The sequence below is a fragment of the Paraburkholderia sp. genome (assembly GCF_049581445.1).
Taxonomy (GTDB): Bacteria; Pseudomonadota; Gammaproteobacteria; order Burkholderiales; family Burkholderiaceae; genus Paraburkholderia.
In genome coordinates, this window is record NZ_JBAURZ010000391.1 from 1 (window position 1) to 42,881 (window position 42,881).

37 protein-coding genes, 1 pseudogene and 1 riboswitch are annotated in these 42,881 nt (G+C 59.5%); of the genes and pseudogenes, 24 read left to right on the forward strand and 14 right to left on the reverse strand.

Going from position 1 to position 42,881, the window contains the following annotated elements; genetic code table 11:
- Positions 1-299 (reverse strand): 3-keto-5-aminohexanoate cleavage protein (locus WCA85_RS33640; protein WP_424069816.1); only part of this gene is annotated, 299 nt, incomplete at its 3' end.
- 245 nt (positions 300-544) lie between these two features.
- On the opposite strand from WCA85_RS33640, the gene WCA85_RS33645 reads away from it, so the two are divergent.
- Positions 545-1,546 carry an AraC family transcriptional regulator gene (locus WCA85_RS33645; RefSeq protein ID WP_424069823.1) on the forward strand — a complete coding sequence of 334 codons (1,002 nt, stop codon included), beginning with the start codon at positions 545-547 and terminating at the stop codon, positions 1,544-1,546.
- A 52-nt stretch (positions 1,547-1,598) separates the two neighbouring features.
- Here WCA85_RS33645 and WCA85_RS33650 read toward each other — a convergent pair whose 3' ends face one another.
- A complete protein-coding gene (locus WCA85_RS33650) occupies positions 1,599-2,876 on the reverse strand; it encodes a D-amino acid dehydrogenase (protein ID WP_424069825.1) in 1,278 nt (425 codons plus the stop codon).
- Positions 2,877-3,022: 146 nt separating this feature from the next.
- Positions 3,023-3,113: riboswitch (glycine riboswitch) on the reverse strand.
- 294 nt (positions 3,114-3,407) lie between these two features.
- On the opposite strand from WCA85_RS33650, the gene speB reads away from it, so the two are divergent.
- Complete coding sequence (gene speB, locus WCA85_RS33655; RefSeq protein ID WP_424069827.1) at positions 3,408-4,385, forward strand: agmatinase; 978 nt, start codon at positions 3,408-3,410, stop codon at positions 4,383-4,385.
- A gap of 11 nt (positions 4,386-4,396) precedes the next feature.
- Here speB and WCA85_RS33660 read toward each other — a convergent pair whose 3' ends face one another.
- Complete coding sequence (locus WCA85_RS33660; RefSeq protein WP_424069829.1) at positions 4,397-5,320, reverse strand: LysR family transcriptional regulator; 924 nt, start codon at positions 5,318-5,320, stop codon at positions 4,397-4,399.
- Positions 5,321-5,549: 229 nt separating this feature from the next.
- Here WCA85_RS33660 and WCA85_RS33665 point away from each other — a divergent pair, with 229 nt between their 5' ends.
- Complete coding sequence (locus tag WCA85_RS33665; RefSeq protein WP_424069831.1) at positions 5,550-6,692, forward strand: branched-chain amino acid ABC transporter substrate-binding protein; 1,143 nt, start codon at positions 5,550-5,552, stop codon at positions 6,690-6,692.
- 24 nt (positions 6,693-6,716) lie between these two features.
- Here WCA85_RS33665 and WCA85_RS33670 read toward each other — a convergent pair whose 3' ends face one another.
- A complete protein-coding gene (locus WCA85_RS33670) occupies positions 6,717-7,643 on the reverse strand; it encodes a LysR family transcriptional regulator (RefSeq protein WP_424069833.1) in 927 nt (308 codons plus the stop codon).
- 265 nt (positions 7,644-7,908) lie between these two features.
- On the opposite strand from WCA85_RS33670, the gene WCA85_RS33675 reads away from it, so the two are divergent.
- From WCA85_RS33675 to betA, 3 genes are all read left to right on the forward strand, one after another.
- Positions 7,909-9,417: an aldehyde dehydrogenase family protein gene (locus WCA85_RS33675; RefSeq protein ID WP_424069835.1), complete on the forward strand. Its 1,509-nt coding sequence runs from the start codon at positions 7,909-7,911 to the stop codon at positions 9,415-9,417.
- 129 nt (positions 9,418-9,546) lie between these two features.
- Complete coding sequence (locus WCA85_RS33680; protein WP_424069837.1) at positions 9,547-11,073, forward strand: purine-cytosine permease family protein; 1,527 nt, start codon at positions 9,547-9,549, stop codon at positions 11,071-11,073.
- A gap of 43 nt (positions 11,074-11,116) precedes the next feature.
- Positions 11,117-12,808 (forward strand): choline dehydrogenase, encoded by a 1,692-nt coding sequence (gene betA, locus WCA85_RS33685; RefSeq protein ID WP_424069839.1) that lies wholly within the window; start codon positions 11,117-11,119, stop codon positions 12,806-12,808.
- 216 nt (positions 12,809-13,024) lie between these two features.
- On the opposite strand, the gene WCA85_RS33690 is transcribed toward betA, so the two are convergent.
- The 6 genes from WCA85_RS33690 to WCA85_RS33715 form a co-directional block, all read right to left on the reverse strand.
- Positions 13,025-13,792 (reverse strand): class I SAM-dependent methyltransferase, encoded by a 768-nt coding sequence (locus WCA85_RS33690; protein ID WP_424069841.1) that lies wholly within the window; start codon positions 13,790-13,792, stop codon positions 13,025-13,027.
- A gap of 160 nt (positions 13,793-13,952) precedes the next feature.
- Positions 13,953-14,372, reverse strand: a complete 420-nt coding sequence (locus WCA85_RS33695) for a c-type cytochrome (RefSeq protein ID WP_424069843.1) — start codon at positions 14,370-14,372, stop codon at positions 13,953-13,955.
- Positions 14,365-15,933, reverse strand: coding sequence for a flavin monoamine oxidase family protein (locus tag WCA85_RS33700; RefSeq protein WP_424069845.1), 1,569 nt, complete (start codon positions 15,931-15,933; stop codon positions 14,365-14,367). The genes WCA85_RS33695 and WCA85_RS33700 overlap by 8 nt, the downstream gene beginning before the upstream one ends.
- Before the next feature lie 244 nt (positions 15,934-16,177).
- Positions 16,178-16,492 (reverse strand): BON domain-containing protein, encoded by a 315-nt coding sequence (locus WCA85_RS33705; RefSeq protein ID WP_424069847.1) that lies wholly within the window; start codon positions 16,490-16,492, stop codon positions 16,178-16,180.
- Between the two features lie 405 nt (positions 16,493-16,897).
- Positions 16,898-18,178, reverse strand: a complete 1,281-nt coding sequence (locus WCA85_RS33710; protein WP_424069849.1) for a hypothetical protein — start codon at positions 18,176-18,178, stop codon at positions 16,898-16,900.
- A gap of 393 nt (positions 18,179-18,571) precedes the next feature.
- Positions 18,572-19,279, reverse strand: a complete 708-nt coding sequence (locus tag WCA85_RS33715; protein ID WP_424069851.1) for a glutathione S-transferase family protein — start codon at positions 19,277-19,279, stop codon at positions 18,572-18,574.
- Positions 19,280-19,406: 127 nt separating this feature from the next.
- On the opposite strand from WCA85_RS33715, the pseudogene WCA85_RS33720 reads away from it, so the two are divergent.
- The 6 genes and pseudogenes from WCA85_RS33720 to WCA85_RS33745 all read left to right on the forward strand — a co-directional run.
- A pseudogene (locus WCA85_RS33720) lies at positions 19,407-19,649 on the forward strand (LysR family transcriptional regulator); the annotation flags it as partial.
- Positions 19,650-19,779: 130 nt separating this feature from the next.
- The gene (locus WCA85_RS33725; protein WP_424069854.1) at positions 19,780-20,679 is read left to right on the forward strand and encodes a LysR family transcriptional regulator; all 900 of its coding nucleotides are present in this window, start codon (positions 19,780-19,782) and stop codon (positions 20,677-20,679) included.
- Between the two features lie 134 nt (positions 20,680-20,813).
- Positions 20,814-21,488, forward strand: coding sequence for a histidine phosphatase family protein (locus tag WCA85_RS33730; protein ID WP_424069856.1), 675 nt, complete (start codon positions 20,814-20,816; stop codon positions 21,486-21,488).
- Between the two features lie 22 nt (positions 21,489-21,510).
- Positions 21,511-22,527, forward strand: a complete 1,017-nt coding sequence (locus WCA85_RS33735) for a phosphotransferase (protein ID WP_424069858.1) — start codon at positions 21,511-21,513, stop codon at positions 22,525-22,527.
- Positions 22,528-22,568: 41 nt separating this feature from the next.
- A complete protein-coding gene (locus tag WCA85_RS33740) occupies positions 22,569-23,333 on the forward strand; it encodes an SDR family oxidoreductase (protein ID WP_424069860.1) in 765 nt (254 codons plus the stop codon).
- 69 nt (positions 23,334-23,402) lie between these two features.
- Entirely contained in the window at positions 23,403-24,647 is a 1,245-nt protein-coding gene (locus WCA85_RS33745; protein WP_424069862.1) for an acyl-CoA dehydrogenase family protein, read from the forward strand.
- 171 nt (positions 24,648-24,818) lie between these two features.
- On the opposite strand, the gene WCA85_RS33750 is transcribed toward WCA85_RS33745, so the two are convergent.
- The gene (locus WCA85_RS33750) at positions 24,819-25,154 is read right to left on the reverse strand and encodes a hypothetical protein (RefSeq protein WP_424069864.1); all 336 of its coding nucleotides are present in this window, start codon (positions 25,152-25,154) and stop codon (positions 24,819-24,821) included.
- A gap of 8 nt (positions 25,155-25,162) precedes the next feature.
- Here WCA85_RS33750 and WCA85_RS33755 point away from each other — a divergent pair, with 8 nt between their 5' ends.
- Both WCA85_RS33755 and WCA85_RS33760 read left to right on the forward strand, forming a co-directional pair.
- Complete coding sequence (locus tag WCA85_RS33755) at positions 25,163-25,675, forward strand: AMP-binding protein (RefSeq protein WP_424069866.1); 513 nt, start codon at positions 25,163-25,165, stop codon at positions 25,673-25,675.
- A gap of 155 nt (positions 25,676-25,830) precedes the next feature.
- Positions 25,831-26,982, forward strand: a complete 1,152-nt coding sequence (locus tag WCA85_RS33760) for a porin (RefSeq protein WP_424069868.1) — start codon at positions 25,831-25,833, stop codon at positions 26,980-26,982.
- Between the two features lie 60 nt (positions 26,983-27,042).
- Here WCA85_RS33760 and WCA85_RS33765 read toward each other — a convergent pair whose 3' ends face one another.
- Complete coding sequence (locus tag WCA85_RS33765; RefSeq protein WP_424069870.1) at positions 27,043-27,735, reverse strand: Crp/Fnr family transcriptional regulator; 693 nt, start codon at positions 27,733-27,735, stop codon at positions 27,043-27,045.
- Positions 27,736-28,072: 337 nt separating this feature from the next.
- On the opposite strand from WCA85_RS33765, the gene WCA85_RS33770 reads away from it, so the two are divergent.
- The 6 genes from WCA85_RS33770 to WCA85_RS33795 all read left to right on the forward strand — a co-directional run bounded on the left by WCA85_RS33770 (position 28,073) and on the right by WCA85_RS33795 (position 34,645).
- Complete coding sequence (locus WCA85_RS33770) at positions 28,073-29,716, forward strand: fatty acid--CoA ligase (protein WP_424069872.1); 1,644 nt, start codon at positions 28,073-28,075, stop codon at positions 29,714-29,716.
- Between the two features lie 30 nt (positions 29,717-29,746).
- Positions 29,747-30,211: a MaoC family dehydratase gene (locus WCA85_RS33775; protein ID WP_424069874.1), complete on the forward strand. Its 465-nt coding sequence runs from the start codon at positions 29,747-29,749 to the stop codon at positions 30,209-30,211.
- Between the two features lie 47 nt (positions 30,212-30,258).
- Entirely contained in the window at positions 30,259-31,977 is a 1,719-nt protein-coding gene (locus tag WCA85_RS33780; RefSeq protein WP_424069875.1) for an alpha/beta fold hydrolase, read from the forward strand.
- A 59-nt stretch (positions 31,978-32,036) separates the two neighbouring features.
- Positions 32,037-32,459: a phasin family protein gene (locus WCA85_RS33785; protein ID WP_424069876.1), complete on the forward strand. Its 423-nt coding sequence runs from the start codon at positions 32,037-32,039 to the stop codon at positions 32,457-32,459.
- A gap of 57 nt (positions 32,460-32,516) precedes the next feature.
- Complete coding sequence (gene phaZ, locus WCA85_RS33790) at positions 32,517-33,359, forward strand: poly(3-hydroxyalkanoate) depolymerase (RefSeq protein ID WP_424069878.1); 843 nt, start codon at positions 32,517-32,519, stop codon at positions 33,357-33,359.
- Positions 33,360-33,451: 92 nt separating this feature from the next.
- Complete coding sequence (locus tag WCA85_RS33795; protein ID WP_424069880.1) at positions 33,452-34,645, forward strand: DUF445 domain-containing protein; 1,194 nt, start codon at positions 33,452-33,454, stop codon at positions 34,643-34,645.
- A 30-nt stretch (positions 34,646-34,675) separates the two neighbouring features.
- Here WCA85_RS33795 and WCA85_RS33800 read toward each other — a convergent pair whose 3' ends face one another.
- Positions 34,676-37,441: a LuxR C-terminal-related transcriptional regulator gene (locus tag WCA85_RS33800; RefSeq protein ID WP_424069882.1), complete on the reverse strand. Its 2,766-nt coding sequence runs from the start codon at positions 37,439-37,441 to the stop codon at positions 34,676-34,678.
- 391 nt (positions 37,442-37,832) lie between these two features.
- Between WCA85_RS33800 and WCA85_RS33805 the strand changes: the two genes are divergently transcribed.
- The 4 genes from WCA85_RS33805 to WCA85_RS33820 all read left to right on the forward strand — a co-directional run bounded on the left by WCA85_RS33805 (position 37,833) and on the right by WCA85_RS33820 (position 40,766).
- Positions 37,833-38,582 (forward strand): electron transfer flavoprotein subunit beta/FixA family protein, encoded by a 750-nt coding sequence (locus WCA85_RS33805; protein ID WP_424069884.1) that lies wholly within the window; start codon positions 37,833-37,835, stop codon positions 38,580-38,582.
- A gap of 15 nt (positions 38,583-38,597) precedes the next feature.
- The gene (locus WCA85_RS33810; protein WP_424069886.1) at positions 38,598-39,542 is read left to right on the forward strand and encodes an electron transfer flavoprotein subunit alpha/FixB family protein; all 945 of its coding nucleotides are present in this window, start codon (positions 38,598-38,600) and stop codon (positions 39,540-39,542) included.
- A gap of 117 nt (positions 39,543-39,659) precedes the next feature.
- Positions 39,660-40,046 (forward strand): ester cyclase, encoded by a 387-nt coding sequence (locus WCA85_RS33815; RefSeq protein ID WP_424069888.1) that lies wholly within the window; start codon positions 39,660-39,662, stop codon positions 40,044-40,046.
- 132 nt (positions 40,047-40,178) lie between these two features.
- The gene (locus tag WCA85_RS33820) at positions 40,179-40,766 is read left to right on the forward strand and encodes a GNAT family N-acetyltransferase (RefSeq protein WP_424069890.1); all 588 of its coding nucleotides are present in this window, start codon (positions 40,179-40,181) and stop codon (positions 40,764-40,766) included.
- A 180-nt stretch (positions 40,767-40,946) separates the two neighbouring features.
- Here the strand turns inward: WCA85_RS33820 and WCA85_RS33825 are convergent, their stop codons facing one another.
- The gene (locus WCA85_RS33825; protein ID WP_424069892.1) at positions 40,947-42,347 is read right to left on the reverse strand and encodes an alkaline phosphatase family protein; all 1,401 of its coding nucleotides are present in this window, start codon (positions 42,345-42,347) and stop codon (positions 40,947-40,949) included.
- Positions 42,348-42,881 lie beyond the last annotated feature (534 nt).

Consider the following 42,881-nt stretch of genomic DNA (forward strand, 5'->3'; position numbering starts at 1 on the left):
AACGAGATCGAGCCGCCAACCTGGATGATCATGTCGGGCACCGCAGCGCGCACGCCCGCGATCAGCTCGTTGAACTTCGACAGCCGCTTCGAGCCCTTGCCGTCCAGTTCCCGAACGTGCAGGTGCAACACCGTAGCGCCCGCTTCATAACAGTCGACCGCCTTCTGGATCTGCTCTTCCATCGTCACCGGAATGTCTTGCGGAAAGTCCTCGGGCATCCATTCCGGGCCGTATGGGGCAGTGGTGATGACTACCTTATCCTGATTCTCAGGGTGCAGCGAATCGTCGAGGAATTGCATCGTGTTCTCCAAGTGGGGGACGGTATTCCGACGTTTGCGGCACATCTGGCCGCATCAAAACTGGTCGGAATATGATGAACCGTTGAGATGCACAATACGGCAATCCTCCGTTACACTTTTGTGATTGGGCGCCATCGTTTTCGCATTTCATGCCACTGCGCGTTAACACGAGTATTCGCGCACGGAGGGCATTTTTGTTAAGGGAGGGTGTGGGCAGTCCATAAGATGCTTGCGGAGGCGTAACGATGGAATCGATGCTGCGGTCGGTAGCCATGAGCGGCTATTTCGATGTGGCGCGGCGGGTCGGACTGAACCCGGTGGAGCTTGTGCAACAGGCCGGCATCGACGCCGCGGCACTTGCGAATCCAGACGATCGCATTCCGGTAGCCGCTGCCTGCCGACTGCTGGAACGCACGGCCGAAATGGCGTCGTGCCCGACGTTCGCTCTGCAGATGGCCGAGACCCGGCAGAAGTTCGGTACGGGCGTGGTGAATGTTCTGCTCGCCCACAAGCGCACATTGCGCGAGGTGTTGCTCGCGACAGCCGAATACCGGCATCTGTTGAACGAAGCCCTGGCTGTGTACGTCGAGGACGTGGGCGAAACGGTGACCATCCGTGAAGAACTGGTCGTCGAACCGTGTACTCCAACGAATCAGGCGATCGAACTTGCAGTCGCTGTCCTCGGGCGCCACTCCAGTGCCTTGCTCGGTGATCACTGGAAACCACGCTCCGTCCATTTCGTTCATCAGGGACCGAAAGACCTGACGTTTCATCGACGATTCTTCGGTTGTCCGCTGGTGTTCGGCAGCGATTTCAATGGCTTTGTGTGTGCGGCTGCCGAACTCGACTATCCGAATCCTGCCGCTGACCCGGAACTGGTGAAATATGCCGAGAGCCTCGCGGATTCGCTCAACGTGACGGGTGTGGATTCGACCGCGCTGGAAGTGCGCAAGGCAATCTATTTGCTGCTGCCCCTCGAGCAGGCCACCGTCGAGCTGGTTGCCCGCCATTTACGGCTGAGTGTTCGCACCATGCAGCGCCAACTCGAACTGGCGCAAACCAGCTTCTCGCGTCTGGTTGAAGAAGTCAGGCGCGAACTTGCCGTGCGCTATATGAGCAATCCACGCTATCCCATCGGGCGGGTTTCAGCACTGCTAGGCTATTCACAGCAGGGTTCTTTCACGAACTGGTTTAATTCACGCTTTGGCGTGACGCCGCGTGACTGGCGCAGCAGCCATTTGAAATAATCGCGCTGCGCCTTGGGCCTTCAAACGTTTCTACGGTTGTAGCAAGCGCTTGTCAGACGTTGACCGGCAGACCTTTTTGCTTTGTCGCGGGCTTCACGCTCGTGAAGGTGGGCATACTACCAGCCACGAGTTCGGCAACAGCTTCCGCAGTCGCTGCCGAGAGCGTCCACCCTAAATGGCCGTGTCCGGTATTGTAGAAAATGTTGCGTCGACGACCGGAGCCCACCTTGGGCAACATGCCCGGCAGCATGGGGCGCAGGCCAGCCCACGGAATGACGCGCGCCGTCGACATGTCGGGGAAATGCGTACGCGTCCAATTGACGAGGGGCTGGATTCGGTCCGAGCGGATGTCACGGTTTATGCCGTTCAGCTCAGCCGTTCCAGCAACCCGGAAGCGATCAACGCCGAGACGGCTGGTGACAATCTTGGCGTTGTCGTCAAGCAGGCTGACCCAAGGCGCGGCCTGCTGGCTTTGTGCATCGTCGAGGCACACCGTGATCGAATAGCCCTTCACCGGATAGACGTTCACGTGGTCTCCCACATACGCGGCTAGCGCACGACTTCCGACACCCGCACAAATCACTACCCGGTCGAAGCTATCCGTATCAGTGTGACTTTCGCGCGTGGAAGCAATCCTCAATTCACCCTCCGGGTCCTCGAAGATGGACTGCACGCTCGTGTCGTAGCGGAACTCGACACCCAATCGCACGCAGGCTTCGGCAAGACCACGCGTGAACTTATGAATGTCGCCGGTCGAATCGGATGCGGTGAAGAAGCCGCCATGAAACTGCCCATGGAGCGCCGGCTCGAGGGCGCGGATTTCGTCGGGCGTCACCGGGCGCCGGTCAAGGCCGCCTTCACGTAGCAATGCATTGACCTTCGTCGCTGCTTCGAACTCCTTACGGGTGGCATAGAAATGCAGGATGCCACGTCGCTCAAGGTCGAAATCGATGCGCTCCCGCTCCGCGATCGAGAACATATGCTCACGGGCAGCAATGGCGAGCCGCACTGTTTCGATCGTGTTGCTGCGATAGTTTGGAATCTGGCGCAGGAACTCGCCGATCCAGCTGTACTTGTGCCAGCTTGGCCGCGGATTCATGAGCAACGGAGCGTCGCGGCTAAACATCCAACGTAGGCCTTTCAGCACTGTAGAGCGGCTGTTCCAGACCTCGGCGTTGCTGGCCGATAGTTGTCCGCCGTTGGCAAATGACGTTTCCATTGCCGCATAGCGATGACGTTCGAGGACGGTGACGCGGTAACCGCGCCGGGCGAGGGCGTAAGCGGTGGTGACGCCCGTAATTCCGGCGCCAATGATGGCAATATGGGACATGACATGGTCCAGTGTTCGTTGAGCATCGCCGGCCGATGTGTACCGGCGCCAATGCCCCATCTGTCCATGTACCTGAGAGTTTCGCGATTACCGGTTACGGAAGTCGCTCCCCTTCGGTGGGCGCGTATGCGCCGCTCTCCAGATGTTCTCGCTGCACGGTCCTTTTGCCTGAGAGTTTCCGGGGCGGTTGCTCCGTCGGCGTCGTCGCGAATGGACGATCTCTCCCGTGCTGCGTTGTAGAACAGTGCAAGGCTACTCGCTCAAAGAAACGACAGCAAGTCTTTTCAAATCGACAGTCAACTTCCCGCTCCGGTGCGCGAGCGGCCCAATCGCGGTTTGGCGACTCTGAAAATCGCTTCGTATTTTACCGAAGTGTGTTTCTGATATTTGGCATTTTCCCGGTGAATTTGTTTGCATAGACTCCGTTCCAGATGCACCGCTAGCTCGTCATAACGGACGACGCATTGGCGGTCAAGAAGGCGCCCGGTGCGCCGTACCTATCTGAACCGACAACAGGACGAACGCAATATCATGTCTGACAACAGCTACGAAACCGGTCGCCTCAATTTGCCCTTCGTTGGAATCTGCACGTTCGCGAAGTCGCCGCTGTGTCTCGACTGGGACAAAATCGATGCGGACGTCGCGGTGATGGGCGCTCCTTTCGACTGCGGTACGCAGTGGCGGGCGGGTGCAAGGTTCGGTCCGCGCTCGATCCGGGATGCGTCGACGCTATTCTCATTCGGACACGGCGGCGCATACGACTTCGAAGACGACGTCGTCTACCTGCCCAGCAACGAGGTTCGCATTGTCGATATCGGTGATGCGGACATGGTGCACACCAACACGGAGAAGAGTCACGCCAACATCGAGTACGGCGTGCGCAAGATCCTGGCGGCGGGCGCATTGCCGGTGGTGATGGGAGGCGATCACTCGATCAACATTCCGTGCATCAACGCGTTCGAAGGTCAGGAGCCGTTTCACATCGTCCATATCGACGCCCACCTCGATTTCGTCGACGAGCGCCATGGCGTGCGCTATGGCCACGGCAATCCGCTGCGGCGTGCGGCGGAAAAAAGCGTGGTATCGGGCATGACGCAAATCGGTATCCGCAACGTGTCGTCTACTGCTCGCGAAGGCTATGCACAGGCACGCGAGATGGGTTCGGACATTATCTCGGTGCGCGATCTGCGGCGTCTCGGCATCCAGGGCGTCCTGGACCGTATCCCGAAGGGCGTGCGCTATTACCTGACCATCGATATCGATGGCTTCGATCCGTCGATTGCGCCCGGCACGGGTACCCCTAGCCACGGCGGCCTGCTGTATTACGAAGGACTCGAACTGTTCGCTGGCCTTGCCGAACAGGGCGACGTGATCGGCATCGACCTCGTGGAAGTCGCGCCCGACTACGATCACTCGGGTTCGACGTCGATCCTGGCGGCGCAACTTCTGCTGAACACGATTGGCCGTGTGATGCATCAACGCAAAGTCAAACGAAGCCGTTCCCGTTAAGTTGCCGTTAGCTATTTGCCGCTGCGCGCGGCGCGGCTCACTCCCTTGGCCGCCGCTCGTAGCTGAGTGCAAAAGGCCTGCACGACCCGTGCCGATCTGGAGCCTTTACGCGTGATGATCTGAAAGTCCAGATGTGTCACATAGTGTTCGGAATCGATGCGGGCCAACAGACCGCCGTCTACCCACGGCTGCGCATAGTGAGGCGGCAGAAAGCCGATGTAGTTGCCGGACAGGATGAGCATTGCGCGGCCTTCGACGTTGTCGACCGAGGCCGCGGCCTGCGCCATGTGCAGCAACTTGAGTTCCTGGCTGCCGAGGTAGGCGCGAGCAGCGAGGCGCTGTTTGCTGAGTACCGATACCGGGACACGGCCGCTTGCCCGCTCGTATAACGAGTGTGTCGACGCGCAGTAGAGACCCTGCTCCTCCCGATAGAGTGGCAGGTACTCGAGACCGGGAATCTGCGCGGGAAATGGCCCCACGGCCAGATGCAGGCGCCCGTCCAGCACGTGCTGCTCCATGCTGCCAGGCGTATCGATCTGCACATGCAGGCGGACGTCGGGCGCCATCTGGCCGAACTCCCGGATCGCTGCCGGCAGCGGCGAGTATTTGTCGGTCAAGGTCGCTTCGATCATGCCGAAGCGCAACACACCAGAAAGCTGATTGCGCAATGTACCTGCTTCCATCTGAAACGTATCCACCGCACCGAGCAGACGTTGCGCGGCGGCGTGCAGCTCCGCCCCTTCGTCTGTCAATCGGAAACCCGCGCGTCCGCGCTCACACAGTCGTAGCCCGAGGCGTGTCTCCAGTTGCGACATGTATTCGCTGATGCTCGATGCGCCAATGTTGAGAATCGGTTGCGCCGCGGCGAAGCCGCCGCAACGGACGATGGTTTCGAAGATCCGCAACAGCTTTAGATCCGTGTCCTGAACTTGCATCGTGCCGTCCCCCGGTTACTTCGGAAATTACCGAAATGTGTTTCATCAATGGTGCATTTTATTGGGGAATTTGGCTACCCAGAATTGCTGTCAACTCCACCGCCGTGGGTTCCATAAAGGCAAAACGGACGGCGGGGTCCCAATGGGATGTTTTCCAAGCCAAAGCGCAACGCGTTCGCCGCATCCGGCGGCAGGGCGATTTGATACATCACGATGTGAGGAGAGCACGATGAAGAAAATGATCGCTAGAGCAAGCTGGTTGACGGTAGTCGCTTTGAGCATGGTGCCGGTGCACGCCGCGACCGGCGAGCAGGTGGTAAAAATCGGTTTGACCGGACCCTTGACTGGCCCGCAGGCCGCCATCGGCAAGGACGACGAAAACGGCGTCAGGATGGCGATCGAGCGTCTGAATGCCGAGGGGCTGGTGATCGGCGGTCAGAAGACCCGCTTCGAACTGGTCTCGCAAGATGATGCTGCCGATCCGCGTACCGGTATGACGGTTGCGCAAAGCCTGGTCGACGACAATGTGAAGGTCATTTTTGGGCCTTTCAATTCAGGCGTCGCGATTCCGATTTCAAACCTGGTGAATGTCGCGGGAATCGTGATGGCGACCGTGGCGTCGAACCCGTCGATCACGCAGCACGGCTATCCGTTCGTGTTTCGCATCTCTGCCAGCGACACACAGCTTGGCAGCCGCATGGGCGAATTTGCGGCAAAGGAGTTAAAGATCAGGCGTATTGCAGTGATCGATGATCGGACAGCGTACGGCCAGGGGCTGGCCGACGAATTTATCAATGCAGCCAAGGCCAACGGCATTGAGATTGTGGATCGAGAATATACGACCGACAAAGCGACCGACTTCGTCGCAATCCTCACACACGTCAAGGGCGCCAACGCGGAGGGGATTTTCTACGGCGGCTACTACGCGCAAGCCGGGGCGCTGCGCAAACAGATGAAACGTCTCGGGATGAACGGCTACCTGCTTGGCGGCGATGCCATGTGCAACGCCGAACTGGCGAAACTCGGCGGCGATGCGATCGATACGCGCGTGTACTGTCCGCAAGGCGGCCCCGTGCTCGATCAAACTCAGGCAGGACGGCAGTTCAAGGCGGAGTACAAGCAACGCTTCAACACAGATCCATTGACTTACAGCGCAGCGTTGTACGATGGCATGAACATCGTCGCGCAGGCCATGCAGAAAGCCAATTCGATTGAACCGGCACAGTATCGTGCTGCGCTCGCCGGCATCGATTCTCAAGGGGTTTCAGGGCACTATCGATTTAACCAGAACCGCGATCTGAAGGACTCGCCAATCACTATCTATACCTATCGAAACGGTGAGCCAACGCCGCTGGCATCTTCCCAGCCGTAGATTGAAGCGGACGCGTCGTAATCCCTACGCCGCGTTCGCTGCCTGCTGGACCAGACGGTAGCTTTCCATCAGGTCCATCATGAATACCTGCAGGATGGTAGGGGGCAAAGCGGCCCGCTTCGTGATTGCGCAGAATGGCCACTGCGTGCCGAACTGGTCGGGGCAGATCTGACGCATTTCGTCGCGCGCAACCCATCGGGCAGCGTAATGGATCGGCAGAAATCCGATGTACGCGCCCGACAGAATCAGGATGGCTTGCGCCTCGATGTTGTCCACGGTCGCGGCGGCTTTACTGACGCTGAGCATTCGCAGGTCATGCTGTTGCAGATAGCCGCGTGCGACCACCCGGCTGGACGCGACGGCCTGTTTGAGTGAGGCCTCGTCGGGCCAGAGGCCTGCGAGCACATGATGCTTGCCGCAGTACAGGCCGTCCGGTTCGTCATAGAGGTCGGTGTAGGTGAGCCCTGGTACGTGCAGCGGAAAATGCCCGACTGCGATGTGCAACCGGCCATCGAGTACGCGCTCCTCCAGCTCGGCAGGCATGCCGACGTAGACATCCAGATGCACGTCGTGTCCCCTCGATACGAACGCCTGCAGTGCCTGCGGCAGCGGTGAAGCCGAGTCGGTCACCGTGTTGTCGATGATGCCGAGGTACAGCCTCCCCGAGACGCACTTCTTTAGCGCGTCGGTATCGACACAGAAGTTTTCCACGGCCAGTTGCAACCGCTGCGCCGCCTCGTACGTCGCCACGCCGTGTTCGGTAAGACGAAAGCCGCTGCGCCCCCTCTCGCAAAGCTTGAGACCCAGGCGCGTTTCGAGTGTCGTCATCTGTTCGCTGATGGTCGACTGGCTGACGTTCAGGCTTGCCTGGGCGGCGGAAAAGCCGCCGCACCGCACCACCGTCATGAAAACCCTGAGTAGCTTGAGGTCCACGTCCTGCAACTGGATCACCGTCGTCGCTCCTTTTGTACCGCTTGCTTCGATATTTCCGATATGAAGATCTGATCCACGTGATTTTTTCCCGCGGCCGTGTCGCTCATAGTCTCTCAAAAGGCGGCGCTGCCACAAGCCACGTTTATATCGACGTTCGCCGATGATCCTCCCGACGATCTCGTCAGGAGCCCGCCAAAGCGTCGCAGCATCAGGCGCATTCACGCGCACGAAACTGGCCCACCAGAGGCCGTGTAGCAGTTAATCCGTAACACAGGAGACAATGATGGATAAAGTCGTACAAAATTATCTGGAGACGTTCGGGATTCGCGAAGAGACGCAACGGTTTCTCACCCGGCCGCAGAAGATGTTCATTGGGGGTGCCTGGGTTCCTCAAGGCGACCGCGAGTCCTGCGCGGTGCTCGAACCGTCCACCGGGGGCATGATCACGCACATTCCCTTGGCGACGAGCGCCGATCTGGATTGCGCGGTCGAAGCTGCTCGCAAACAGTTCGACGGGGGACCGTGGCGCAAGCTCAAGCCCCTCGAGCGTGAACGACTGCTCCATCGCCTCGCCGATCTGATCGAAGCGAACGCAACGGAGTTGGCCGAGATCGAATCGATCGATGTAGGCAAGTCTGTCGCCAATGCGCGTGACGTCGACGTTCAGGGCACGATCGACACCTTCCGCTATTTCGCCGGGTGGGCGTCAAAGCTCCACGGCCGCACGGTCGAACCCTCCCTGCCTGGCGATTACGTTGCCTACACGCGCAAGGAACCGATTGGTGTCATCGGCGTCATCGTCCCTTGGAACTTCCCGCTGCAAACGATGGCGTGGAAGGTGGCGGCCGCGCTCGCCGCGGGTTGCACCACCGTCATCAAGCCGGCCGAGCTCACGTCGCTGTCTACGCTTCGCTTCGCCGAGTTAGTGCATGAGGCCGGGATCCCAGACGGCGTCGTCAACGTCATAACGGGGCGAGGGCGCGATATTGGCGCGGCTATGGCCGCCCATCCGGGTATCGACAAGATCACGTTCACGGGTTCCACCGAAGTGGGCCGCACGGTCGGGCACACCGCCGTGGGTGGCATCAAACGCATCACGCTCGAACTGGGTGGCAAATCGCCGGTGCTGGTGCTGGATGACGCCGACATCGAGGCGGCCGCGCAAGCCGTAGCAAACGGCATCTTCTTCAATTCCGGACAGGTGTGCGATGCGGGTGCGCGGGTTTACATCCAGCGCGGCATTCACGATAAGTTCGTTGATGCGTTGATCGAACACACGCGTCAGATGAAGATCGCACCGGGCCTTGATCGGGATTGCTTCATCAGCCCGCTCGTTTCCGCGCTTCAGAAGGATCGAGTCGAAACGTATATTGAAGCCGGTCGGCGCGAAGGTGCGGAAGTGGCGTATGGTGGCCACATACTGGATCGGCCAGGCTACTTCGTTGAGCCGACTATCTTTGCGCATTGCCGCAGCGAAATGAAGATTGTTCGCGAAGAAATCTTCGGTCCGGTGCTAGTGACCGCGCCTTTTGACGATATCAGCGACGCGTTGTCGCTGGCGAATGACTCGCCATACGGTCTCGCCGCCGCGATTTACTCCAATGACCTGAACCGCGTGCATAGACTGATTCCAGAATTGCGCGCCGGCACGGTCTATGTCAATGCGCACAGCACCATCGACCCGTCGATGCCATTCGGTGGATTCAAGGAATCCGGCTTTGGCAAAGACCTCGGCCCCGAACAACTCGATCATCTGATGGAGAGCAAGGCAGTCTGGATCACGCTGCACTGAGCCGCCAATCCGCCGACGGCATCCCAATCGAACGTAGCCCAGCGGGCGCGTGGCGAGCGGGTGTTGCGGCATGGCATGCACGACCGGTCTATTCTCATTCCATCAACCTCTCATTCAAGTCAGGGGTACATGATGCAAGCAGCAGACGAAACAGTGAAAGGCACCGTAGCCGGGGTTGAGCACGGCGCCATCGAAGGCCATTCGATAGACTTTATTCCGGATAACGAACGAACCGACAGGCTATCCAGGCAGGGGCCTTTCTGGTTTTTGGGCAATTTCACTTTCTTTACCATGACCATCGGCTTTGTCGGTCCCAGCATTGGACTGAGCGCGCTGTGGACCACGATAGCCGGCACGCTGGGCATCATGTTCGGCACCTTGTTCATGGCCTTTCATGGATCGCAAGGTCCTCATCTTGGCCTACCGCAGATGATTCAGTCGAGAGCGCAGTTCGGCTATCGCGGGGTCATCGTCGTGCTGTTGGCAACGCTATTCGTGTTCGCCGGATTCAACATCGTCAACCTCGTGCTGATGATGCAGGGCCTCAAAGCACTGTTCAACTGGGACCCCGTCAAGGTAGCGCTCGCTGTGACCTTGCCGGCTTCGATTCTGGCGATTCTCGGCCACGACTGGATGCACCGGAGTTTCAAATGGGCGTTGTATCTGTCGCTGCCCCTTTACGGACTCGTCACGGTGGCCGTGCTGATGCATTGGGTGCATGACGTGCCGCCCGCAGCTGTCGCGCCGGGCGCCGCACCGACGCCACCGCTGGGCTTCGGCTGGATCGCTTTCATCGCGCAGTTCGCAGCGGCCGCCAGCTACAACATCGCCTACGCACCCTATGTATCCGACTATTCGCGCTACCTGCCGAAAAACACACCGAGCGGCAAACTGATTGCGGCCGTGTTCCTGGGCGCATCGCTGTCGGGGGCGTGGATGATCGCGATTGGAGGCTGGCTGGCAGATCATCTGCAGGCGACCGATGTGCTGGTCGCGTTGAACCAGGTGGGTAACGACCTCGCACCGGGGATGGGCAGCGTGGTGGTTGGCGTCACGATCCTGGCATTTCTGCCGGTTATCGCGATGAACATATATAGCGCAAAACTGACGGCTATCACCGCAGTTGATTCATTCCGGAAGGTCCAGCCGACTCCCAGAACTCGCATTCTCGCGATTATCTTCGTGGTGATCCTTCAGCTTGGCGTGGCCCTCAGCATCTATACCTCGGGTAAGGGTCTCTCCGTCCTGAATATTTACCTGGTCGTCATGCTGTATTTTCTGGTGCCCTGGACCGCTGTCAATCTGACGGACTACTTTTTCGTTCGCAAGGGTCGGTATGCCATTCCACACTTCTTCCTGCCTCACAACAACCTGTACGGAACATGGGGCTCGCGCGGTCTGATTGCTTACGCGATTGGTTTCGTTTCGATGATTCCTTTCTTCTGCGTGCTCGACGGCGCTAACGAGGTGTATGTCGGGCCGATTGCCCGTGCGATGGGTAGCGTCGATCTGGCCTGGCTGGTTGGCCTGTTCGTCTCAGGTCTTGCGTATTACGCGTTGTCACGCTCGCTCGATCTGAAGCACGAAGAGTCTGTCATCGCCTCGATCGAGAAGACATCACCGCAATACACCACCGGCGACAAAGGTCGCTACTGAACCACAGACGACCCCGTCAAGATCCACGAGGCAGGCAAATATCATGGCTACCGAACAATTCGATTACATCATAGTTGGCGCTGGATCGGCCGGATGTGTATTGGCCAACCGGCTCACCGAGGACCCGGCGGTCCGTGTTCTGGTGCTGGAATACGGCGGAAGCGATCGCAGTGTCATCATTCAGATGCCGAGCGCGTTTTCCATGCCGATGAATACTTCCAAGTACAACTGGCGCTATCAGACCGCCCCCGAAGCCCATTTGAATGGCCGCCAGTTGCATTGCCCGCGCGGCAAGGTGCTGGGTGGATCGTCGTCGATCAACGGCCTCGTTTATATGCGCGGCCATGCATGCGACTTCGACGAATGGGAGGAATTGGGTGCGCGAGGCTGGGGCTATCGCAACTGTTTGCCGTATTTCCGGCGCGCTGAGACCTACAAGTTCGGTGGCGATGAGTACCGGGGGGCAGCCGGACCGCTGTGCACGAACAACGGCAACAACATGGCGAATCCGCTATACGGCGCCTGGATCGAGGCAGGCGCAGAGGCCGGATACATCAAGACAGAAGACTGTAATGGCCATATGCAGGAAGGTTTTGGCGCAATGCATATGACCGTCAAGGATGGTGTGCGCTGGTCCACCGCTAATGCTTACCTTCGCCCGGCAATGAAGCGGCCCAATCTGACTGTGGTGACGAATGCGATGACCCGCCACGTGATTCTCGAGGGCAAGCGCGCGGTTGGAGTCGAGTACGATCAGGGCGGAAGCACGCACGTTGTGCGATGTCGTGCTGAAGTATTGATCGCCTCAGGCCCGATCGGTTCGCCTCACCTGTTGCAACGCTCCGGAATTGGCCCCGCCGACGTGCTGCGCAAAGCGGGGATCGAGGTCAGGCATCACTTGCCCGGCGTGGGCGAGAACCTGCAGGATCATGCGGAAATCTATATTCAGTATGCTTGCAAGGAGCCCGTCACCCTCAACGCGAAAATGGACCCGTTCAGCAAATTCATGATCGGGCTAAGGTGGCTCCTGTTCAAGGATGGTCTGGGTGCCAGCAACCATTTTGAGGCCGGCGGATTCATCCGCTCGGAAGCGGGTTTGCGCTGGCCTGACATCCAGTTTCATTTCTTGCCGGCCGCCATGCGCTATGACGGCGACAAGCCGTTCAAGGGACACGGGTTCATGGTATTGACCGGACCGAACAAGCCTAAGAGCCGAGGCTACGTCAGGACGATGTCGGCAGATCCCTATACGCATCCGGAACTCCGCTTCAACTATCTGGATCGCGAAGAGGACCGCGAGGGCTTTCGGCGCTGCGTCCGGTTGACCAGAGAAATCATCGGGCAGCCGGCGATGGACCGCTTTCGCGATGCTGAACTGGCTCCCGGCTCGCACGTGCAAACGGATGAGCAAATCGACGCCTTTGTCAGGGCGAACCTGGAAAGCACGATGCATCCGTGTGGTTCGTGCCGCATGGGGGAGGATGACATGGCGGTGGTCGATTCCGAGTTGCGGGTTCGTGGCATCGAGGGATTGCGAGTCATCGATTCATCGGTATTTCCGACCGAGCCCAATGGCAACCTGAACGCACCGACGATCATGCTCGCCGAACGCGCGTCCGATCTGCTTCGCGCGGTCTCAATGCTCCCCGCGTCCGACGCGGATGTGGGCCTGGCCGAGGGATGGGAGACACGGCAACGTACGCACGCGCCGACGCGAAATCTGTTTGTCGAGTAGGTTGATCGCCGGGGCGTAGAAGGGGGGGGACGCCTTACGGCACGCGCGCAAACGCCCGCCGGGACCGTGGTTGCACGGCCGGTGCGCAAGCTCGTCGTGGCGGGGGGGGGGAAGCATCGTCGCGCGAGATGGGATGTTGCTATGAAAGAAGTCGGCCACAGTCATTCGCCTCGGCCGCGAAAAATACGCGGCCGAGGACAGAGTACATCTTAGGCGTTAAGCGCGTGAAAGCAAATAGTAACCAAAACCAAGAGTCGCGCGCCCCCATTGCAAGTAGGCGCTATGCCAATCCTGCATGCGTTTTGAGAACGCCGCCGCATCGGGATCGTCAGGATTCGCAGCCAGATATTGCATCATCGCGTTGCAATAACGGCCTTCGTATTCGTCCCACTCGTCATCGCTACTGGTTGCGGTCCACAGCAGGTTATAGCCAAACTTGCTCGCACGCTGAGCGTTCTCTGCATGAGAAACAAATTCGTCGGCTGTACCGCCAAGAACATCCAGATAGCTTTGCGAGGGTGGCTGCTTCCAATACCCTTCTGCGACGAGCAAACGGCCATTAGGCTTCAGCCAGTCGAAGGCAACACGCAGGCACGCATCGAACGAACCGAATGCATGTGTAGACCCAACGCAAAGAACGGCGGTGTATCCACTGTCTGGCCGAGTGTGCTCCAGCAAGGGGGCGTTGATCAGGCTTAGCCGTGAATCGTTTGGAAACTCCTGCGCAAACGCTGTTCGCGCCTCGATCAAAAAGCGCTGATTGATATCGACCCCGACACCGCGTGCCGGCGACACGCTGAGCACATCTCGCAGTAAGGTTGCCTTACCGCATCCGGCATCGAGCACAATATCATCTGCGGAGAAATCGGTACTGAGGCTTCGAATCAGCCCGCGAGCTTTGTACTGCGACAGCGGGCTCAGGTAACTGTGGTTGCTATGGGCGATTGTGGAGAAGCGGAAAGGCTCGTAGTTCGTGATGGTCATGATTCGCTTGCGAAAAGGTATTGGTGGTTTCTTTCAACATCGTTTCGCAGAGCGCTTTCATACACGAACCTCCTGAATGGTTGTCGTTGTGAACTGGCTGCAAGGATACACAGGTTGTCAAAATGAGCAAAAGTTCTTTACGGGCGAAGGTCCGTTTTATTCAGCGCAAAGCTCTAACCTGGCTCGGCGTGACACTTTCGGCAAATCGATTGCCAAAATGGGTTCTCGTGTAGTTGACGACAGCGGCGACCTGATCGTCATTCATCGCGTCGCCAAACGATGGCATCCCCTTTCGGCCGTGCAGTACATTGACGATGACGTAGGGTGCTGCTTCAACTGCCGGGTCGTCAGCTAGCGCCGGGTAGTGACCCGCGCCCTGTGCGCCTTTTCCATCCGGCATATGGCATCCCGCGCAGGTAGCGTTGTAAAGCGCTTCGCCGCTTTTTTCAGTGAAACGGTAGCCCGGCGAGATCGTGAAGGTGCGTGGTGCGTCCTGTGCCAGGGCCTGAACTGACGCCGTCGCGGCTCCCATCAGCAAGGCCATCAGCATGACGCTGACGATCAGCACCGGCCTATCCATTGACGATTCTCCGATGCAACCGGGTGATCGCATCCAGTGACGACAGCACGGCGCCTTCCTGCCATGCCGGGATATGGGAAGCGTGCTCTCCGGCAAGGACGATCCGTCCGTCGATCTGACAAAGATTCGCGTAATGGGCTTTTCTCAACGCATCTGTCCATGCGGCGAAGCAGCCGTTCGTGAACGGAGATCGGCTCCAGCTCATCGCGAAGCCATTCTGGTACTCGCTCGCGTACTGCGGATGAATCTGGCTGCCCTGGCTCAACGCCACCGCGATCCGTTCCGCAGGGGGCAGCGCGCCCATCTCATAGCTGGCGGGCCCCCACATGTAGGCGCCGAGCAGCACTGCAGGACCGGTCGATCCGTAACCCGATGCCGGATAGCCGATTGTCGAGATCGGCAGGTCAGTTTGCGTGATGCCGCCGTAGATCTGCTCGTCTTCTTCCCAGAATCGCCGGCCGAATTGCAACCCGACTTTAACCGACGTCTGGTAGGACACCGCGTCGATCGCGGCGCGCATGGCCGGCCCGACCGCCATGTCGATCTGACTCAGAATCGAGAGCGGGATGGTGCACACCAGCCAATCGGCGTGCGCGTTCCGTTCCGTCCCGCTGGTCGTATCGGTATAGCGCACGGTGACGCCTTGCTCGTCCTGCGAGATGGCCGTGACTCTGGCGTTGAATACGACGTCGCTCGCGACCTGCGAATAAAGCGCATGGGCGATCCTGTCCATCCCGCCGACGGGCTGGAAAATGGTGCTCTGGAAGTCCTGCTCATTTCCAGACGAGAGCCATTGCCACAAACGCGAGGCAAGCAAGGGGTCACGCGGGAGCAGATCCGACGGCACGGCCGCGGGCATCAGCCCACCGCCGTGCGCGGTCGCGAATCCACGGCGCGCACTGCTTCGTCCGTCCGCCTGATAGCGACCATCCCGACCAAGCGCACCCCATTGGCGCAGGGATTCGAGTAGCAGATGCGCATCGTCGACTGACAACTCGTCATCGAGTGCGTCCTTGCGGATTGCTTTGGAAAGCAGCTCGGCGATATAGCCTTGATAGTCGGTCTGCACCTCGCGGAATCGTTGCGGCTTGCCACCGAAAGCTTCCGTCGAATGCAGGTATGCGTTGTAATTGACCTGGATGAACGGCTCGAGCGGCACCTTCAGGCGTTTTGCATAGTCGAGTACGCCCTGGTGGTGATACGGAATGCGCCACGGTCCTGGGTTCAGATAAAGCCCGTCAGCGAAATCGCAATACTGGGTGGCACCGCCGAGTTCTGTATAACGATCACCGCCCCTGACCGTCCAGGCCCGACCACCCGCGCGATTGTTGTACTCGAGCACCTGGACGTGGTAGCCCGCATTCCTCAGCTCAAGGGCTGCGACGAGGCCAGCCATGCCCGCGCCGAGCACGAGAATTCGCGTTCCTTTGGGCGCACCCTCGAGTCTGATCGGCCCGGCGTAGGTCGAGGTAGCGGCGAACCCCAACGTGCCCATGCCTTGCATCATGGCGGCCGCGCCGAGGTTCCTGCCGATCAGCGTCAGCAGGTGCCGACGGCTCATCGCATTTGTGGTCATTCTCGGCATAAGGACGTGGTGCCGATTGTCGAAGGCGAACGCTCGTTCATCGGCCGTAAGCGTGTCGTTAGCCTTGCAATTGCCCCAAGGCCCCAACGCTAACGACAACGCCCTGTCGGACACGGCAGATCACCGCAACTGACAGTCGGCCGTGAAACAACATCGAACGCCATCGCGCGCCGGAACGACCGTTTTCTCAACGATCGGCGGCTCGCCCAGACAAACCCTCTTAATGGGCCCCTTCCTCATAGACTGTGAGATAGTTCTTCACGGAATTCACACCGGGCACCTTGCCAGCAACTGTGGCGGCCGTTTCGATGTCGCTTGCGTTGGTCACTTCTCCGTCGAGGCCTACGTCACCGTGCTTCGCGACAACGCGAATATCGGCGACATCAATCTTCGCGTTCTCGAGAGCTTTCTCAACGTTGTGCTCCAACTGATGATTGGCCTTGCGAGCCGCCACGCGGCCCGCGTGAGCGCTTGGCGCGGATGATTGTGCGAAAACGTTCATCGCTTGAGTGCCGAGCACAAGTGCAGCGGACATGGCAGCTACGGAGATCAATTTTGCTGGGATCGATTTCATGGTCAGACTCTATGGTGGCGGAATTTATGAATGTCCAGCAGAAGGCCTGGACTCTTCTGGGATACTTCGGCCCGCAAGGGCGAGCCAGTCACGCGACTCAAGATAGATCATGCATGCACGACAAGCGATCGGCGTTCGGCATAAACGGATGTTTTCGCATTCGCACGACACTGATGTACAACCTCGTCCGATCAACTGGATGTAGTTGATCATTTATTTCAAAGCATGTAAAGAACGGCGCTTGATAAAACTGAAGTCGGTTTCCTGCGGAAAATTGAATCCGATCTCCTCGCGCGCCACTTCTCTTGTAGCGGCCCATTGCACGCGTGAGTGAGCCTACCCGGCGGCGCATGCGATTGAATGCGCCTACTCCCATCCCTGATACCCGGCTGGCTGCGCCGAATTGCCGTAGCCGGCGGGGTACTGCCGCCGCAGTTCAGGCGGCGTGTACATCTCGTTATATGCGGGATAGGAGGGCGGCCGGGCCACTATGACGACCTGCTGGGCCGCGGCCTGAGCGGGCGGCCGAGGTACGTAGGTGGACTGCGCGTAAGCCGGTTGGTACTGAGCGGGCGCGTACTCGTTATTAGCCTGAACGGTTCGAGGCGGCGGGGGCGGCGGCGCGTATTCCCGCCCGGAGTACCCACCTGACTCCTGAGGCTCTGTTGGCGTCTGGCTATAGGCCGGTGCCCCCACGTATTGCTGGGGCTGCTGATTCTGATATTGCCGGGATTGCCGATTCCGCGCCGCTTGAGTTCCTTGCTCCGCGGCGTTTTGTGAGTCCTCACTGGCCTGCCGGTACTGCGGCACCGCCCGCTGAGCGTTCTGCGAATCGCGACTCCGCGTCACCTGCGTGTCGTCGTCATTGTCCGATTTTGCTTCCGGCAATGCTGTCACGGCCTGCGTTGGAATCAGTATCGGCGGCTCGGACTCGACGGCGAACAGCTTCGGCGGCGTAGTCCGCGTAGAAACCTGCTTCAGAGCCGCAGCTTGCACTTCAGCCCGCTTAGGCGGCGCGATCTGCACCGAAGCCTGCTTCAACGACGCGAGCGGCGTAGAGACCCGCCTGGGCGCCACAGACTCGACTTGCGCGTAAACATGCTTCTGCGGCGCTGGCGCGACTTGCGCGGGAACGTGCTTCAGCGGCCCAGGTTCGGCCTGTACGACGATCTGCCTGGACGCCGTGGCGCGCGCTGCAGCAACCCGCTTCGGCGATGTGGCCGGCGCGGATACTTGCTTCGCCGGCGTGACCGGCGCGGATACTTGCCTTAGCGGCGCGGCTTGCGCTACGACTCGCCTTGGCGGCGCAACCCGTTCGGCAACCGGCTTCGGCGATGCGGGCATGGCTTGCGCGGCAAGCTGCTTCTGCGGATGCTTCACCTCGTCAGCCAAGGTCGTATAGGATTTCGAGTCTTCCCTGGCGCGCGCGTTATAGCCGATGAAATACGCGTAGCGCAGGTCTTTCAGGTGCGCCTGATTGTCGGCGTTGGCGGAGATGCGTTCCTCGCCGGGATCGAGAGATGCGTCGACGGTCGAGTCTTCGTAGGCCGAGGCTGCAGCGTCATCGGCATGGGCGGATTCGGGATGCAGCGCGCCCACAGAAGACATCAGCGCGGCGGCTACCGCGACGAGCATTTTTTTTTCCATACTTTCACCTCGGAATTCCGTGCGACCGACCGCGTGGGATTCTCCAATCTCCGGACCGGACTTTCAGTCGCGCTTCCGGGATATCGACTCTTTTTAGCACGTCCTGAAGGGTCGTGGATAATGTTTCCGGGTATAACCCAGGCGAAAGACCCTATGCCAAACTGCCATGGCAGTACCGACGTTTCCGATCCGGAAATTTTTGCCTGCCCCGGCGACCATGACACGCATCCGACGACTCTGGATCATTAGCCGCAAGCCGATTGACGCATGGAGAGTTGGAAGATATCTCCTTGTAGCGCCGATGCTGTGCACACGGTTGTCCGCAAGATTCCTGGTCGGCTTCGTTTCCGTATGCCGGCCCTACGTCCACGCCGTCCGCTATGACGGCGTATTTCAGCTGAGTATCTCTGGATAATTCGAGGGGAACAGCGCGCGCCTGGTCTCCTCGTCGTTCACTTTCTTGAATGCGTGGTCCTGACCGACTGCACGCGCTCGTGCAACAGCCGGCCGCGAATCGATACGCTCGAACCAGTTTTTTAGATTGGGAAAAGCAGCGAGCGGAACTTCCTTTCCTTTGAGGACCCTCGCGGCTCGGTCGAGCCAACCCCACGCCGAAATGTCCGCGATCGTGTAATCAGCCCCAACCAGATAGGTGCGCCCCGACAAATGACGATCCAGTACCCGGTAATGCCGTTCGACCTCGCGTAGGTAGCGATTCACCGCGTAATCAAGCCCCTCCGGAGCCGCGTACTGAAAGTGCACGGCTTGCCCGGAGAAGGGGCCTACGCCGCTGGCAATGAACATGAGCCATGACAGCAATTCGGGCCGATCTTCGGGTTCACCGACGAACCGACCGTTTTTGTCCGCCAGATACAGCAGGATGGCGGTCGAGTCGAATACTCGTGCTTCGGTGCCGCCGGGTCCATCCGTATCGACGATCGCTGGCACCTTGCCGTTTGGATTGATGGCGCGAAATTCCGGGGTATGTTGCTCGCCCTTGCTTGTATCGACCGGCACGACCTCGTACGGCAAGCCCGCTTCTTCCAGGAACAGCGCGACCTTGGCGGGGTTGGGCGTCGGATGGAAATAAAATCTGATCATGATGTCTTTGTCTCGCTGACGGGATGATTTCTGGGAAGGCTCGCAAGCCGCAGTACAGGTCGAACGAAAGCGGGTTGATTCGTTAATGTGTGTTCTGGCCGGCCTGCGGCTTCGCTCGTAGCAAAGCATACGCCAAAGCGATGGGCTTCTGGCCTTCGAGGCGGCGGCGCGGTATGGCACACTCGAACGAGCGGCCGACGAGCTGTGCGTGACCGGAAGTGCTGTCGCCAAGCGGGTTGCCAGCGTCGAGCAGTTGCCTGGCGTGCCATTGCTGGACAGATGTGGAAAAACATTGGCGCTGACCGATGTCGGCAAAGAGTATCTTCAGGATGTCGGCGGTCCCCTTCGGTTGCTCGCAGTGGTGCCGATCGCTTCGGTTGGGCCGGAGATTCTCGCGCCTCATCATTTACCGCGGCTTTAGCCATCTTTGCGGCGTCGATGCGTGTGTGTGAACATGAGGAGCAGGACATGCAGTTCAAATGGCATCGGGGAATCTGATAATGGGACTGTCAAAGGTCGATCTGAATCTCTTCGTTGTTTTCGAAGCCGTCTACAGAACGCGAAACCTGACGCGTGCAGCGGAGCTGCTGTTCATCACTCAGCCTGCTGTCAGTAATGCGTTGGCGCGGATGCGCAAAGCATTCGACGACCAGCTTTTTGTCAGTACGTCGGCCGGCATGGTGCCGACTCCCGTTTCGGAAAACATCATTGGCCAGGTTCGTGAGGCGCTCCAGTTGCTTGACTCGAGTACTCACGTCGGAGGACGCTTCGACCCCGCGACCTCCGAGCGCACGTTTCGACTCAGCATGACCGACCTCACGGAGGCGCTCCTTCTGCCCGCACTGGAGGAAGTGCTGCAGCGACTGGCGCCTGGCATTCGTATCGAAAGCTACTTCACCACGCGCAAAGAGGTCCCGGAAGCGCTAGCCACTAGTGCGATCAATCTTGCAATCGACGCACCACTGATCGACGATCCGAACCTCGAGCAGGAGCCGCTGGGTCGCGACCGGTATGCATGCATGCTGCGTCACCATCATCCGTTTGCCAGGAAGAAGCTGACTATCGATGACTACCTCAGTTTTGGCCATATTCATGTATCAAGTCGCCCCCAGGGTCCGGGTCTCGTCGACGCGGAACTGAACAAGCTGGGCCACAGGCGATCGATTCAGACGCGGGTCCAACACTATCTGGTCGCCCCGTTGATCGCAATGCGCACCGATCTCGTCCTCACGGCCCCACTGATGCTTCTTCAGCGGTATGACGCACGCATCCTCGCGCTGCCGTTCGATCTTCCGGATCTCGAGTCTCATTGCTACTGGCATCGAAGCGTGACAGAGGACCCGGCGCATCGTTGGCTGCGCGAGCAGGTTGGCCGCCTCATGCGGGAAATGAACCCGTAGCCGGACTTACGGGCCATACATAGGGGGCATAGGTGCCTGGTGTCACGAAAATCTATAGCCGACTATCACAACAATCAATTTCCTGAATGACGTCGAGCTGGGTATTCTGCTAGCTATGTTGCAGCGAGGACGGCATGGCAGAACTCTATCTTGTACGGCATGGTCAGGCGTCCTTCGGCGCTGAAAACTACGACGAGCTATCACCTTCCGGTTATACCCAATCACGTTGGCTCGGTGAGTACTTCGCGCAGGCGCAATTGCGCTTCGATCGGGTTGTCATTGGCACGATGCAGCGGCATCAGCAAACGGCCGATGCCATTCTCGCCGCAATGGATGGCCCGCAAGTCGAGATCGCGCATGACGCGGGTTTGAACGAATACGATTTCCACGCGTTGTTCGCGGCACTCGGCGAAGGGGAGTTGCCTTCGGTTCTGTCTGCCGGAAGTTCAAAGAAGGATTTCTACAAAGGGCTCCGGCACGTGCTGCAGCTTTGGGCCGATGACCGCTTGCCAGGCCGCGTTCCAGAGACATGGCAGCAATTCCAGGCGCGTGTGGCGCGCGCACGTATCGACATCCAGCGGGGTGGCGGCAGGCGCGTTCTGGTGGTGAGTTCGGGTGGTCCGATTGCGGTCACTGCGCAACAGGTTCTGCAGGCGCCTGATGCGACCGCGATTGCACTGAACATGCAGATTCGGAACAGCAGCGTTTGCCAATATGTCTTCAACGACGGCGCGATGTCGCTAGTCAGTTTTAATTCGGTGCCTCATCTCGAACGCGCCGAGCGGCATGAATTTGTCACCTACGGCTGACCTCAATCGGGATTCCTGTTACATGAACCACAGCTTTCAGTTCGACACCGAAGATCTCGCCCGTTATCTGACGGCGCACGTACCCGGATTTCAAGGGCCGTTGTCCGTCGAGAAGTTTCCTGGCGGACAATCCAATCCAACGTTTCTTTTGAAGGCGCAAAGCGGTCGCTATGTGCTAAGGCGCCAACCTCCCGGCACGCTGCTCAAGGCCGCCCATGCCGTGGATCGTGAGTTTCGCGTAATAGCTGCGCTGGGACGAACACAGGTGCCTGTCGCCCGCGCCTGGCACCTTTGCGAGGACCGCGACGTCATCGGTAGCCTGTTTTACGTCATGAGCTACGAAGACGGCCGAATTTTCTGGAATCCGGCGCTGCCCGAAGTGCCCGTCGACGAGCGCGGCTCGATCTACTACGCACTGCTCGCCACAATGGCGGCTCTCCACGACGTGGATATTGACGAAGTCGGATTGTCGGACTACGGTCGCCCAGGCAACTATTTCGCGCGTCAAATCGACGTCTGGACCCGGCAATATCGCGCCGCGCAGACCGATAGTCTGGAGGCGATGGAGTCGCTGATCGAGTGGCTGCCTGCCCACTGTCCAACGGAAGCCGGAAAGCCTTCGCTCGTGCATGGCGATTTCCGGATCGACAACCTCATTTTCGTGCGCGATGCACCGCAGGTTCGCGCTGTTCTCGACTGGGAGCTATCCACGCTAGGCAATCCACTGGCTGATATTGCGTACTTCTGCATGTGTTTGCGGCTCCCGCCCGACGGTCATATCGCCGGACTCGAGGGCTTGAATCGGCGGGCTTTGGGTGTGCCGGACGAGACGTCGATTGTCGAGCGATATTGCGAGCTACGGGGAATTTCGTCGGTTGAGAACTGGAACTTCTACCTGGCGTTTAGCTTCTTCCGGCTCGCGGCTATCGCACAGGGCGTGAAACAGCGGGCCTTGAGTGGCAATGCGTCCAATGAAAAGGCGCGACAGGTGGGGGAGATGGCCGGGGTGCTGGCGAAGATGGGCATTGAGCTGATCTGAAGACAGAAAGAAACTGGAACGTAGACATCTTGGAGACGATTGTGACTACTAATTTATTTGATCTTGATGGAAAGATTGCTCTGGTTACGGGCGCCAGCCGAGGTATCGGTGAGGAGATCGCCAAACTACTCGCGCAACAGGGTGCCCATGTAATTGTGTCGAGCCGAAAGCTGGAAGATTGCGAATCTGTGGCGCGCGAGATCAGGGAAGCGGGCGGGAGCGCTGAAGCGTACCCGTGCCATGTCGGGCGTGTCGAGGACATTCTCGCGATCTTCCAGCATATTCGTGCGCGGCATGGCCGTCTGGACATCCTCGTCAACAACGCGGCGGCAAATCCGTATTTCGGTCATATTCTCGACACCGATCTGTTGTCGTTCGACAAGACGGTTGAAGTCAACCTGCGCGGTTACTTCTTTATGTCCGTCGAGGCGGGCAAGTTGATGCGGGAGCGAGGCGGCGGTGCGATCGTCAACACGGCTTCGGTCAATGCATTGCAACCTGGCGACAGGCAGGGAATTTATTCAATTACCAAAGCCGCGGTTGTCAACATGACAAAGGCATTCGCGAAGGAGTGCGGGCCGTTGGGGATTCGAGTCAATGCGCTGCTCCCGGGATTGACCAAAACCCGATTTGCGGGGGCACTGTTCGAAGATCAGGCCACCTACGAAAGCTGGATGTCGCGCATCCCACTGCGGCGTCACGCGGAACCTCGGGAGATGGCGGGTACCGTGCTTTATCTGGTGTCCGACGCTGCGAGCTATACCAATGGAGAGTGCATCGTCGTCGACGGCGGACTGACGATCTAGTCAGTCGGTCGAGGCACGCTGCTGGCCGATAAGTCGGCAACATTAATCAGATTTATGGAAGAGTAAAAAATGGACTTTGCATATAGCCCGAAAGTCGAAGCACTGCGCACACAGGTGCGTGCATTCATGGACGCTCACATCGTTCCGCGCATCCGGCAATGGCACGAGGAAGTGAGTGCGGGTCAATATCCGGTTTCCTTTATGGAGACCCTGAAGGAGCAGGCCCGTGAAGAGGGTTTGTGGAATCTGTTTCTCCCACATCTGCGCGATGGCGAGCCCGGTACGCGCCTAACCAATCTCGAGTATGCCCCCCTGGCTGAAATCATGGGGCGGGTGCCATGGGCATCGGAGGTGTTCAACTGCAATGCGCCGGACACCGGCAATATGGAACTGCTCCATATGTTTGCCACGCCAGATCAGCGCGAACGATGGCTCAAGCCTCTTCTAGACGGCAAGATCCGCTCCGCGTTTGCGATGACGGAGCCGGCAGTAGCCTCCTCGGACGCGACCAATATCATGACGTCGTTTCGTCGTGACGGAGATGACTATGTCATCGACGGCCGGAAGTGGTTCATCACAAATGCCGCGCACCCGAATTGCACGTTCTTCATTGTGATGGGCAAAACGGATCCTGATGCGCCGAGCCACCGTCAGCAGAGCATGATTCTCGTGCCCCGCGATACACCTGGCGTCAGGATGATCCGCAATATCACGGTGGTCAATCACCTGGCACCGGAAGGACACTGCGAGATCGAATTCGAAGGCGTACGCGTCCCCCGGTCGAATCTCCTCGGCGAAGAGGGCAGCGGCTTCGCGCTCGCGCAGGCGCGCCTTGGACCGGGACGGATTCACCACTGCATGCGTTCAATCGGCGCAGCGGAACTTGCGCTCGAATTGATGGTGGAACGGGCCCAGGCACGCACGGCATTCGGAAAGAGGCTGCATGAACAGGGCACGGTTGGCGAGTGGATTGCGAAGTCCAGAATCGAAATCGATCAAGCAAGGCTGTTTGTCCTCAAAGCCGCATGGATGATCGACAACGTGGGGGCGAAGGAGGCGCGCAAGGAGATCTCGATGATCAAGGCGCTCGTGCCGGGTGTTCATACCGCCGTTTGCGAGCGGGCGATACAGGTGTTTGGCGCGATGGGGCTCAGTCCCGACACGCCGTTGGCCGATAGCTGGACGTGGGGGCGGGCGTTACGGTTCGCAGACGGCCCGGACGAGGTTCACTTGCAGAACATTGCCCGAATGGAAATCAAGGCAAAGCCGTTTGAACCGGGGAAGGACAATCCCTACCTGACGGCGTCGTTGTAATGCATGGCGCCCGTTTCACAGGGTGAGCTTGCGGAGGAGCCCTGGCGGTGAGCGTCGTGCGTACGCTCATCGTTTAGGCCCTCTAGCAAGGTCAATTACCCGCAGTGCTTTGCGCTTTCTCCGCCAGGCGCAAGGTGTGCCAATGCGATGTCCGGTCCGTTGACCGGGCGACTAGCACTCACCAGCAGATGCCGCCAGCAGGGATCGCGTTTCCTCCGATGGCGCTGCGGTGAGTATGCTTTCGAAGGTGTCCATCAGGCTGGACACGGCGTATTGCGGCGACCAGAGCCCCCCCGAATCGCCATTGTCCCGACTGGCTTCCCACGCTGCCAGTGCGGCATTGCCGTAGATGCCGACGAGCGACAACCGGTGATCGACTATCGCCGGCTCAATCGGGGAAAGCAGGTTCGGGAGCAGGGCATTGCAGCGCTGATAACCCAGATTCCACTTGTTTTCCAGCGCCTCCCGCAAGAACGCGCGGTTGTTCAACTGCAAGTTGGCGATCATGCGGATGTATGTCGCCTGCCCAGTACGATCCGCCAGATCAAGCATCGGAAAGAGCAGCGCGCCTAATAGCGCTCGCACGTTTGAATCTCGCGGACGTCGACAGGTTCGACCTGAGTTCTATTGCATACCTGAGCGGCGGTGGTGCCGCGATGCCGCAGGCTGTCGCGCAGCAGATAGAGGCGCGTTGCGGCATCCCGTACGTGGAAGGGTATGGCCTTACCGAGACGATGGCGACGACCCATATCAATCCGCCGAAGCACAGCAAGCAACAGTGCATGGGGGTGCCGGTCTTCAACACGGGCGGGATTGACATGTTGTCTGCCGACGTGGGCGATCTGCTTTGCCGCGTTCCCAGGGTTATCCCTCCCGCCTCGTCAACGCGATGGAATAAGGCGTGCCGCGGTAGTCGATGCGTTCGCGGGGCGGAATGTAAATTATCTGGCAGTTGTGCTCGATCTTTCCGGGCAACGTGTGGTTGTGGGCACAACGCATTGACCGGAGCCAGTGCGGTCGAAGGATGAGATTTTCGCCGGGTCGGCTAGTTGGTCAGATCGTTTCGGCCCATCGAGCCACGCAACAAGATATCAGGCACTCGTACGCAGCCGGCAATAGTTGAACTGCAGATGTGGCTAACATATTTCGTAGTACGACATAATCAAAATATTGGAGTAGATTCATGAGGAAGGTAGGGAGGTTGTCCGGAAAAGAGCGGCATCGGCGCAGGGCTGGCCTATTGGCCGCCATCGTGTCTACTTCGGCGCTGTACTCCGTCTCAGCGGCGGCGCAGTCGTCGGTCACGCTGTTCGGCGTCGTCGATACAGGAGTTCGCTACACGACACATGCGAATCCACAAGGCGATTCGCAAGTCCAGCTCATCAGCGGCGCAAGCGAGAGCTTTTGGGGATTCAAGGGCGTGGAAGACATTGGTGGCGGAACGAAGGTCGTCTTCGAACTCGAGAATCGTTTCTTCCCGAACTCCGGGGCAACCGACCCGGCTTATCCGTTCTTCAATACGTCTTATGTTGGCGTGCAGTCGAGCAGTTACGGAAAGTTGACAATGGGGCGTCAGATCAACCCACTTGCTGACGCAGTTCTGGGCGCCTTCATTACTAATGCGTGGCTTCCGACTTTCTACCAGTTTCGGCCGGAAGTCATGATGGCTCAGGGCGTATGGACCAGCAACATGGTCAAATACGCGGCGCGATGGCAATACCTGACGACTGAGGTGTCCTATGCGTTTGGTGGCAATGCAGGTGCATTTGGTGCGGGAAGTCAGCTTGGGGCGTCGGTTGTCTTTGTGCCCAGCGTACCACTGCGTCTGGCTGCCGCGTACCTGGACTCGCGCGATGCCGTGAACGCTTCCGCGCACCTCAAATCCTGGACTGCTGGCGGGTCATATTCGTTGGGCGATACGACGGTCACCGCCGGCTGGGTCGTGAACAGACAGGATGCCGGGTTTGTTGGCAATTTCCCTAACGGTCCATTCAGCGAGCCGGAATTGACCGCGCTTAAGTTCAATACGTTCAGTGCCCGGCAAATGTTTTATGGTGGGCTTACGCAACTGATAGGTGACGCGACTCACCTTTCTGCGAATGTGTGGCGCACGATTCAGACCGGGAAAACCCAGGCAGCCGACGGGAACGCAACGCAGTTCCAGTTGCTCGCGGACTATAACTGGTCGAAACGCACGGACACCTATCTGGAAGCCGATTACTCGCTGTACCGCGGCGGAATGGTTGGCGCCCAGTTCCAGGGTATCAACGCCCTGAGCTCGTCCTACACCACGACGCAACTCGGCATCATGGCTGGTGTGCGGCATAGTTTCTAGGCGTAATGAGGGACCAAAAGCGGGACGACCAGGCGCTCGACAGAGCGCCGCTGGGAGCGATCACTGGGAATCCTGAAAGGAGGTGAGGATGTCCTTCGAACATATTTCGATCCGGCCATACCGCAGTGCGATCGCTCCTTTTTCGGCCAATGCCTTGAGTTCCAGTGACAACGTCTGGCGCGTGATGCCGAGCATCATTGCCAGTGTGTCCTGGGAAACGCTGACGTTCTGGCGACTTTCCGGCCAGCTTGTCACGTCGCCCGACGCGAGCAGCAGCAAGCGCCGGGCAACGCGTGCGCGCGTCGAGTGGAGGGTGGCATCTTCGACCATGCGATAGAGCCAATTCATATGGATGGACTGCAACTCGGCAATTGCCCGAAGGAACGCCTGGCTCTGCATCAGCTCTTCAAAGGCGGGTGTCCTGACCACGAAGACGGTCGATTGCTCGATTGCGACGACATCACGCGGGCGTGGCTGACGACCGGTCATGGAGGTCTGTCCAAACCAGTTGCCGGGTTCGATGACGGCCAGGATCGCCTCCTTGCCGTCTTCGCGAAGTGTGAAGGCCTTGAGTCTGCCTTGCTTGATCCCATAGAAGCCGCACGGCGTATCGCCGCGGTGGAAAAGGTATTCGCCAGGGCGCAGCGTCAACATTTCGCTGCGCTGGACAAGCGCCTCCTGCTCGGCCGCAGGCAAAGAGCAAAACCACTGGTTTGTCCGCATATCTTCGGACGTGTCGGTCATGAATGCCATTTTGAAGCCGCAATGTACGCAAGTGCTGAAAACTCTACGGAGGTCGGGGTTCCGTGCCGCTTCCGACGCGTCCGTACCAGAGCGCCTTGCAGAACGTCTCTAATCCATTAGAGGGCTCGGGCGATGATCGAGAGGATCCTTTCATTGTATACGTGCGCAAACATGATGGTCACCCGCCTGTCTCCCCCAACTGGGTTCACGGCACTCCCCCATTCAGGGGGTGGTTCCAGAGTCCTGACACTTGGATGATGGTGTCAATGCGTTATCGCAGCAGGGCAAGAAAAACAAAAAGATCAGCATTCGTGTGCAATCCATTTTGGAACCAGAGGAGATATCGATGCAGGACGCAGTCAAGACGCCAGAGTCCACCGCCTACGCCTATCCGTTGCTGATCAAGCAACTGTTACTCACACCGTTCGTTCAGGCGCAGGACGAGGAGATCGTCTACCGGGACCAGTTCCGGATGACCTACGCCACGTTGCGCGAGCGTATCGCGCGCCTCGCCAACGGCTTGAGCCAACTTGGCGTGCGCCACGGCAGCACGGTTGCGGTAATGGATTGGGACAGCCATCGCTATCTCGAGTGCTATTTCGCGGTGCCGATGATGGGCGCTGTGTTGCAGACCGTGAACGTGCGTCTGTCGCCGGACGAAATCGCCTACACGATCAATCACGCTGGTGCTGAAGTTCTGCTGGTCCACACGGATTTTCTGCCGGTCGTCGAAGCGATCAAGGACAAGCTGGAAACGGTGCGTACCTTCATCTGGATTGACGAGCCCGGCGGTGAAGCTTCTGCACACAGCATTTCCTTCGCGACTGAATACGAGGCGATGCTGGCGGCAAGGAACACGAGCTACGTGTTCCCCGATTTCGACGAGAACACGCGTGCAACGACGTTTTATACCACTGGCACGACCGGTCTCCCCAAGGGCGTCTACTTCACGCATCGGCAGCTGGTTCTGCACACCATCACCCTGATGGCGGCACTGGGAAGTCCTGTCTCGGGACAGCGCTTCCATCGCGGCGACGTGTATATGCCGCTTACCCCGATGTTTCACGTCCACGCATGGGGCATGCCGTATATCGCCACGGTTCTGGGTGTGAAGCAGGTCTATCCCGGACGTTATGTGCCGGACCGGCTCGCGCGGCTCGTCCGCGAAGAGGGCGTTACGTTCTCGCATTGCGTCGGCACGATCCTGCACATGCTGCTCACGTGCGAGGAAGGCAAGGCGACGGACATGAGCAAGTGGAAGATCATCATCGGCGGCGGCGCGTTGCCGCAGGGCCTTGCCAAAGCAGCGCTGGACCGGGGCATCGACGTGTTCGTGGGTTACGGGATGTCGGAAACCTGCCCCGTGCTGAGTCTCGCGCAACTCCCACCCGGCGCCGAAAAGCTCGACGCCGACGAACAGCTTCGCCTGCGCTGCAAGACCGGCCGGCCGATTCCTCTCGTGGAGTTGCGTGTCGTCGACGACAGCATGGCAGAACTCGCCCACGACGACAAAGCCACCGGCGAGATCATTGCACGCGCACCGTGGCTCACACAGGGCTATCTGAACAATCCCGAGGCTTCCCGGCAGTTGTGGGCGGGTGGTTATCTCCATACGCAGGACATCGCCTGTATCGACTCGACCGGCAACATCCAGATCACCGACCGTCTCAAGGACGTGATCAAGTCCGGTGGCGAGTGGGTTTCATCGCTCGAAGTGGAAAACCTGATTTCACGATACGACGGCGTGTCCGAAGTGGCCGTCGTCGGCATCAAGGACGATAAGTGGGGAGAGCGGCCGGTGGCGTTGGTCGTACTCAAGGAAGGGGCGGCAGTCACGGAGGACGACATCAAGCAGCATGTCCTGTCGTTCAGCACATCCGGAAGGATATCTAAATACGCGGTGCCCCAGATTGTGAGGTTCGTCGATGCGATCGCAAAGACGAGCGTCGGCAAGACCAACAAAAAGTGGCTGCGCGAGCAGTTCGCCTGATCGGCAAGCAAATTTCCTGGAGTGCAAGCGATGAGTTTGGAAAATTACAGCGTTGCCAACATCGGCGATTTCGTGGGCCGCGAACTGGGCGTGTCGAACTGGGTGGTGGTCGATCAGTCGCGTATCAATGCGTTCGCCGAGTGTACCGGCGACAGGCAATGGATTCACGTGGACGAGGAGCGGGCCAAACGCGAGAGTCCGTTCGGCGGCACGATTGCGCACGGCTATTTGACCCTGTCGTTGCTGGGAGGCCTCTCGATCGAGCTCGGCATCGTGCCCACGGACGCTGCGGCGGGCCTCAACTACGGTCTGGACAAGGTGCGCTTCATGACGCCGGTCAAGGCAGGTGCGCGTGTGCGTAGCCGTGTGACGCTTCTGTCGGCGGAGAAGAAGGACGGCGGCCGCATCCTCATCAAGGTAATGAACGAGTTGCAGATCGATGGCGAGGACAAGCCCGCACTGGTTGCGGAAACCCTCGCGCTGCTGGTCACGTGATCCACGACGTTTGGCGAAGCGGAAGAAATTCCAGAAGGAGCAGCAAAATGGCGGTAACCACTGAAAGCCCAAAACAAAGCTCGCAGCAAAACGAAACGCCCGATGATCTCGCGGCGTCGGCTGCTGAGGGAATGCTGGGCCCCAATCCTTTTGTCGGCCTGCGCCCGTGCGATATCGTCGCCACCGCGCAGCAGATCGGCGCTCAGGCATTGAAGCAACCCGCGTTGGTCGTGGAGCAGGAAATGGCTTTCGCTCGGGCGATTCTCGGGCTTTTCTCGGGTAACGCGGAATCCACGCCGGCAAAGGGCGACAAACGCTTCTCCGACGCCGCATGGCAGAACAACTCGCTGTATCGCGTGACGCTGCAAGGCTACCTCGCGTGGCGCAATGCCCTTGCGGGTTTCGTTGACCGCTCTGCGCTTGATCCCGCGAACAAGGAACGTGCGCGGTTTGTGATGTCGCTCATTACGGACGCGGCGTCCCCGACGAACACGCTGCTGGGCAATCCGGCGGCGCTCAAGAAGGTCGTTGATACGGGCGGTGCGAGCCTCGTGGACGGCTGCAACAACATCGTGACGGACCTGCTCAAGAATCACGGCATGCCCGCACAGGTCAACAAGACGGCTTTCGAGGTGGGCAAGAACCTCGGTACGTCTGCAGGCGCGGTCGTGTTTCGTAACGAAGTGCTTGAGCTGATCCAGTACGCGCCGACGACGAAGGAAGTCTATGGAAGGCCGCAACTGATCGTGCCGCCGCAGATCAACAAGTTCTACATCTTCGATCTCTCCGAGGGCAAGAGCATCGTCGACTATCTGGTCAAGAACGAGCTTCAGGTCTTTGTGGTCAGTTGGCGCAATCCGACCGCGGCGCAAAGCCACTGGGATCTGGACACGTACGTCCGCGCGCTTGTGGAAGCCATCGCGGCGGTGCGCGAGATCACCGGGTGCGACGACGTCAACCTGCATGGCGCCTGCTCGGGTGCGATGACCATCTCGGCCTTGCTTGGACATCTTGCGAGCCGGGGCGATACGACGGTCAATGCCACCACGCTGATGGTCGCCGTACTCGACAATATCGCCGACTCGCAACTCGGCCTCTTTGCAACGCCCGAGGCCATTGCGGCGGCCAAGCAGCACAGCATTTCACGCGGGGTTCTGTCGGGCGAGGAGATGGGACGCGTCTTTGCCTGGATGAGGCCCAACGATCTGGTGTGGAACTACTGGGTCAACAACTACTTGATGGGCAATGTTCCGCCTGCTTTTGACGTCCTTTACTGGAACAACGATACGACTCGGATCCCGGCGAAGTTGCATGGTCAATTGCTCGACATTTTCACGCAAAACCTGTTCAGCAAGCCTGGCGCACTGACAGTGCTGGGCACGCCGATCGACCTGTCCCAGGTCAAATGCGACCAGTACGTGGTGGCAGGCATGACGGATCACATTACGCCGTGGAAGGGGGTGTACGACACCGCCACGAAGTTTGGCGGCAATACCCGTTTCGTCCTGAGTTCGAGCGGCCATATCCAGAGCCTGATCAATCCGCCCGGCAATCCGAAGGCGAAGTTCTATCTCAACGCCGAATTGCCGGCCAACGCCGATGCGTGGCTTGCCGGCGCAAAGGCTGAAGCGGACTCGTGGTGGAATAACTGGAGAGAGTGGCTGGTCGCCCGTTCGGGCGAAAAGCGTGCAGCACCAGCGGCGCTCGGCAGCAAACGGCATCCTGCCGGAGTGAAAGCACCCGGGACCTATGTTTCGGAAACCTGAACGGTATCGTCGTCGAACAACGAAACCAGTCTTTTTGTAATTACCTTGACGGAGTCATCATGGCAGCAACCCAACCTGGCAATATCTTTGGCGAATATACGAAGCTCATCACGCAGTTCAAGTTACCGGGCGTCGACATCGCCGCTATCCTCGAATCGCGCCGCAAGGACATTGAAGCGCTCGCCGAGGCAAATATGACTGCGCTTGCTGGCGTACAGCAGCTTGGCCAGAAGCAGGTGGATATCGTGCGCTCGACGATGACCGAACTGCAATCGCTTGTTGCCCGCTTGAGGACTCCTGGCAGTGAATCTCCTGCTGCAACAGGAGAAGGGGTTCAGAAGGCACTGCAAAAGGCGTTTGTGGACATGCAGGAGCTTGCGGATGCCGCGTACCGGACGCAAACCGACAGTATCGCTGTTGTCACGAAGCGTTTTGCGGAGCATGTCGAGGAACTGAAAGCGCTCGTGCAGCCGAAGAAGTGATCTGTCGGGTGGGTGCGAGCCGCCGCCATAACGAAGTGTTTAAAGGGGACCAACCGGATGACCGACTCACAAACAAACGCGGCGTGTATCGACGCCATGAAAATTCAGACAATCGATCTGGACGGCCAGTTGCTGCGTGTCGCAGTCCGGCACGGCAGCGCCGGCTCGCCGCCGCTTCTCATGTTCAACGGCATTGGAGCGAATCTTGAGCTGGTTGAGCCGTTCGTTGCGGCACTGGATGATGTAACGGTCATCATTTTCGACGTCCCCGGTGTTGGCGGCTCACCCGCCCCCTTGATCCCGTATCGGTTCTCGACGCTTGCCGTGCTGGCCGACAAGCTGCTGACGCGGCTCGGTTACGTCGATCCTGTCGACGTGCTCGGCGTATCGTGGGGTGGGGCGCTGGCTCAGCAGTTCGCGCATCTTTACCCCACGCGTTGCCGCAGGCTGATTCTCGCGGCCACCTCGCCTGGGGTGATCATGGTGCCCGCGCGGTTGTCGGTGCTTTCAAAGCTGATCGGGCCGCGACGCTATACCGATCCTGCTTACCTGCGGCAAATCGGAGCGGAGATATACGGGGGTGCGTACCGTCGCGACCCCGCGCTGCTCGATGAACACAGCCGGCATATCGAGGCGCCGCGCGGCCGTGGCTATTTCTATCAATTACTGGCTGCATCGGGTTGGACCAGCTTGCCCTGGTTAGGCGGCCTTCGGCAAACGACGCTCGTCATGCATGGCAATGACGATCCAATCGTGCCACTTACGAACGCAAAGATTCTCACGGCGAGGATTCGAAATGCGACCCTGCACGTAATAGATGACGGCCATCTGTTTCTGATTACCCGGGCGAAAGAAGTCGCTCCCGTGGTGAAACGGTTCCTGCGGCAGGAGGCGCATTGAGTTCCGTGACGCAGAGCAACGGAGATTCGCGGCACGCGGAGCTCGACCCAACAGCGGACAGGAAGTTCGTTCGGTTGAAGCGCATGCGTACGATGGCAACCTCTTTGTTAGCGGCGATGATCGTTCTCCTGATCATCTGCGTGGCCTGGCAGGCGCAGCATCCGTGGCTCGCGTGGCCGCGTGCTTTTGCCGAGGCAGCTACCGTCGGTGCGATTGCAGACTGGTATGCCGTCGTCGCATTGTTCCGGCACCCGTGTGGGATCCCGATCCCGCACACCGCCATCATTCGGAAGAACCAGCAGCGCATAGCCGAGAGTCTGGGCAGCTTCGTCGAGGAAAATTTCCTGACCCCCGAAGTCATCATCGCGCGGCTCAGTGGTTTCAACGCGGCGCACGCGCTGGCGGAATGGCTTGCAGCACGTGAAAACAGCGCGATGATTGCAGACGTGGTGGCCGGTTCGCTGCCCCGATTGCTCGACAACATCGACGAGACGGACGTCGAGCATCTTTTTGATCGGCTCGTGATTCCGCGCTTGCGCACGCTCAACGTATCGCGCATGGCAGCGCAGATCCTGACACTCCTTACCGAAGGCAACCGTCATCAGCCTTTGCTGGATCGCGGACTGAGCGCTGCGGAAACCTGGCTGAGTAACAACGTGGGCCTGATCAAGGCGAAGTTCAGCGAGGCCTCGAAGTTCACGCTGTCGACGCTAGACGCGTACATCGTCAACAAGTTTGTCGAGGGGATCGTCGCGCTCATGCACGAGGTCGTCGCGGACCCGGAGCACGAGCTTCGGCGCCGGTTCGACGTGGCAGTCCAGGATCTATCCAGCGAGTTACGGACCTCAGCGGTTTATCGCCGGTTCGGCAGACTGTTGTTGCGCGACTGTATTCGGCACCTTCAAGGCAGTGGCTATTACCGTGTCATGCTCGATCACCTCCGTGCTTACGTGCTGGCCGATCTCGACAGCGAGGACTCTGTCGTGCGCGACATGCTAACCGGGACACTCGTATCTGTCGGTAAAGGCGTTGCGAGTGAGCCATCCATTCAGCACAAGTTGAACGCCTGGTGGCTTGATGTCGCCGGTCTGCTCGTGCGGCGCCATCGCCATCAGTTGTCGGCGCTGATCACGGACGTCGTGAAAGGCTGGGACGCGAAGCAGGTGAGTCACAAGCTCGAGGCCGAGATCGGTCGTGACCTGCAGTACATTCGAATCAACGGCACGTTTGTCGGCGGCACGGTGGGCGTCCTGATCCATGCGTGCGTGCTGCTTGCTATGCGGTAAGCGAGACGCTGTCCGCGTCTCGCGGGTTGCCTAGCTATGTTTGACCAGTCCGAGCGCCTGCGCGCGCGAGACGGCTTGGGCGCGTTTGTCGACTTCCAGCTTCGTAAAGATGCTCTTCACGTGGGATTTGACCGTTTCAGGTGTGATGCCGAGCGTACGCGCAATTTCCTTGTTTGACTGTCCCTGTGCGATCAACTCGACGATGCCGCGCTCTCGCGAGCTAAGGCGGTCGCGTTCGTTTTCTCGCTGGGGTTGGCTGTTGGGTTCGTGCCGTGCTCGCCAGCTATCGAGCAGACGGTCTAGCCAGGCGACAATGTCTTGTGCTTTGGCCGTGGTGGTGCGAACGCTGTCCCGCGCCAGCTTCAATAGCGGGCCGATCTCCGGCCCTTGATCGACAATGGACAGGCAAATCCCGGCAGGCGCTGCGACCGTCGCAACCTGGTGGAATATCTCGAGCGCCCGGTCGCGCTCGCCTGCATTCAGCCACGCCAGCGCGAGGAGGGTCCGCAGTCGCGCCGCGAAATAGGTTCCATGGAGGTGTTCGAGACGCTCGAGCGCACCGCTCAATATTGCAACCGCCTCCTGTGTCTGCTGTCGTCGTATCGCCAGGCATGCAGCCCCGAGATCCCGGTAGTTCTCGATCTCGGGCGACACCGCAGCGGACGCCCCGTCGTTGACGGTAGCCAACTGACGCATTTGCGCCACGCACGCACCTGCCTCGGCAAGCCTGCCTTCTGCAAGATTGAGCCGGGTTCTTTCCGACAGGGCGGCGGCTACCAGGCGGTTCCATCCTCGTGCCTGACCCAGCGCCTGTGCGCTATCAAGCAAGGCATACGCGTGCGCAAGATTGGCGCGCGCCACGGCAATTCGAACCAGGATGCGATAGGCGATCAGCACACTGTCGAGAAAGACGGCAAGTTCAATGACTGGCATAAGTTCGACGAGCAGCGCTTCGGCTTCGTCCAGCCGGCCCTGTTCGTAACGCAATTGGGCGATCATCGGCGCGCACAGCGCCGCCGCTATCGACTGCGGGCCAGAATGCTGTACGGCAAGGTCCATGCCTTCGTTGAAGCGGCGCTCCGCGAGCGTAAAGTGTAGTTGCTGCATCTCCAGATGGCCGAGCAGGCACAGCCGATAAACCGTGGAGAACACACTGCGTTGGTCCTCCGCGATCGAGTCGGGAATCCACGGTATGGCGTGCAGGGCTTCAAGATTGCCCGCTTTCCAGTGGCAGAAACGGGCCACGTTCGAGACGGCGTTGGTGGTCCAGGCATCGCGTGACGGCCGGCTCAGATAGTCTTGCGCGAGCGTGAGCGCCCTTTGCGGGTCGTCCTGCAAGGCTGCTAGCGCTGAGCGAATCGCGACGCACTCCCACCTGATGTATTCAGCATCGGCCCCCTTGCCGACGGCATCGCGTTCGATCGATTCCAGCATCGTGATCGCGTCATCGAAGCGCAAGGCGAGGACGGTGCCCCAAGCCGTTGCGAGCGTGACCGTGATCTGCGCACGCATCAGATCAGCTGGGAATTGCCGCTGCCAGCCGACCAGCGTGAGCAGATCGCCCGCTTTGAGGAGCGACATGGCGCAGTGTTCCATGAGGCGAATCGCATCCCCGGTTGCGCCGGCTGCTATCGCATGTCTGACCGCGTCGGTCCACTGGCGCTGTGCTGCATACCATTGCCATGCGCGGCGATGCAGTTCGGTGATCTCCTCGTGGTACTGGCCTTCCAGTCGACGCTGCAGATACTCGGCCATGAGCGGGTGATAGCGGAACGAGTGTCCCTCGAGGTCCAGCGGTTCCAGCAGCAACTGGCGCGCGACAATCGCATCCAGCATCGCCTGGCTCGACTTGAGGCCGGTGATCGCTTCACACAGCGGTGCGCTCAGACGATCGAGGATTGCCGTCCGCAGCATGAACTCGAGCATCCCGGCAGGTAAGGACTGAAGTATGTCTTCGAGGTAGTCCGCCAGTGGCCTCGATGCTCCGGTCGGCGCGCTTGCCCGCCAGCCTTGAGGTCGATCGTTGCGGGCCAGCACCGAGGCGGAAATGCGCAGCGCCGCCGCCCAGCCTTCGGTGCTGGAAAAGAGTGATTTCATGTCTGTGGTGCCGAGCTTGCCGGGGCATTCGTGCTCGACAAAGCGGCGTGTCTCGTCGAAGTCGAATCTCAACGTCGACGCGTCGATTTCCAGCAGATCGTTGCGGGCTCGGAGCCTGGCCACAGGAAAAGGGGGATCCGTTCGCGTGCAAAGCACCACGTGAACCTGCGAGGGCATATTGGCGATGAACAGCGACATCGCTTCGTGAATCTGCGTCTCGCTGATCAGGTGGTAGTCGTCGATGAAAAGGTAGATCTCGTCGTCGACATCGATAAGCTCATTAATCAGCGTCGAGGCAAGCGAATTCGCCGCCACAAACGACGCTTCGGCGGTCATGCTGATGACGGAGGCCCCGACCTCGCCACAGGCTTGCCGCAGCGCATGCGCGAGGTGATTGAAGAAGCGGGCGGGCTCATCGTCGTCGGCGTCGAGCGCTAGCCAGGCCACTCTCGCATGGCTCCTCCCGAGCGCGTTTAGCCAGGTGAGCGCGAGCGATGTCTTGCCGAATCCGGCGGGCGCCTTGACGACCGTCAGACGCTTCGTTTCGGTCTGCGCGGCAAGAGAGACGAGGCGAGGGCGATCGATCAGGCCAGCGGGCAGGCGTGGCGGAAAAACCTTAGTCGCGAGGACGAGAGGTGGACTGTACGGAGCCGGCGCTTTTGTCGCGTTTGTTACTTTCGTCGGTTCTGTCACATGCATCAGCTGCTCCAGGCGTTCGGGTTGACCCTGGCTGCCTCCCCCATCCATCCACTCGTGCTCCCCTTTATGGGGGATTTTGCGCGGCGCTGCGCTCGGACACTATGGCTTCGAGCGAGCAGACGCGCAGTTCCACGACTGGGCAACGGTGCGGCCGGCCGGTCATGGGCACTTGCCCCTCGGCGGGCTCTGCCTGAACCGGTGGTTTGCTCAGGAAATCATACGCCCAACCACCCTGAGGAGGAGACATGTTGACAGCAACGAATCGTATTGCGGCGCACAAACCCGGGGCGACGGCACGTATCCCCGACAAACAGAACGCAACCTCGCGCGACCGGTTCACGTGGCCCGCGTGACGGGGTGCTGGGTGTCCTTTATCGAAACGGAGTAGGCAATGAAAATACTGGTTCCCGTCAAACGTGTCGTCGACGCGAATGTGAGAGTCCGCGTGAAAGCCGACGGCAGCGCCGTCGACATCGCGAATGTGAAGCTGTCGATGAACCCCTTCGACGAAATCAGTGTGGAAGAGGCCGTGCGTTTGAAGGAAGCCGGCGTGGCGTCGGAGGTGGTCGTCGTGTCCTGCGGGGTGCAGGGCTGTCAGGAAACACTGCGCACGGCGATGGCGACAGGCGCAGACCGCGGCATCCTCGTCGAGACCGACGCCGAGTTGCAGCCGCTTGCCGTGGCGAAGCTGCTCAAGGCGCTGGTGGACAAGGAGCAGCCGCAACTGGTGATGCTCGGCAAGCAGGCCATCGACGACGACTCGAATCAGGTCGGCCAGATGCTCGCCGCGCTGCTCGGCTGGCCGCAGGCGACCTTCGCATCGAAGGTGAGCATCGAAGCAGGCAAGGCGAGCGTGACGCGCGAGATCGACGGCGGGCTCGAGACGATCGAGGTCGATCTGCCGGCCGTGGTGACCACCGATCTGCGGTTGAACACGCCGCGCTATGCGACGCTGCCCAACATCATGAAGGCGAAGAAGAAGCCGCTCGAAGTGGTGACGCCCGATGCCCTTGGCGTCGACATCGCCCCGCGGCTGTCGACGCTGAAGCTGGCGGAGCCGGCCAAACGCCAGGCGGGCGTTCGCGTCGCCGATGCCGCGGATCTCGTGGCCAAGCTGAAGAACGTCGCGCACGTCATCTGACCGGAAGAGGAAACCATGTCCCTACTTGTTATTGCAGAACACGACAATCTGACGCTGAAGGCGTCGACCTTGAACACCGTCACCGCCGCCGCGCGTCTTGGCGACGACATTCACGTTCTGGTCGCCGGATCGCAATGCGCGGCGGTAGCCGAACAGGCCGCGCGCATCGCCGGTGTGACGCGCGTGCGGGTTGCCGATGCATCGCACTACGCGCATCCAATGGCCGAGAACCTGGCGGCACTGATCACGACGATTGCGGCCGACTACAGCCATGTGCTGGCGCCCGCCACGACAACCGCGAAGAACGCGATGCCGCGCGTGGCCGCGCTGCTCGACGTTGCGCAGATTTCCGACATCGTTGCCGTTGAGTCCGCCGATGTGTTCGTGCGCCCCATCTACGCGGGCAACGTGCTGGCGACGGTACGAAGTGCGGACCGTATCAAGGTCATCACGGTACGCACAACAGCCTTTGCGGCGGCCATTGAAGGCGGAGCGGCGGCGATCGAATCGCTCGCGCCGGCGGTTGAGGTCCCGGGTTCCCGTTTCGTCAGCCATCAACTGACCCGCTCTGAGCGCCCCGAGCTGACATCGGCGCGCCGGGTGATTTCGGGCGGCAGGGGCATGGGCTCCGGCGAAAACTTCGCATTGCTGGAGGACATCGCCAACAAGCTGGGCGCAGCGGTCGGCGCGTCGCGCGCTGCCGTGGATGCCGGCTTCGCGCCGAACGATTATCAGGTGGGCCAGACCGGTAAGGTCATCGCGCCGCAACTCTATATCGCGGTCGGCATCTCCGGCGCGATCCAGCATCTGGCGGGTATGAAGGACTCAAAGGTTATCGTTGCCATCAACAAGGACGAGGATGCGCCGATCTTTCAGGTCGCCGATTACTGGATCGTCGGCGATCTCTTCAAGGTCTTGCCGGAGCTGTCTGGTGAACTGGACAAACTGCAAGAGAACTGATTCAGGAGACCAAATTGAGCACGTGGATAGCTGCGGGGTTTGCGTCGCGACCGTTCGACAGTTGGCCTCCAATCGTAGACAATCAGTTGATCCGTCAACGCGAAAGGGACGATTGCCATGGATGAGACCAATCTCTCTGAACTCTACCGGGGCTATATCGCCTGTTTGAACAGGCAAGACTGGGCGAATCTGGGACGGTTCGTTGGCGATAAAGCGACACACAACGGTAAAGAGATCGGGCTGGCAGGCTATCGCCAGATGCTGGAGAAAGATTTTCGTGAAATTCCGGACCTCCACTTCGAGATTCAGATGCTCGTTTGTGAGCCACCTTTTATTGCGAGCCGACTGCAGTTTGCATGTACGCCAGAGAGCATGTTTCTCGGACTCCATATAGACGGTAGAAAGGTCACGTTTGCTGAGAATGTCTTTTACGAGTTTAACGAAGGCAAGATTCAGCAAGTATGGTCGGTCATAGATAAAGGGGCGATCGAGGCCCAGCTATAGCAACGAACAGGCGCTAACGGGGCCTCGCTTGAGCGCCGTCAGGCGGGGGTCGGCTACAACCGGTTGTTCGACACCATCCGGTAGATTCGTGAAAATCGGGGCGGCGGAAATGAAAAGTGACAAGAGACGTGGATGAAAGATCGAGTCGAGCTATTAACACAGCGCTTGCGTCTGCGTCGCGCGCGACGCGGCGATGCACCCGTGCTCTTCAGAAACTACACCGGTGACCAGAACTGTTCGCGCTTCCTGCAGCGTCACGGTCACCTGGATGTCGCGAGCACTGAGGCCATGCTAGGAAAGTGGTGTGACGCAGCTTGGGATCAGGTCGGCACTCCATTTTCATGGGTCATCAGCACGCGTGACGGCGACGAGGCGATTGGTGTGTTTGTTGTAATCCCAGAAGGGCACAAGACTGAGATTCATTTTGGAATCGGTGAGCGGTTCTGGGGCCGTGGACTGGTCGCTGAAGCCGGCACGGCTGCGGTGTCAGCGCTTTGGCGGTCACACTGCGTTCAAAGAATCTGGACTGTGTGTGATCTTGAACACGCAGGGTCAAGGCGAGTTCTGGAGAAGTTAGGATTTCAGTGCGAAGGGACGTTGCGGAAATGGCTGGTACTCCCCGCGTTCGGGGATGCGGCAAGGGACTGTTATGTGTTCTCGAACACATCTCGTCCTCAGGAGGAATTGAACGGCAGAAGCAACTTCGATTTATGCCGATGATCCGGGTTGGGTCGCCGCTACGGTATTGGCTACAGTCCAGCGCCCGTCACTACAGCCAGGCCACGATCGTGGGAAAGGCAATCGGCAAAACAAAAGCTGAAAGAATGCCGTTCATCCGGGATTTCAATCGTCCGCCTGTCGCGAGTGATGCCGGCTGCGGAGTTGGTTGCGACGCTCGGTTCAAAGCGGGTTCTGCGGGCTCGATTGCGTGAAAAAATCCGCTGCGTGCTGGCGCGTGAGAATGGACTTGAGCGTCGCCTGCGGGTCGAGACCCAATCGGCGTGCTGCGCCGCTCACGAGGCTCTTTTGCAGGTCGTTGAGTGGCAGCGAGAGCGGGGTGGCGAGCGGATTGTCCGTTGGCTCGACGATCACGGGCATGTCGTCGCGCGGCGCGGCGAGCGTCAGGACCTGTTCGAGCGTGGGTGCAGCGACGATTCGGGCGCTCGGGAGCATGTCCGCCGTGGGTATATCCAGCCAGTCGCGCAACGTCGCGAGGATGGAGGTATGGTCGTAGGGCGTTGGTGTGGGCGAGCGGAATACCGTGCCCGGCGCGATATACGGCGAGACGGCGACGAACGGTACACGAACGCCGAACCGGTCGAAGCCGAAGTTTTCGTCGCCCGGAGGACTGGTTGCATCGGGCGGCGTGGCGTTGCCGGGCGGCAGCACGTGGTCGAAAGAGCCGCCGTGCTCGTCGTAGGTAATGAGCAGCAGCGTGTCCTGCCATGCAGGCGACTGGCTGACCGCCTTCCAGATGTCATAAAGGAACCGGTCACCTGCGCGGACGTCGTGGGGCGGGTGCTGGTCGGTTGGATCGATAAGGAAGCGCGGTTCGATAAACGAATACTGCGGTAGCTGGCCGCTCGCGCAAGCATCGACAAACGCGTCGAATCGCTGGAAATTCGGGGAGAAGCTGTCGTCCCACAGCGTCGGAAACGCCGTTCGCGTGAGCGAGGGTCCGATGAGCGAGTCCGAATACACGGCCCAGCTCACGTGGATCGAACCGAGCACGTTGAAGATCGTCGGCACGTTCCACTTGAGCGGATCGGGCAGGTCTCCGTTGTTGACGTGACCGTTCGACGTGCCGGCATGCGCAAACGCCCGGTTGGGCCAGGTCTGGCTGGGCACGGATGCAAACCACGCATCCGATACGGCGTAAGAGCGCGCGAGTGCCGAGAGTACTGGCAACTGTTCGGGGGTATGGACCTGCATGACCTGGCTCGCGTCCTGGGTCAAGGTTGTTTCGTAGTTGACAACGAAGCCCGACATCGGCGGCCACGGCGCATTGGGCGCATCCGACGGTCCTAATATTTGCGCCGTTACGTTGTCGAAAGTTTCCTGCGGGTCGGGGTCGGGCGCATTGAAACTGCGGACGGGAAACGTCACCGGGATCGGCGGTCCGGACCGGGACGGATTCGACATGTCGGGCCGGATGCCGTCGAACGCGGGCGGACTGCCTGCTGGAAGGACCTGCTCCGGCAGCGAGCCTGCCGGATACAGGCATCCAAGCATCGAATCGAGCGAACGGTTCTCAAACATCACGATGACAATATGCTTGACGTGCTGCAGGATCCTCGGCATGTCGGCCTCTCCTTTGCCTCGCGGCTTGTCGCGATGACATTGTAGCGGCGGATTAGCGGCAAGACCGTGTCACGACTTTCTCGCCAGAATCAGGTTATATGCGCTACCGCATTCTCAACGCCAAGCTCGCGCAGGCACCAAAACGTCTGCGTTCTGAAAGCGACTTGCGCCGCCCTTCGCGGCAATCGAGCTCTCTCATGGCGATCATTTGAAAGAAAAAGCGAGTTCCTGCCACACGGACGGAATTGCGCTATTGCTACAGTTTCTTTCTAATGCTTAAATGACACGCCTCCTTGTAAGGGGGCAATTGAAAAAAACAAGGCAAGCCGGTCAAATCCGCGCGTTGTCCCCGCGGCATAGCAGGCACAAAAATATTTCAAACTATATGTCCGAAGTGTCGAACATCGCGGTCTCGAGTGCCAACGGCGGGGCACCCGCTTCCGCCGAGACGGCAGCCACTGACTCTGGCACGGCAGCGGGGAGCGCCGCGCCAGGTATCCAGGCGCCGCCCTCCGTGCCGACGCAGTCAGGGCC

What these genes read in the sequence shown, in the direction of transcription:
- WCA85_RS33745 (WP_424069862.1), top strand. Translation starts at nt 23,403, where the DNA reads ATGGACTTTGCATATAGCCCGAAAGTCGAAGCACTGCGCACACAGGTG.
- WCA85_RS33705 (WP_424069847.1), bottom strand. Translation starts at nt 16,492, where the DNA reads ATGTCCGCTGCACTTGTGCTCGGCACTCAAGCGATGAACGTTTTCGCA.
- WCA85_RS33770 (WP_424069872.1), top strand. Translation starts at nt 28,073, where the DNA reads ATGCAGGACGCAGTCAAGACGCCAGAGTCCACCGCCTACGCCTATCCG.
- WCA85_RS33760 (WP_424069868.1), top strand. Translation starts at nt 25,831, where the DNA reads ATGAGGAAGGTAGGGAGGTTGTCCGGAAAAGAGCGGCATCGGCGCAGG.
- WCA85_RS33675 (WP_424069835.1), top strand. Translation starts at nt 7,909, where the DNA reads ATGGATAAAGTCGTACAAAATTATCTGGAGACGTTCGGGATTCGCGAA.
- WCA85_RS33700 (WP_424069845.1), bottom strand. Translation starts at nt 15,933, where the DNA reads ATGAGCCGTCGGCACCTGCTGACGCTGATCGGCAGGAACCTCGGCGCG.
- WCA85_RS33690 (WP_424069841.1), bottom strand. Translation starts at nt 13,792, where the DNA reads ATGACCATCACGAACTACGAGCCTTTCCGCTTCTCCACAATCGCCCAT.
- WCA85_RS33665 (WP_424069831.1), top strand. Translation starts at nt 5,550, where the DNA reads ATGAAGAAAATGATCGCTAGAGCAAGCTGGTTGACGGTAGTCGCTTTG.
- WCA85_RS33795 (WP_424069880.1), top strand. Translation starts at nt 33,452, where the DNA reads ATGGCAACCTCTTTGTTAGCGGCGATGATCGTTCTCCTGATCATCTGC.
- WCA85_RS33780 (WP_424069875.1), top strand. Translation starts at nt 30,259, where the DNA reads ATGGCGGTAACCACTGAAAGCCCAAAACAAAGCTCGCAGCAAAACGAA.
- WCA85_RS33710 (WP_424069849.1), bottom strand. Translation starts at nt 18,178, where the DNA reads ATGGAAAAAAAAATGCTCGTCGCGGTAGCCGCCGCGCTGATGTCTTCT.
- WCA85_RS33825 (WP_424069892.1), bottom strand. Translation starts at nt 42,347, where the DNA reads ATGCCGAGGATCCTGCAGCACGTCAAGCATATTGTCATCGTGATGTTT.
- WCA85_RS33820 (WP_424069890.1), top strand. Translation starts at nt 40,179, where the DNA reads ATGAAAGATCGAGTCGAGCTATTAACACAGCGCTTGCGTCTGCGTCGC.
- betA (WP_424069839.1), top strand. Translation starts at nt 11,117, where the DNA reads ATGGCTACCGAACAATTCGATTACATCATAGTTGGCGCTGGATCGGCC.
- WCA85_RS33680 (WP_424069837.1), top strand. Translation starts at nt 9,547, where the DNA reads ATGATGCAAGCAGCAGACGAAACAGTGAAAGGCACCGTAGCCGGGGTT.
- WCA85_RS33810 (WP_424069886.1), top strand. Translation starts at nt 38,598, where the DNA reads ATGTCCCTACTTGTTATTGCAGAACACGACAATCTGACGCTGAAGGCG.
- WCA85_RS33730 (WP_424069856.1), top strand. Translation starts at nt 20,814, where the DNA reads ATGGCAGAACTCTATCTTGTACGGCATGGTCAGGCGTCCTTCGGCGCT.
- WCA85_RS33815 (WP_424069888.1), top strand. Translation starts at nt 39,660, where the DNA reads ATGGATGAGACCAATCTCTCTGAACTCTACCGGGGCTATATCGCCTGT.
- WCA85_RS33735 (WP_424069858.1), top strand. Translation starts at nt 21,511, where the DNA reads ATGAACCACAGCTTTCAGTTCGACACCGAAGATCTCGCCCGTTATCTG.
- WCA85_RS33645 (WP_424069823.1), top strand. Translation starts at nt 545, where the DNA reads ATGGAATCGATGCTGCGGTCGGTAGCCATGAGCGGCTATTTCGATGTG.
- WCA85_RS33695 (WP_424069843.1), bottom strand. Translation starts at nt 14,372, where the DNA reads ATGGATAGGCCGGTGCTGATCGTCAGCGTCATGCTGATGGCCTTGCTG.
- WCA85_RS33800 (WP_424069882.1), bottom strand. Translation starts at nt 37,441, where the DNA reads ATGCATGTGACAGAACCGACGAAAGTAACAAACGCGACAAAAGCGCCG.
- WCA85_RS33805 (WP_424069884.1), top strand. Translation starts at nt 37,833, where the DNA reads ATGAAAATACTGGTTCCCGTCAAACGTGTCGTCGACGCGAATGTGAGA.
- WCA85_RS33660 (WP_424069829.1), bottom strand. Translation starts at nt 5,320, where the DNA reads ATGCAAGTTCAGGACACGGATCTAAAGCTGTTGCGGATCTTCGAAACC.
- WCA85_RS33765 (WP_424069870.1), bottom strand. Translation starts at nt 27,735, where the DNA reads ATGGCATTCATGACCGACACGTCCGAAGATATGCGGACAAACCAGTGG.
- WCA85_RS33750 (WP_424069864.1), bottom strand. Translation starts at nt 25,154, where the DNA reads ATGATCGCCAACTTGCAGTTGAACAACCGCGCGTTCTTGCGGGAGGCG.
- WCA85_RS33775 (WP_424069874.1), top strand. Translation starts at nt 29,747, where the DNA reads ATGAGTTTGGAAAATTACAGCGTTGCCAACATCGGCGATTTCGTGGGC.
- phaZ (WP_424069878.1), top strand. Translation starts at nt 32,517, where the DNA reads ATGACCGACTCACAAACAAACGCGGCGTGTATCGACGCCATGAAAATT.
- WCA85_RS33785 (WP_424069876.1), top strand. Translation starts at nt 32,037, where the DNA reads ATGGCAGCAACCCAACCTGGCAATATCTTTGGCGAATATACGAAGCTC.
- WCA85_RS33725 (WP_424069854.1), top strand. Translation starts at nt 19,780, where the DNA reads ATGGGACTGTCAAAGGTCGATCTGAATCTCTTCGTTGTTTTCGAAGCC.
- speB (WP_424069827.1), top strand. Translation starts at nt 3,408, where the DNA reads ATGTCTGACAACAGCTACGAAACCGGTCGCCTCAATTTGCCCTTCGTT.
- WCA85_RS33715 (WP_424069851.1), bottom strand. Translation starts at nt 19,279, where the DNA reads ATGATCAGATTTTATTTCCATCCGACGCCCAACCCCGCCAAGGTCGCG.
- WCA85_RS33650 (WP_424069825.1), bottom strand. Translation starts at nt 2,876, where the DNA reads ATGTCCCATATTGCCATCATTGGCGCCGGAATTACGGGCGTCACCACC.
- WCA85_RS33755 (WP_424069866.1), top strand. Translation starts at nt 25,163, where the DNA reads ATGTCGCCTGCCCAGTACGATCCGCCAGATCAAGCATCGGAAAGAGCA.